48 protein-coding genes (1 of these 48 running past the window's edge) are annotated in these 57,671 nt (G+C 73.3%); 23 read left to right on the forward strand and 25 right to left on the reverse strand.

Going from position 1 to position 57,671, the window contains the following annotated elements; genetic code table 11:
* The coding region (locus FHU30_RS08890; RefSeq protein ID WP_253873932.1) for an ATP-dependent helicase at positions 1 to 1,285 on the reverse strand (1,285 nt) is incomplete at its 3' end.
* A gap of 229 nt (positions 1,286 to 1,514) precedes the next feature.
* Between FHU30_RS08890 and FHU30_RS08895 the strand changes: the two genes are divergently transcribed.
* Complete coding sequence (locus tag FHU30_RS08895; protein ID WP_253873934.1) at positions 1,515 to 1,796, forward strand: glutaredoxin domain-containing protein; 282 nt, start codon at positions 1,515 to 1,517, stop codon at positions 1,794 to 1,796.
* A gap of 221 nt (positions 1,797 to 2,017) precedes the next feature.
* Complete coding sequence (locus FHU30_RS08900; RefSeq protein ID WP_443612887.1) at positions 2,018 to 2,692, forward strand: transmembrane-type terpene cyclase; 675 nt, start codon at positions 2,018 to 2,020, stop codon at positions 2,690 to 2,692.
* Here FHU30_RS08900 and nudC read toward each other — a convergent pair.
* The 3 genes from nudC to FHU30_RS08915 form a co-directional block, all read right to left on the reverse strand.
* Positions 2,646 to 3,593 (reverse strand): NAD(+) diphosphatase, encoded by a 948-nt coding sequence (gene nudC / locus FHU30_RS08905; protein ID WP_253873938.1) that lies wholly within the window; start codon positions 3,591 to 3,593, stop codon positions 2,646 to 2,648. The two genes, FHU30_RS08900 and nudC, sit on opposite strands and share 47 nt — an antisense overlap.
* A gap of 259 nt (positions 3,594 to 3,852) precedes the next feature.
* A complete protein-coding gene (locus FHU30_RS08910) occupies positions 3,853 to 5,235 on the reverse strand; it encodes a dipeptidase (RefSeq protein WP_253873940.1) in 1,383 nt (460 codons plus the stop codon).
* A gap of 140 nt (positions 5,236 to 5,375) precedes the next feature.
* Positions 5,376 to 6,107, reverse strand: a complete 732-nt coding sequence (locus FHU30_RS08915) for an HD domain-containing protein (protein ID WP_253873942.1) — start codon at positions 6,105 to 6,107, stop codon at positions 5,376 to 5,378.
* Positions 6,108 to 6,221: 114 nt separating this feature from the next.
* On the opposite strand from FHU30_RS08915, the gene FHU30_RS08920 reads away from it, so the two are divergent.
* From FHU30_RS08920 to FHU30_RS08935, 4 genes are all read left to right on the forward strand, one after another.
* A complete protein-coding gene (locus tag FHU30_RS08920) occupies positions 6,222 to 7,361 on the forward strand; it encodes an ATP-grasp domain-containing protein (protein ID WP_253873944.1) in 1,140 nt (379 codons plus the stop codon).
* Complete coding sequence (locus FHU30_RS08925) at positions 7,358 to 9,034, forward strand: IucA/IucC family protein (RefSeq protein ID WP_308211241.1); 1,677 nt, start codon at positions 7,358 to 7,360, stop codon at positions 9,032 to 9,034. Before FHU30_RS08920 ends, FHU30_RS08925 begins: the two co-directional genes overlap by 4 nt.
* Complete coding sequence (locus FHU30_RS08930) at positions 9,031 to 10,656, forward strand: IucA/IucC family protein (protein WP_253873946.1); 1,626 nt, start codon at positions 9,031 to 9,033, stop codon at positions 10,654 to 10,656. The genes FHU30_RS08925 and FHU30_RS08930 overlap by 4 nt, the downstream gene beginning before the upstream one ends.
* Before the next feature lie 83 nt (positions 10,657 to 10,739).
* Entirely contained in the window at positions 10,740 to 12,347 is a 1,608-nt protein-coding gene (locus FHU30_RS08935; protein WP_253873948.1) for an AMP-binding protein, read from the forward strand.
* A 6-nt stretch (positions 12,348 to 12,353) separates the two neighbouring features.
* Here FHU30_RS08935 and FHU30_RS08940 read toward each other — a convergent pair whose 3' ends face one another.
* From FHU30_RS08940 to FHU30_RS08960, 5 genes are all read right to left on the reverse strand, one after another.
* Positions 12,354 to 12,758, reverse strand: coding sequence for a DUF3592 domain-containing protein (locus FHU30_RS08940; RefSeq protein ID WP_253873950.1), 405 nt, complete (start codon positions 12,756 to 12,758; stop codon positions 12,354 to 12,356).
* Between the two features lie 247 nt (positions 12,759 to 13,005).
* Positions 13,006 to 13,314 (reverse strand): hypothetical protein, encoded by a 309-nt coding sequence (locus FHU30_RS08945; RefSeq protein WP_253873952.1) that lies wholly within the window; start codon positions 13,312 to 13,314, stop codon positions 13,006 to 13,008.
* 113 nt (positions 13,315 to 13,427) lie between these two features.
* Positions 13,428 to 14,228 (reverse strand): class I SAM-dependent methyltransferase, encoded by an 801-nt coding sequence (locus FHU30_RS08950; RefSeq protein ID WP_253873954.1) that lies wholly within the window; start codon positions 14,226 to 14,228, stop codon positions 13,428 to 13,430.
* Between the two features lie 230 nt (positions 14,229 to 14,458).
* Positions 14,459 to 17,830, reverse strand: coding sequence for an ATP-dependent helicase (locus FHU30_RS08955; protein WP_253873956.1), 3,372 nt, complete (start codon positions 17,828 to 17,830; stop codon positions 14,459 to 14,461).
* The gene (locus FHU30_RS08960) at positions 17,827 to 21,378 is read right to left on the reverse strand and encodes a UvrD-helicase domain-containing protein (protein WP_253873958.1); all 3,552 of its coding nucleotides are present in this window, start codon (positions 21,376 to 21,378) and stop codon (positions 17,827 to 17,829) included. Before FHU30_RS08960 ends, FHU30_RS08955 begins: the two co-directional genes overlap by 4 nt.
* Positions 21,379 to 21,985: 607 nt before the next feature.
* Here FHU30_RS08960 and FHU30_RS08965 point away from each other — a divergent pair.
* Positions 21,986 to 22,963, forward strand: coding sequence for a polysaccharide deacetylase family protein (locus tag FHU30_RS08965; protein WP_253873960.1), 978 nt, complete (start codon positions 21,986 to 21,988; stop codon positions 22,961 to 22,963).
* 22 nt (positions 22,964 to 22,985) lie between these two features.
* Here the strand turns inward: FHU30_RS08965 and FHU30_RS08970 are convergent, their stop codons facing one another.
* Positions 22,986 to 23,297 carry an MGMT family protein gene (locus tag FHU30_RS08970; RefSeq protein ID WP_253873962.1) on the reverse strand — a complete coding sequence of 104 codons (312 nt, stop codon included), beginning with the start codon at positions 23,295 to 23,297 and terminating at the stop codon, positions 22,986 to 22,988.
* 201 nt (positions 23,298 to 23,498) lie between these two features.
* Between FHU30_RS08970 and FHU30_RS08975 the strand changes: the two genes are divergently transcribed.
* A complete protein-coding gene (locus tag FHU30_RS08975) occupies positions 23,499 to 24,248 on the forward strand; it encodes an SDR family oxidoreductase (RefSeq protein WP_253873964.1) in 750 nt (249 codons plus the stop codon).
* Positions 24,249 to 24,305: 57 nt separating this feature from the next.
* Here the strand turns inward: FHU30_RS08975 and FHU30_RS08980 are convergent, their stop codons facing one another.
* The 6 genes from FHU30_RS08980 to FHU30_RS09005 form a co-directional block, all read right to left on the reverse strand.
* Positions 24,306 to 25,805 (reverse strand): S8 family serine peptidase, encoded by a 1,500-nt coding sequence (locus tag FHU30_RS08980; protein WP_253873966.1) that lies wholly within the window; start codon positions 25,803 to 25,805, stop codon positions 24,306 to 24,308.
* On the reverse strand, positions 25,799 to 26,329 hold the full coding sequence (locus FHU30_RS08985; RefSeq protein WP_253873968.1) for a hypothetical protein: 531 nt from the start codon (positions 26,327 to 26,329) through the stop codon (positions 25,799 to 25,801). Before FHU30_RS08985 ends, FHU30_RS08980 begins: the two co-directional genes overlap by 7 nt.
* Positions 26,330 to 26,675: 346 nt before the next feature.
* A complete protein-coding gene (locus tag FHU30_RS08990) occupies positions 26,676 to 27,779 on the reverse strand; it encodes a S8 family serine peptidase (protein ID WP_253873970.1) in 1,104 nt (367 codons plus the stop codon).
* A 182-nt stretch (positions 27,780 to 27,961) separates the two neighbouring features.
* Positions 27,962 to 28,714 (reverse strand): hypothetical protein, encoded by a 753-nt coding sequence (locus tag FHU30_RS08995; RefSeq protein ID WP_253873972.1) that lies wholly within the window; start codon positions 28,712 to 28,714, stop codon positions 27,962 to 27,964.
* 8 nt (positions 28,715 to 28,722) lie between these two features.
* On the reverse strand, positions 28,723 to 30,123 hold the full coding sequence (locus FHU30_RS09000; protein WP_253873974.1) for a S8 family serine peptidase: 1,401 nt from the start codon (positions 30,121 to 30,123) through the stop codon (positions 28,723 to 28,725).
* Between the two features lie 2 nt (positions 30,124 to 30,125).
* Positions 30,126 to 30,941: a hypothetical protein gene (locus FHU30_RS09005; RefSeq protein WP_253873976.1), complete on the reverse strand. Its 816-nt coding sequence runs from the start codon at positions 30,939 to 30,941 to the stop codon at positions 30,126 to 30,128.
* Between the two features lie 211 nt (positions 30,942 to 31,152).
* Between FHU30_RS09005 and moeZ the strand changes: the two genes are divergently transcribed.
* The 3 genes from moeZ to FHU30_RS09020 all read left to right on the forward strand — a co-directional run bounded on the left by moeZ (position 31,153) and on the right by FHU30_RS09020 (position 35,202).
* The gene (gene moeZ / locus FHU30_RS09010; protein ID WP_253873978.1) at positions 31,153 to 32,334 is read left to right on the forward strand and encodes an adenylyltransferase/sulfurtransferase MoeZ; all 1,182 of its coding nucleotides are present in this window, start codon (positions 31,153 to 31,155) and stop codon (positions 32,332 to 32,334) included.
* Between the two features lie 1,355 nt (positions 32,335 to 33,689).
* Entirely contained in the window at positions 33,690 to 33,992 is a 303-nt protein-coding gene (locus FHU30_RS09015) for a hypothetical protein (protein ID WP_253873979.1), read from the forward strand.
* Between the two features lie 439 nt (positions 33,993 to 34,431).
* Positions 34,432 to 35,202, forward strand: coding sequence for an SGNH/GDSL hydrolase family protein (locus FHU30_RS09020; protein WP_253873980.1), 771 nt, complete (start codon positions 34,432 to 34,434; stop codon positions 35,200 to 35,202).
* Positions 35,203 to 35,368: 166 nt separating this feature from the next.
* Here the strand turns inward: FHU30_RS09020 and ku are convergent, their stop codons facing one another.
* Positions 35,369 to 36,367: a non-homologous end joining protein Ku gene (gene ku, locus FHU30_RS09025; RefSeq protein ID WP_253873981.1), complete on the reverse strand. Its 999-nt coding sequence runs from the start codon at positions 36,365 to 36,367 to the stop codon at positions 35,369 to 35,371.
* 136 nt (positions 36,368 to 36,503) lie between these two features.
* On the opposite strand from ku, the gene ligD (FHU30_RS09030) reads away from it, so the two are divergent.
* The 7 genes from ligD (FHU30_RS09030) to FHU30_RS09060 all read left to right on the forward strand — a co-directional run bounded on the left by ligD (FHU30_RS09030) (position 36,504) and on the right by FHU30_RS09060 (position 42,039).
* Entirely contained in the window at positions 36,504 to 37,478 is a 975-nt protein-coding gene (ligD, locus tag FHU30_RS09030) for a non-homologous end-joining DNA ligase (RefSeq protein WP_253873983.1), read from the forward strand.
* An 83-nt stretch (positions 37,479 to 37,561) separates the two neighbouring features.
* Positions 37,562 to 38,461: a non-homologous end-joining DNA ligase gene (ligD, locus tag FHU30_RS09035; protein WP_253873985.1), complete on the forward strand. Its 900-nt coding sequence runs from the start codon at positions 37,562 to 37,564 to the stop codon at positions 38,459 to 38,461.
* A gap of 134 nt (positions 38,462 to 38,595) precedes the next feature.
* Entirely contained in the window at positions 38,596 to 39,948 is a 1,353-nt protein-coding gene (locus FHU30_RS09040) for a dihydrolipoyl dehydrogenase family protein (protein ID WP_253873987.1), read from the forward strand.
* Positions 39,949 to 40,007: 59 nt separating this feature from the next.
* The gene (locus tag FHU30_RS09045) at positions 40,008 to 40,211 is read left to right on the forward strand and encodes a hypothetical protein (protein WP_253873989.1); all 204 of its coding nucleotides are present in this window, start codon (positions 40,008 to 40,010) and stop codon (positions 40,209 to 40,211) included.
* A gap of 173 nt (positions 40,212 to 40,384) precedes the next feature.
* Positions 40,385 to 41,005 (forward strand): TetR/AcrR family transcriptional regulator, encoded by a 621-nt coding sequence (locus FHU30_RS09050; RefSeq protein ID WP_253873991.1) that lies wholly within the window; start codon positions 40,385 to 40,387, stop codon positions 41,003 to 41,005.
* Between the two features lie 402 nt (positions 41,006 to 41,407).
* Positions 41,408 to 41,641, forward strand: coding sequence for a DUF3107 domain-containing protein (locus tag FHU30_RS09055; RefSeq protein ID WP_253873993.1), 234 nt, complete (start codon positions 41,408 to 41,410; stop codon positions 41,639 to 41,641).
* A gap of 113 nt (positions 41,642 to 41,754) precedes the next feature.
* Complete coding sequence (locus FHU30_RS09060) at positions 41,755 to 42,039, forward strand: GlsB/YeaQ/YmgE family stress response membrane protein (RefSeq protein ID WP_253873995.1); 285 nt, start codon at positions 41,755 to 41,757, stop codon at positions 42,037 to 42,039.
* Positions 42,040 to 42,425: 386 nt separating this feature from the next.
* Here the strand turns inward: FHU30_RS09060 and FHU30_RS09065 are convergent, their stop codons facing one another.
* Together FHU30_RS09065 and FHU30_RS09070 are read right to left on the reverse strand one after the other, a co-directional pair.
* Entirely contained in the window at positions 42,426 to 44,165 is a 1,740-nt protein-coding gene (locus tag FHU30_RS09065; protein ID WP_253873997.1) for a serine/threonine-protein kinase, read from the reverse strand.
* Positions 44,166 to 44,302: 137 nt separating this feature from the next.
* A complete protein-coding gene (locus tag FHU30_RS09070) occupies positions 44,303 to 45,088 on the reverse strand; it encodes a hypothetical protein (RefSeq protein WP_253873999.1) in 786 nt (261 codons plus the stop codon).
* A gap of 386 nt (positions 45,089 to 45,474) precedes the next feature.
* On the opposite strand from FHU30_RS09070, the gene FHU30_RS09075 reads away from it, so the two are divergent.
* Together FHU30_RS09075 and FHU30_RS09080 are read left to right on the forward strand one after the other, a co-directional pair.
* Positions 45,475 to 48,624, forward strand: a complete 3,150-nt coding sequence (locus tag FHU30_RS09075) for a DEAD/DEAH box helicase (RefSeq protein ID WP_372503857.1) — start codon at positions 45,475 to 45,477, stop codon at positions 48,622 to 48,624.
* Between the two features lie 151 nt (positions 48,625 to 48,775).
* The gene (locus FHU30_RS09080; protein WP_253874000.1) at positions 48,776 to 50,848 is read left to right on the forward strand and encodes a phosphocholine-specific phospholipase C; all 2,073 of its coding nucleotides are present in this window, start codon (positions 48,776 to 48,778) and stop codon (positions 50,846 to 50,848) included.
* 242 nt (positions 50,849 to 51,090) lie between these two features.
* Here FHU30_RS09080 and FHU30_RS09085 read toward each other — a convergent pair whose 3' ends face one another.
* A complete protein-coding gene (locus FHU30_RS09085; protein WP_253874003.1) occupies positions 51,091 to 51,801 on the reverse strand; it encodes a glycerophosphodiester phosphodiesterase in 711 nt (236 codons plus the stop codon).
* 69 nt (positions 51,802 to 51,870) lie between these two features.
* On the opposite strand from FHU30_RS09085, the gene FHU30_RS09090 reads away from it, so the two are divergent.
* Both FHU30_RS09090 and FHU30_RS09095 read left to right on the forward strand, forming a co-directional pair.
* Positions 51,871 to 52,752 carry an alpha/beta fold hydrolase gene (locus FHU30_RS09090; RefSeq protein ID WP_253874005.1) on the forward strand — a complete coding sequence of 294 codons (882 nt, stop codon included), beginning with the start codon at positions 51,871 to 51,873 and terminating at the stop codon, positions 52,750 to 52,752.
* Positions 52,753 to 52,853: 101 nt separating this feature from the next.
* Positions 52,854 to 53,759: an oxygenase MpaB family protein gene (locus FHU30_RS09095; RefSeq protein WP_253874007.1), complete on the forward strand. Its 906-nt coding sequence runs from the start codon at positions 52,854 to 52,856 to the stop codon at positions 53,757 to 53,759.
* Between the two features lie 105 nt (positions 53,760 to 53,864).
* Here FHU30_RS09095 and FHU30_RS09100 read toward each other — a convergent pair whose 3' ends face one another.
* From FHU30_RS09100 to FHU30_RS09115, 4 genes are read right to left on the reverse strand one after another with little or no spacing between them, the layout of a single operon-like run.
* Complete coding sequence (locus FHU30_RS09100; RefSeq protein WP_372503871.1) at positions 53,865 to 54,737, reverse strand: RecB family exonuclease; 873 nt, start codon at positions 54,735 to 54,737, stop codon at positions 53,865 to 53,867.
* Between the two features lie 39 nt (positions 54,738 to 54,776).
* On the reverse strand, positions 54,777 to 55,487 hold the full coding sequence (locus FHU30_RS09105; protein ID WP_253874011.1) for an MBL fold metallo-hydrolase: 711 nt from the start codon (positions 55,485 to 55,487) through the stop codon (positions 54,777 to 54,779).
* Between the two features lie 9 nt (positions 55,488 to 55,496).
* Positions 55,497 to 56,333, reverse strand: a complete 837-nt coding sequence (locus tag FHU30_RS09110) for a PHP domain-containing protein (protein ID WP_253874012.1) — start codon at positions 56,331 to 56,333, stop codon at positions 55,497 to 55,499.
* 22 nt (positions 56,334 to 56,355) lie between these two features.
* Entirely contained in the window at positions 56,356 to 57,012 is a 657-nt protein-coding gene (locus FHU30_RS09115; RefSeq protein ID WP_253874014.1) for a DUF6758 family protein, read from the reverse strand.
* A 61-nt stretch (positions 57,013 to 57,073) separates the two neighbouring features.
* On the opposite strand from FHU30_RS09115, the gene FHU30_RS09120 reads away from it, so the two are divergent.
* Positions 57,074 to 57,472, forward strand: coding sequence for an NUDIX hydrolase (locus FHU30_RS09120; protein WP_253874016.1), 399 nt, complete (start codon positions 57,074 to 57,076; stop codon positions 57,470 to 57,472).
* An 8-nt stretch (positions 57,473 to 57,480) separates the two neighbouring features.
* On the opposite strand, the gene FHU30_RS09125 is transcribed toward FHU30_RS09120, so the two are convergent.
* Positions 57,481 to 57,671, reverse strand: the 3' end of a protein-coding gene (locus FHU30_RS09125; protein ID WP_253874018.1) for a CPBP family intramembrane glutamic endopeptidase. Its footprint extends 1,003 nt past the window's final position; 191 of the gene's 1,194 nt are visible here — the last part of the coding sequence; its start codon lies beyond the right edge, outside the window — the gene reads right to left on this strand; it ends in the stop codon at positions 57,481 to 57,483.

A 57,671-nucleotide genomic window follows, 5' to 3' on the forward strand; every position in this document is an offset into this window, starting at 1 on the left:
CCGTCAGGACGTGCCGGACGGTCTGTATCAACCCGAGCCCGTCCAGTTCGGCGTCGCCGCCGGCGCGGGCCGCGCCGCGCAGCCGGACGACGGCCTCGCGCACCTCGGGACGCTCGAAGAACCGCTCCGCGCCGCGCACGACGTACGGGACGCCCGCGTCGTTCAGCGCCTCCTCGATGCGGGCCGACTGCGCATTGATCCGGAACAGGACGGCGATCTCGCGCGCGGGGACGCCCTCGTCCATGAGCTTGCGGCAGCGCCGCGCGACGTCGGCGACCTCGGACGCATCGTCGCCGTACTCGCTGAACACCGGGTCCGGGCCGTCCTCGCGCTGGGCGACGAGTTCGAGTTTGTGGCGTTTCGCGGCGTCGCCTCGGGCGCGGCCGATGACGTCGTTGGCGAGCTTCACCACCTGCGGCGTCGACCGGTAGTCCCGGACGAGCCGGACGATCCTCGCGTCCTTGTGCTGCTTGGTGAAGTCGAGCAGGTAGGACGAGGTCGCGCCGGTGAAGGAGTAGATCGTCTGGTTCGGGTCGCCGACCACGCACAGGTCGTCGCGGTCGCCGAGCCAGGTGTCGAGCAGCATCTTCTGCAGCGGGTTGACGTCCTGGAACTCGTCCACCACGAAGTGCCGGTACTGCTCGCGGACCTGCCGGAGCACCTGCGGCTCGTCGTGCAGGACGGCGACGGTCAGCTCCAGCATCCCCTCGAAGTCGAGCAGGTTGCGCTCGCGGCGCAGCCGGTCGTACTCGGCGTAGACGCGCGCGACCTCGACGACGTCGGTGGACGGCTTGCGGCCGAACCGGGCGGCGGCGTCCATGTAGTCCTCGGGACGGTGCTGGGTGACCTTCGCCCACTCGATCTCGGACGCCATGTCGCGCAGCTTCGCGATGTCGGTCTGGTTGATCCCGCACTCGCGCGCCGCGTCCCGGACGAGGCCGAGCTTGGACTCGATGATCTTCGGCGGGTCGCCGCCGACCACCTTCGGCCAGAAGTAGGTCAGCTGCCGCAGCGCCGCCGCGTGGAAGGTGCGGGCCTGCACGCCGGGCGCGCCGAGCGCGCGCAGCCGGGACCGCAGCTCGCCCGCCGCGCGCGTGGTGAACGTCACGGCCAGCACCCGCTGCGGCGCGACCACCCCGGTCAGCGTCGCGTACGCGATCCGGTGCGTGATCGCGCGGGTCTTGCCCGTCCCGGCGCCCGCCAGCACGCACACCGGACCCCGCGTCGCCTCCGCCACCGCCCGCTGCTCGGGGTCCAGCCCCGCCAGCACCGCCTCCGCCTGCATCCCCCCATGGTGGCAGGCCCGCCGCGGTGCTCGAAGCGCCCCCGCGCGAAAACCCCGCTCGGGCGCGGCGGTGCGGCACCGGTTGGAGGGACGGCCCGGACGGATGGGAGGCTGTGGGGGCCGCCGGGGCGTGGACGCCGTGGGCGCCGAGGGCGGAATGTCCTTGGGAGTCCGGGTGTTATCGCTCAGGCACGACCGAGACCGTCCAGGTGAGGAGCCGACGAGAGCGATGACGACGCAGGCCGCCGAGAAGTCCGAGCAGGGCCGGATCACCATGTACACGACCACGTGGTGCGGGTTCTGCCGCCGCCTCAAGACCCAGCTCGGCAGGGACGGCATCGAGATGGTCGAGGTCGACATCGAGCGCGACCCGAAGGCCGCCGAGTTCGTGATGAGCGTGAACGGCGGCAACCAGACGGTCCCCACCGTCGTGATCCGGACGCCGGACGCGGGCGAGGTCGTCCTGACCAACCCCAGCGCCAAGGAGGTCAAGCGCCTCATCGGCGCCTGACCCGCCCCGGGCCTGACGCGCCCGTCGAGCGGCGGAGACCTGACGCGCCCCGGACCCGCAGCGGACGCCCGTCCGGCTCACCCCGGTCGCGGTCCCGTCCTCCCGGCTCCTTCGAAGGCCCTTCCGTTCGGGTAACGGAAGGGCCTTCGGCATTTCCGCGGTCTGCCCGGCATGGCTAGCCTTGGCGCGTTTCGATGACGCGAAGGAGTTTCACGTTGGACGTGGCGGACGCGCTGTCGCTCGGTTCCGGACTGGCCTGGACGGCGACCTACCTGCTGATCATCTGGACGAGCCGGCGCGAGAAGACCTACGGCATGCCGATCGCCGCGCTCGCCGCCAACCTCGGCTGGGAGTTCATCTTCTCGTTCGTCCGGCCGGGCGACGGGATGCAGCTGGTCGTCAACTACGTCTGGTTCGGGTTCGACGTGGCGATCCTCGCGCTGACCGTCGCGTACGGGCCGCGCGAGTTCCGCTTCCTGCCGCGCTGGGGCTTCCTCGCGATGCTGGCGTCCGTGCTGGTCATGGGCTACCTCGGCGTGGACCTCGTGAGCCGCCAGTTCGACCACGGCCTCGCCACGTTCGCCGCGTTCGGCCAGAACCTGATGATGTCCGGGCTGTTCCTGTCGATGCTCATCGCCCGCGGCTCGACCCGCGGCCAGTCGGTCTGGATCGCGCTCACCAAGGGTGTCGGGACGGCCCTGGCGTCGGCCGCGTCCTGGATCTGGCTCCAGGACGAGCCGTGGCGCCACGGCCCGCTGCTCCCCTACCTCATGATCGCGACCGCCGCCCTCGACCTCGCCTACGTCGTCGCCGTCCACGCCGTAGCGCGCCACGAGTCCGGCCGGGCGGTCAGAACAGGGGCATTTTCGGGAGGGGGCCGCCGTACCAGCGCATGATGAGCTGGGCGGCGATCGACAGCGGGCCCGGCGCGACGATGCGGCCGGCCTCGATCGCCTCGGTCAGCTCGTCACGGGTGTACCAGCCGGGGTCGCAGATCTCGGCGGGGTCGGGGACGAGCGGTAGCGTGCCGTCCGCGCGGGCCATGAAGCCGATCATGAGGCTCTGCGGCAGCGGCCACGGCTGGCTGCCCAGGTAGCGGACGTCCTCGACGGCCAGCCCGACCTCCTCGTGCACCTCGCGCGCGACGGCCTGCTCCAGCGACTCGCCGGGCTCGACGAACCCGGCGAGGATCGAGCGGCGGTCGGCGGGCCACTGCGGGCCGCGGGCCAGCAGCAGCCGGTCGTCCTGGTCGGTGACCATCATGATCACGGCCGGGTCGAGCCGCGGGAACTGGTCGGTGCCGTCGTTCGGGCAGTGCCGGACGTGCCCCGCCTGCCGCATCTCCGTCTTCGTCCCGCAGCGCGGGCAGTAGAGGTTCGAGCGGTGCCAGTGCTCCAGTGCGACGGCGTGGGTCAGCAGGCCGGAGTCGCGGTCCGGGAGCAGTGCGCCGATCCGCCGCAGGCCGGCGGCCCGGGCGCCCTCGACCGCCGGGAGCGGGCCGGTGACGGCGAAGTAGGCGGTGCCGTCCTCGTCCAGGCCCAGGAAGTAGCGGTCGCCGGGCGGCGCGTCCGCCGGGGGTAGCAGCACCAGCGCGGGGTCCGGGTCGATGATCGCGTTGACCTCGCCGTCCCGGAGTACCAGCACGCGGGTGCGCGGATCGTTCCACGCCGCGTCGAGAAACGCCTCGTCCGAGCGCCGCTCGCCGGCCCGGTCCAGCGTCCCGCGCGCCAGCGCCAACCACTCCAGCGGCTCCGCGCCGCCGCCGACTTCGCTTCCTGCCAGGGGGGATTCGCTCACCCGATCACGCTAGCGCGTATTTCCGCAGTCTCGGCCCACTGCCCTCGCCTAGCGGGCCCACTGGGCTCGCCTAGCGGCTCACCGCGCTCGACTAACGGCTCGCTCCGTGACCGCGTCTGGGCGAACGCGGCATCGCTTCACAACCAACCCGGTGCCGCTCGCCTCCGGCTTCGCGGCACCGGGTTGGTCACGCGATTCGCGCGCGTGGCCGAGGTCACTGTGAGGCAGGCCCCAGCGCACCACCCAGCCCCCGGCCCGGTCAGCGGAGGGCGGTGGCGAGTTCGTCCCAGAGGTAGGCGGCGGCCTCGGCGCCCTTGAGGAGCAGGGGCATCTCGACCTTCTCGTTCGGGGCGTGGATGCGGTCGTCGTTCAGGCCGACGGCGACGAACACCAGCGGGGCGTCCAGGATGTCGGCGAGGTCGGCTTCGGGGCCCGAGCCGCCCTCCCGGGTGAACAGCACCTGGGTGCCGAACGCCTTCTCCATCGCGCGCCGCGCGGCGGCCACGCCGGCCGAGTCGATCGGCGAGAAGCACGGCCGGACGCCGCCGCCCTCGGTGTGCACCTCGACCTCGGTGCCCGCCGGGGCGTTCGCCTCGATCCAGGCGCCGAACGCGTCCCGGACCTTCGCGGGCTCCTGTCCCGCGACGAGCCGGAACGAGATCTTGGCGTGCGCCTCGCGGGGGACGATGGTCTTGCCGCCCGGGCCGGTGTGCCCGCCCCACATGCCGTTGATCTCGGCGGTCGGACGCGCCCAGATGCGCTCCAGGGTGGTGTAGCCGGCCTCGCCGTAGGCGGCGCGGCTGTTGCCGGCGGTGCGCAGCCAGGCGTCCTCGTCGAACGGGAGCCGCGCGAACAGCTCGCGCTCCTCGTCGGTCAGCGGGACGACGTCGTCGTAGAAGCCGGGGATGGCGACGCGCCCGTCCGCGTCGTGCAGCTTGGCGAGCAGCTCGACCATGGCGTGCAGCGCGTTCGGGACGGCCCCGCCGAACGAGCCGGAGTGCAGGTCGACGTCGGCCGCGCGCAGCGTGACCTCGGCCTCGGTCAGGCCGCGCATGCCGGTGCACATGGACGGCACGTCCGCGGCCCACATCGTGGTGTCGGAGATGATCACGGCGTCGGCGGCGAGCCGGTCGCGGTGCGCGCGCAGCAGCTCGGCGAAGTGCACCGAGCCGGACTCCTCCTCGCCCTCGACCAGCAGCTTGATCGTGACGGGTGGGGCGTCCGCGCCGCTCGCGGCGAGGTTGGCGCGCAGGCCGAGGGTGTGGAAGAAGACCTGGCCCTTGTCGTCGGACGTGCCGCGCCCGACCAGCTGGTCGCCGCGCTCGACGGGGGTGAACGGGTCGGTGTCCCACTCCTCCAGCGGCGTCACCGGCTGGACGTCGTGGTGGCCGTAGACAACGACGGCCGGGGCGTCCGGATCGGCGGCGGGCCACTCGGCGAACACGGCGGGCAGGCCGGGCGTCGGCCACACCTCCACCGTGGGGAAGCCGAGGCCGCGCAGGTAGTCCGCGAGCCAGTCGGCCGAGCGGCGCACGTCGTCGTGGCGGGACGGGTCTCCGGAGATGGACGGGATCGCCAGCCACTCCTTGAGATCCGCGAAGAACTGGGCCTTGTTGGCCTGGATGTACTCCACAACGTCCACTGACATGCTCCCTTGCATGATGCTTTGCCCCTGAACTCTAGGGGACGTCAGAGCCATGCGTTGCGCAGGAGCCCAAGCCCTGACGGCACTGCGGGGACCTGCGTCGGAGCGGCGCCGCGTCAGGCGTTGAGGAGCGGGCGTCAGGCGTTGAGGAGCATCAGTTCTGTGCTCATGTTGCGGCGCGCGGCGGCCTCGAAGCGGGCGTTCGCCTCCGGGGTGTGGAAGATCTTCGGCAGGTCGAGCAGGCCGCGCAGGATCTCGGCCCGCCCGGCGCGGAAGATCTCCTCCGGAACGAACGCGTACTCCTCGCGGACGTTGGCGGTGTAGGCGGCGTAGGTCTCCGGGTCCGCGCCGAGGACAGCCAGGTCGGCGTCGCAGAGCAGCTGCCCGTCGGGGTCGCCGTCGTCCGGGTCGTGCGTCTCGGTCAGCTCGACCAGCCGGACGACCTCGGCGACGCGCTCCGCCGACAGGTCGGTGTCGGCGAGCATGCGGGCGGCGAGCCGGGCACTGCGCTCCTCGTTGTCGGCGCGCTGCGGGTCGTAGACGGCGTCGTGGAACCAGGCGGCGAGCCGGACGGCGTCCGGGGCGGGGGCGTGCCCGGCCAGCTCGTCCACCAGGTCGAGGACGGCGGTCAGGTGCGCGACGGTGTGGTGGCGGCGGTGCGGCTCGGCGTAACGGTCGGCGAGCGCCTCGCCGATGTGCCGGGTGGCGGTCCCGGCGAGGGCCACCCAGCGCTCGACGAGCGCGGCGGCCGCGGCGGTCTCGCGCTCGGCATCCGAGGCGGCCGCGGCGTTCTCGTTCGCGGCGAGGGACTCGGCAGGTTCGATCGGTTCGATCGGTTCGATGGGTCCGTCCGGTTCGGCTGGCTCCATGGGTCCATCCAACACGCGCGCGCGCCGTCCTTGCACACCGGGCGGGGCCCGGCCACTATGGTGACCGCTTGAGTTAGGCAAGGCTAACCTCACTACGCAGGGTGAAAGGGTGCCGTGGCCGCCTCGCTCCACCTCGTCTCCGGCAGGCTCACCGACTCGGTGGCGCACGGGTTCCTGCCCGCGGCCGCCGCGCTCGGCCTGGACGTGACGCTCCTGACCGACCGTCCGGACGAGCACGCCGCGGTCTTCGACGGCCCGGTAGTGCGCTGCGACGCCGGCGACTTCCGCGCGCTCATCGCCGCCGGACGCCCGGACGCGGTGTTCAGCAACTCCGACTTCCTCCAGGCCCCCACCGCGCTCGCCGCGGCCTTCTTCGACCTGCCGGGCAAGGACTGGCGGGCCGCCGTCCGCGCGAAGGACAAGCTCCAGACGCGCCGCGCCCTGGCCCCGCTCGACGCCGTCTTCGCGGCGCCCGCCGACCGCGTCCCGCCGGACGCGCCGTACCCGCTCGTCCTCAAACCGCGCGAGGGCGTGGCCAGCGAGGACGTCTTCCTCGTCGCGGACGCCGCCGAGCTGCAAGCCCGCCGCGCGGAGATCGGCACGCGGCGCCCGCTGATCGTCGAGGAGTACCTGCCCGGCGAGCTGCACACCCTCGAAACCCTCGGGGACGGGCACGAGCTGCGCGTCCTCGGCTCGTTCCGGACGCGCCTCTCCCCGCCCCCGCACTTCGTCGAGGAACGCCTGGAATGGACGCCGCCGCCGCCCGAGACCCCGCAGGTCCTCGCCCAGCTGGACGCGCTCGGGGTCGGGTTCGGCGCCTGCCATACCGAGTTCGTCGTCCACGAGGGCCGCGCGCGGATCATCGAGGTCAATTACCGGGTGATCGGTGACCACTGCGACTTCCTGCTGGCCGACCTGCTCGGCGTCCCCCTGTTCGAATGGATCCTGCGCGTCCACCTGGGCGAGCGCCTCGCCTCCCTGGACGCGTCCCCCCACCGGGACGCGTACGCGGTCGCCGACTGGGTGCTGGCCGACCGCGCGGGCACCCTCACCACGGCCCCGGACGCCGCCGACCTGCACGAGGACGGCGTCCGCCTGACGTACCGCCCGCTGCGGCCGGTCGGCGCGGACGCTCCCCTGACCCGCACCAACCGCGACTACCTCGGGACGATCCGCGCGATCGGCCCGTCCCGCGCCACGGTCGAGGACGCCGTGACCCGCTTCCGCACAACCAACACCTGGACCATCGCGTGACCGCCGACACCGGCGCGGCCGGGATCGTGCCGACTCGCGAAGTGCCGTCCACTACGCATTGGACGTCCCTTGACGCGCGGGGGCTCGGCCTGGAGGAGTCGCCTTCCTTAGACCGGGCCCGCCGCGCCCCCCATCCCCCGCGTGTTTCCACCGAAGGTGTGCTCGCCGCGCGCGTCCTGGACGCGTTGCTTCGCGAGGACTACGGAGGTCTCCGCTCGTACGCGCGCGATGGCCACCTCACCCCGCCGGGGACCGCGCCTGTGAAACTGCGCGCGGACGGCTCAGCAGGCGGCCTCCACCCCGGTTTCCTCACGGACGCGGTCGTCGACGTCGAACAGGAACTCCGCCTAGCGGATGTCCTCGCGCTCGCCGAACGCGTCGCTCACCGCCAGGACGACGTGGCCGCGCTCGTGCGCGAGTGCCGAGAGGCGCTGACCGCGACGCTGCTCTGCGAAAGCGCCCGCCCAGAGGTCATGCGGCGGCTCGCCGATTCCGATCCGCTCGGGCCGGGGGTCTTCTACGAGACGCTCGCCGCGCACGCCGAGCATCCGGTGTATCCGTGCTCGCGGGCGCGGTCCGGCCTCACCCCGACCGACCTGCGACGGCACGCGCCCGAGTTCGCGCCGGAGTTCCCGCTGCGCTGGGCGCGGGTGCCGCGCGGCGAGATCACCGCCGTGGGCGAGCTGCCCGGTTGGTGGCCCGATCCGGATCTGTTTCCGGTCCATCCGCTGGCGGTTCCGGACGTCCGGAAGCAGGCGGACGTGCTGCCCGAGGCGTTCCGTCCGGCGCGTCCGACGCTGTCGATGCGGACGCTCGCCGCCGACCCGCTCGTCCACGTGAAGGTGCCGCTGCCGACGAGCACGCTCGGCTTGCGGAACCGGCGGACGATCGTCCCGGGCACCCTCCCGGACGGCGCGCTCGCCGAACGGCTGCTCCGGACCGTCCTGGACGAGGAGGACCGCCCCGTCCTGCTCGCGGACGAGCAGACATACGGACATGCCGGAACGCCGCTACTCGCCTACCTCGTCCGCCGCTTCCCGGCCGGAACGGAACGCGCGCACGTGGTGCCGGTCGCCGCGCTCACCGCGCCGCACCCGGACGGCGGGCTCGTCATCGAGCGCTGGAACGTCCGAAACCTTTTCGGCCAGTACCTCGACGCGCTCCTGGGCTGGAACGTCGCGCTGTTCGAGCGCGGTATCGCCCTGGAGGCGCACCAGCAGAACGTCGCGCTCGTCCTGGCTCCCGGCGAGCCGCTCCGCCTACTGCTGAAGGACAACGACGGGATGCTCGTGAACCCGGACGTCCTCGGCGCGCCCTGCCCGTTCGGGGACCACCGGATGCGGACGCGCGACCGCGAGGCCCTCGCCCGCGTGTTCGTCACGATCACGCTGCACCTGTGCGCCGCCGCGCCCGCGTTCGCCCTCGCCGAGCACGGCCTGCTGCCGCGCGCGGAGGGCCTGGCGATGATCCGCGACCGGCTGGACGCGCTGCTCGTCCCGTCCGCCGGGCCGGAGGCCGCGTTCCTGCGCGCCCGCGTCCTGGACGCGCCCACCTTCCCCACCAAGGCGATGGTCACCGCCGGAACCCTGGTCGACAAGGCCCGCACCGGCGCCGCCGACATCAACAAGCATTACGGCCCCGACGGGCCCAACTACCTACGGAACCTTCCTTGACCGAAACCCACACCCACGCCCACACCGCCCCCGCCCCCGCAGCGCTGGCCGCCGCGGCCGACGGGACGGCGACCGCGCTGCTGAACTGCCTGGTCCGCGAGGTCTGCGGCCCCGAGCGGCAGCTCTGGACGCGGGACGACCGCCTGGTCATGCGCCTCCCCCGCGTCGGCGTCCTGCTGCGGGCGCGCCTTGCCCGCAAGCCGCACGGGCCGTCCTTCCGGCTCGTCCCGCCGTTCGAGGAGCAGCGCGACGGCGCGTGGATCCCGGCGGGCCGGCCGCGCCTGACCTCGCTCATCGCCGGGGAGCTGGAGCTCTCCACCGGACGCGCCAACCCCGAGTTCACCACGCAGGTCGAGGACAGCCACCGGTCGCTCGAAGCGATCCTCGCGACCCGCGAAGCCCAGAAAGCCATGCCAACCGATGCGTTCATCGCATCCGAGCAGAGCCTTGTGTTCGGCCATCGCTTTCACCCGTCGCCGAAGGCTCGGCAAGGCGCGGTCGACGAGTGGCTGCGCTATGCGCCCGAAGCGGGAGCGAGGTTTCGGCCGCACTGGCTAGCAGTTCCGGATGCGCTCCTCGTCGAAGAAGGAGACCCGCGCGCGTTCGCGAGGCTTGAGCCGTTCAAAGCGCCCCCCGGACGGCGGTTGCTGCCCGCCCATCCCTGGCAGCTGTCCCTCCTGAAGGACGAACCGCTCCTCCAACGCGCCTTCGCCAGCGGCCTCGTCCGCGACCTGGGCCCAGGCCCGGCAGAAGCCTTCCCCACCTCATCGGTCCGGACGGCGTACCTTCCGGATGCGGACGCGTTCCTGAAGTTCAGCCTGGACGTCCGGATCACCAACTGCGTCCGGAAGAACGCCTGGTACGAGCTGGCCGGCGCGGTCGAGCTGGACCGGCTCCTGCGTCCGGTATTCGAGGAAATCAACGCGACGCTGCTGGCCGAACCCGCGTACCGGTCGCTGGCGCTGGCCGACCGGCGCCTGCACGAAGGGCTGGGCGTGATCGTCCGGCAGGGGGTGAAGGGCCTGGAAGGGCGTCCGCTGGTAGCCGCTGCGCTGGCCATGCCTGAAAACCTCGCCGATCTACCGGCTGCGCACAGAAACCCGCTGGACTGGTGGGACGCCTACGTCTCGCACGTGGTACCGCCCGTTCTGCGCGCGTTCCTAGAGCACGGCGTCGTCCTGGAACCGCACCTACAGAACGTGCTCGTCTGCGTGGACGACGACGGGATGCCAGTCCAGGCGGCGTTCCGCGACCTGGAAGGAACCAAGCTCGTCGCCGGGCGCTGGGATCTGGCCCATCTCCCCGCGCGCGTGCGCGAGGCCGTCACCTATGACGCCGACCGGGGCTGGGACCGCGTCGTCTACTGCCTGCTCATCAACCACCTGACCGAAATCGCCGCCGCGCTGGCCGACCTGCGTCCCGGCTCGGATCTGGAACCGGAGCTGTGGCGGGCGGCGCGCGCGCACTTCGCGGGCGACCATCCGCGGCTGCGCGCGCTGCGCGCCGGGGTCCCGGTTCCGGCGAAGGCGAACCTGCGGACGCGCTGGACCCGCTCCGCCGACCGCTCCGCCGGATATGTCCAGGTCGCCAACCCGCTGGGTGTGGAACAGCTCACATCCTGACCGCAGCCCTTCGCCGACCGCGGCCGTTCGACTACATATCTGACGCATTGCCGGGTATGTCGTTGATCTCGGCACGTCCCCCCGTGAAGGAGAAGACCGTGGCGTTCGGGCTGGTGAGAGCGGTGGCGCGGGTTCCGCGGGCGGTCTGGGACGCGGGGGTGCTGCACCCGGTCCGTCCGGACCGGGCCCTCCGGATGCCGTTCCAGTTCGTCCGCTACGGCGCGACGCCCGGGACGGTCGAGGCGATGTCCGCGCTGCGCTTCCCCGACCGCACGGCCCTGCTGGACGACCGGGGATCGCTCACGCACGCCGAGCTCGAACGCCGCGTGGCGGTCCTCGCGACCGCCCTACGCAGCCGCGTCGAGGAGTCCGACCGCGTCGGCGTGCTGTGCCGGAACCACCGCGGCTTCGTGGAGGCCGTGCTCGCGGTGTCCCGCCTCGGCAACGACGTCGTGCTGCTCAACACCGACTTCTCCGCGCCGCAGCTCGGCGAGGTCGCCGCGCGCGAGGGTGTCGGCGTGCTCGTCCACGACCAGGAGTTCGACGCCGTGGTGGACGAGTCCGGATACACCGGGCTCCGCGTCCACGCCTGGCGGGACGACCCGGACGGCAAGCACGTCTCCGTCGACGACCTGCTCGCCACGACGATCGCCGAGCCGTTCAAGCCGTCCCGGACGAGCCGTGTCATCGTCATGACGTCCGGCACGACCGGCACGCCGAAGGGCGCGCGCCACGACCTCGGCGTCGGGATGCTGCTGCCCGCCGCGATCACGCACATGATGCGCGTCCCGCTGAGGTCGGGCGCGCCGATCGCGGTCGGCCCGCCGCTGTTCCACCTGCTCGGGATGGCGTACTGCTTCGCGGGCCTCGGCCTCGGCATGCCGCTGGTGCTCACCCGCCGCTTCGACGCCGCGCGGCTGCTCCGCCTGATGGACGAGCACGGAGCCGAGGCGCTGGTGGCCGTCCCGATCATGCTGGCCCGGCTCCTGGACGTCCCGGACGGCCCGCGCCCCGCGTCCCTCAAGGCGGTCGTCTGCGGCGGCGCGGCGCTCCAGCCGCACCTCGCGTCCCGCTTCATGGACGCCTTCGGGGACGTCCTGATCAACATCTACGGCGCGACCGAGACCGGCTGGGCGACCATCGCCACCCCCGCCGACCTCCGCGCCGCGCCCGGCACCGTCGGCAAGCCGTCCCTCGGCCTCACCATCAAGATCCTGGACGAGGACGGCGCCGAACTCCCGCAGGGCGAGATCGGCGAGATCTACACCGGCGGCGGCCTGCGCTTCACCGGCTACACCGGCGGCGGGACCAAGCAGGTCCGCGACGGCCTGACCGGCAGCGGCGACCTCGGCCACTTCGACGCCGACGGCCGCCTCTTCGTGGACGGCCGCGCCGACGACATGATCGTCTCCGGCGGCGAGAACGTCTTCCCCGGCGAGGTCGAGGAGCTGCTCGGCGCGCACCCGGACGTCGCCGAGGTCACCGTCCGCGGCGTGGACGACGACGCGTTCGGCCAGCGTCTGGCCGCCTGGATCGTCCGCCGCGACGGCGCGTCCCTCACCGCCGACGCCGTCAAGGACCACGTCCGCGACCACCTGGCGCGCTACAAGGTCCCCCGCGACGTCCACTTCGTCGAGGACCTCCCCCGCACCAGTACAGGCAAGGTCAAATCCCGCGCCCTGACCCCTTGACCCCGGTCACCACCCCCACACCAGCAAGCCCGCGGCGAGGAGTGCCGCACACGCTCCCCCGACCGCGAGCGGCACGATCTCCTCGTCCTTTCCGGCTATGGCCCGGTGCGGGCGCCGGGGGTTGTAGACGACGCGCAGGTACTCGCCGACGGGCAGCTCCTGAGCCCGCAGGGTGTGTTCGCCCCCGGCCCGGTCCGTATAACGGACGACCGAATAGCGGACGTCTCTCACCAGCCAGGTCGGCGGCCCGACCGTCACCCGTTCGGAGCGGCACTCGACGACCATGCCGACCGTGAGCCCACCACGCCGCAGCCAGCGCCGCCGCAGCAGCTCACACGCCAGCGCGATCAGCATCGGCGCGGCGACCATGCTCACGAACAGCCCCGCCACCACCGCCACCGGATGCCGCATCGCGCCAACTCCGCCCGCCCGCTCCCCCCCATTCTGACCCCCGCGCGGACCTGTGCCCAGAGCGCGTCCCGGACGCTCCGGACGCTCCGGACGCTCCGGACGCGACAGGCGAGCAACGCGACGGATGAGTGAAGTGGCGCCCAAGAGACGCGACATCTCCGATGCCGCAAGGCGGCCAGGCGGCAAGGGTGGCGCGCTCGGGCGGCGGTGGTGCCGGGGGCAGGCGTCGATGCCCTGACGAAGGCGGTCAGGCAGCGGCGTTCGTGCGGGCGGCCATGCAGATGCGGGCGAGGTCGTTCAGGGCGTCGGCGCGGCGCTCGTCCAGCGAGCGGCCGTCGTCGGCGTTCGACTCGGCGAGGGTGTCGATGACCAGCGAGAACACGGGCCACTCGGCCGGGCCGATGGCGCCGCGGAAGTCGACGCCGCCGTCCGCGAGGTCGTCGAGGTCGAGGTTGCGCGCGAAGGTGGCGAGCGCGGCCTCGGCCGCGACGATCCCGATCCGCATCGCGAGCGCGGCCGGTTCGCGCTCCAGGGGAAGAGCGGTGCTGGAACCCATGTTCGACAACATAGAACACCCGAGCGAAGATCGTCGAACGTTTGGTCGAAATAGCGGTCCGCTTCACCCTGCTATCGCCCGAAAGTGGCCCCGCGGCGTCCTCTCCGGCCAGTTCAGCCTGCCGTCGCCTGGAGGAAGGCGTGCGAGTGGGTGAAGTGCAGGGCGCCGTCCACCAGGACGGGACGCATCCCGGTCGGCGCGCCGCCCGCCAGCTCGGCCTCCAGCTCCTTGCGGATCACCGCCGACAGCTCGTCCGACGTGCCGGTGAACGCCAGCCACGGGTCGAGCGGCCGGACGACCTCGAACCGGTCGGCGCGGCGCACCTCGGCTCCGGCGGCGGCGAGCATCGCGGCGATCTCGGCCTCGGTGCGCAGCGTCCCGTGCGAGGGGTCGCGCTGCCGCTCGATCCGGTCCGGGTCGCCCGCGAGCCCCTCGGGACGGACGAGGTCGGCGATCACGATCGCCGCGCCCGGCCGCGCGACGCGGGCCATCTCGCGGACCACGGCGTCCGGGTCGTCCACCTGGTGCAGGGAGAAGCGGGTGACGACGAGCGTGAACGAGCGGTCGAGGTAGGGCAGCGCGGTCGCGTCGCCCCTGGTGAACGTCATGTTGGTGACGCCCGAGGCGTCCGCCGCGCGCTTGCCCTCGGCGAGCATCGCGGGCGTGAGGTCGAGCGCGGTCGCGTGCCGGACGCGTCCGGCGACGGCCCGGGAGACCAGCGCCGTTCCGGCGGCGACCTCCAGCACGACGTCCTCGGGGTCGAGTTCGGGCTCCATGAACCGGACGAGCCGGCCGAGCTGCGCGGTGAACGCGGCGTTCCGCAGCGGGTCCTCGAAGCCCGCCGCCTGCCTCGTGAACTCGTGCACGATCGTCTCGCCGTGCGCCTCGCGCCGTTCCACAGGGGTCGCCGTCACGCCAGCCTCCTCGGGGTTCCCCGGGATCTTCCCCGTTTCCCCTGTTCCTGAACAGGGCCGGACGCCCCCTTTGTCAGGCGACGCGGTCAGCGGCCCTGTCAGACGGCGGGCACCACGTCGTCAGACGGCGGGCACCACGTCGTCAGACGGCGAGCACCACGTCGTCAGACGGCGAGCACCACGTCGTCAGACGGCGGGCACCTGGTCGTCAGACGGCGGGCACCTGGTCGTCAGGCGGCGGGGACCTTGTCGAGGAGCGCGGCGAGGCCGGGGCCGTCGAGGAGGTCGGACGGGCGGATGGTGCGGTTCGCCTTCACGTAGTGGAAGGCGGCGCTGACCTGGTCGAGCGGGACGGCGGCGAGCTCGGCCCAGGCGACCCGGTAGGCGGCGAGCTGGACGGCGGCGGCCTCGGCGGCGGCGCCGGTCGGCGGGCGGCCGGTCTTCCAGTCGACGACCTCGTACCGGCCGTCGCCGTCGCGGAAGACGGCGTCCATCCGGCCCCGGACGAGCCGGTCCCCGATGATCGTCTCGAACGGCACCTCGACGTCCAGCGGCTCGCGGTTCGCCCATTCGGACTTCTCGAACATCTCCTGGAGGAGTTCGAGCTGCGCGTCGTCGGCCGCGTCGTCGTCGGCGGAGCCGGGCAGCTCGAACATGTCCATGAGGCGCTGCTGGCCCCAGCGCCCTTCCAGCCAGGCGTGGAACGCGGTGCCGCGGCGCGCGTACGGGGCGGGCTTGCGCGGCATCGGCCGGCGGATCTGCCGGGCCAGCGCGCCCGGGTCGCTCGCGAGCGTGACCAGGGACGACACGGTCAGGTTCGCGGGCAGCTCGACCAGCAGCCCGTCGCCCGAGCGGCCCCGGTCGCGCTCGGCGAGCAGCAGCTCGACGTCGCGCGCCCACGCGGTCATCCGGCCCCGGTCGTCGTCGGTCAGGCCGTCGGTGCCCGCCCACAGGCCGGTGTTGCCGTGCATCGCGTCCCGGACCATCCCGGCGGCCTCGACGATCGCCTCATAACGCGCGCGGGCGGACGAGTCGGCGTTGCGCAGGTCGCCGGGCGCGACCGGCCACTGCGCCTCCTCCTGCTCGGTGAGCAGCGGGTTCGCGTCGTCCTCGCCGGGCGGGTCGGTCCACACCGCGACGGTGCCCGCGCCCGCGACGCACACCTCGCGGACCTCCTCCAGGTACGGGGACGGCCCGATCGCGCGGCTCGACGACCCCCACCAGTAGCCCGTCGCGATCAGCAGCGCGGACGCGCGGGTCAGCGCGACGTACGCGAGCCGCCGCTCCTCCAGCAGGTCGCGGCGGATGGACTGCTCGTCGAACCGGGCGAGGTCGTCCTTCTCCAGCCCGTTCAGTTTCGGCAGGTCGGCGTAGTCGCCGCGGAGCGGGAACGGCAGGACGCGCGGGTTGGCCGTCCAGCGCGTGGTGTTCTGCGGCGGGGACGGGAAGACCGACCCCTTCGCCGGGGACCCGTTCTTCTGCGGCACCGACGACAGCCCCGGCACGATCACGACCGGCCACTCCAGGCCCTTGGACGCGTGGACGGTCAGCAGCTTCACGCTGTTGGTCTCGCCGACGCGCCCCGCCTCCAGCCCGAACTCCTCGGACTCGGCGGCCTTCAGGTAGGCGAGGAACGCGCCGAGCGTCGGGTCCTCGGCGTCACCGGCGAAGTCGGCGGCGGCGCCGACGAAGGCGTCCAGGTCAGCGCGCGCGGTGACCGGGTCGAGGCCGGACCGCGCGGCGACCTCGATGTCCAGGCCGAGCGCGCGCTCGACCTCGGCCACCAGGTCGGGCAGCGGCAGTCCGACCTGCGAGCGCAGGTGCCGCAGCTCGTCGCGGAGGCGGCGGAGCCGTCCGAAACCCTCCGGCGAGTAGGCGGACGGGTCGCCGAGGTCGTCCAGGGCGTCGACCAGGCTGCCGGTCTCCTGGTTGAGCTCCGACACCAGCTGCCGCAGCGGGTCGTCCGGAACGGCCTCTTCGTCCCCGGTTTCGCCGGTGTCGGGCGGCGGCGCGTCCGCGGACGGTTCGGGCGGCGTGATGTCGCGGGACTGCTCGGTGGCCAGGGCGCGCGCCCGGCGACCGAGCGCGACCAGGTCGCGGGGGCCGAGGCGCCAGCGCGGCCCGGTCAGCAGGCGCGCGAGGGACGCTCCGGCGGTCGGGTCGTGCATCGCGCGCAGGGTCGCGACGACGTCCTGCACTTCAGGGACGGTCAGCAGGCCGCCGAGCCCGACCACCTCGACCGGCACGTCACGCAGCTCCAGGGCGCGCCTGAGCAGCGGGAACTGCGACCGCTTCCGGGTGAGGACGGCGATGTCTGACCACTTCAGCGGTTCGTCCCCGGCGGGGCCGCCGTCCGGCGCGTACTCGGTCGGGCCCATGAGCTGGACGATCCGCTCGGCGATCCGGTCGGCCTCGTCCTCGATGGTGGCGAACAGCGCGCATTCGACGCGGCCGCGCCCGTCGCGTCCCGCGCCGGGGATGAGGACGGGCACGTCCCGCGCGTCCTCGCGCAGCTCGGCCTGGACGCGCGCGGCGGCGAGCAGGATGCGCTCGCCGTTGCGGAAGCTGCGGCTGAGCTTGTTGATCGGCGCGGGCTCGGCCGGCGCGTTCCCCACCGCCGGGCGGCGCGGGAAGTCGCGCGCGAACCGCAGCAGGTTGCCCGCGCTCGCACCGCGCCAGCCGTAGATCGACTGGCACGGGTCGCCGACCGCGGTGACCGCGTGCCCGCCGCCGAACAACGAGGTCAGCAGGACGAGCTGGGCCTGGCTGGTGTCCTGGTACTCGTCGAGCAGGACGACCGAGAAGCGGGACCGCTCGATCATCCCGACCTCGGGGTGGTTGCGCGCGATCCGCGCGGCGAGCGCCATCTGGTCGCCGTGGTCGATGACCTCGCGCTCGCGCTTGGCCGCCTGGTACCGCTCGATCAGCGGCATCAGCTGCTCCCGCACCTCGTGCTTGGCGAGGATGTCGCGCTGCGGTTTCAGCGGTTTCTTCAGCGAGGCGAACATCGCGTCGAGCCGCTCGCCGATGCGGCGGACGTCATCGGGTGTTCTCAGGTGTTCCGACAGGTCGCCGCCGAGTTCCATGACGGCCTTGGTGACGGTGTCCGGCGACCATTCGATCTTGTCCATCGGGCCGGAGTAGGCGTCCACCACGCGGGAGCACAGCTGCCACGCGACCGCCGGGGAGATCAGCCGCATCGTCGGTTCGAGCGCCTCGCGCAGCGCGTGGTCGCCGAACAGCCGCGCCGCGTACGCGTGGTACGTCGACACCATCGGCTCGCCGTCGAAGATCTGCTCGCCGCCGAGCCGCTCCAGCTCGTGCGCGGGCAGCTGCTCGCGCAGCGTGTCGAGCCGCTTGCGGACGCGCACGCCGAGCTCGGCCGCCGCCTTGCGGGTGAAGGTCAGCCCGAGCACCCGCTCGGGCCGGACGAACCCGTTCGCGACCAGCCAGACGACCCGCGCCGCCATCGTCTCGCTCTTGCCGGACCCGGCGCCCGCGATCACCGCCATCGGCGCCATCGGCGCCTCGATGACCCGCGCCTGCTCCTCGGTCGGCTCCGGCACCCCGAGCAGCCGCGCCAGCTCCGCCGGAGTGATCATGGACCGACCTGTCCCCCCTCCTCGTGCACCGGGCAGCAGGACCGTACCGGGCAGGTCCGACACTTGTCGTTCGCGCGCGCCTGGAAGACCTCGCTCGCCATCCCGGTCGCGACGATCTCCACGAGCTTCTTCGGCCACTCGGGGTCCGGGTCGTCCGACGGGGGCGGCTGCTCCTGCTCGCGGACGCGGTTCGCGAACGCCGCCTTGCCGACCTGGACCAGCTTCGCGCCGCCCGGCTCGACCAGCCCGTGCCGCTCGAACGCGCCGAGCATCACCGCGTACTGGTACACGCCGAGCTGCGGGTGCCGGGCCAGGTCGCCCTTGCCGACCGCGGTGGTGGACGTCTTGATGTCGATGATCACCGCCCGGCCCTCGGCGTCCCGCTCGGCGCGGTCGATCCGTCCCTTGATCACGACCCGGCCGAGGTCGACCTTGAACGACTCCTCCAGCGCGACGATCTCGTTCGGGTTCTCGTTGTGCCAGGTGAGGAACTTGTCGACCATCGCCGCGGCCTGCTCGCGCTGCTTCTCGGAGTACCAGGACGAGCGGAAGTCCAGGTCGTTCCAGATCTCGTCGAGGCGGCGCGCGACGTCCACCTCGGTGACGCCGTCGTCCCCGCCCGCCATCTCGGCGACCGCGTGCACGACCTTGCCCATCGTCGAGTACTCGTTCGGGCCGCCCTCCTGCGCGCCGACCGCCGAGGTCAGCAGCCAGCGCAGGCCGCAGGTCGTGAACGTCTCGACCTGCGACGGCGAGATGGTGATCTGCTCGTCCGGGGCGAACGCCGGGCCCGAGTCGGACAGCGCGGTGATCGCGTACCAGTTCTCCGGACGCGCGCCCCGCACCCCCGCGCGCGCGAGCCGCGCCAGGTGCCCGGCCGCCGCCCTCCGCATCGGCGCCGGCCGCGCCGGGTCGGCCACGACCGAACGCAGGTCCGCCACCAGCGCCGACAGCGACAGCCAGCGGGTCTTCTCGTCCAGCTGGGACTGCTCGATCGCGCCGGGCAGCAGCTCGTTCAGGAACCGGGACGGCCGCTCCTCGGTGTCGTCCCCGCCGATCGCCGTCACGACCAGCCGCCGCCGCGCCCGCGTGACCGCGACGTAGAACAGGCGGCGCTCCTCGTCCATCATCTTCGCCGACAGGGACGCCCCGGCCGCCGCGCCCTCGTCCGGCACCTGCGACCCGGCGACGTGCTCGACCAGCTCCTCGATGCCGAGCAGCGACCCGCGCAGCCGCGTGTCCGGCCAGACGCCCTCCTGGACGCCCGCGACGACCACCACGTCCCACTCCAGGCCCTTGGACCGGTGCGCGGTCAGGATCCTTACGGCCTCGCCGTCGGGCGCGCTCTCGGCGAGCGTGTCACCGGCGATCTCCTGCGCCGACACGGTGTCCACGAACAGCTCGGGGCCCGCCTGCGGCAACCGGTCGACGAACCGCGCCGCCGCGTCGAACAGCGCGACCACCGCGTCCAGATCCCTGTCGGCGGACGCGCCGCGCATGCCGCCGCGCACGCTCTGCTCCAGCAGCACCTCGGCCTGCCCGGACTTCTGCCAGACGTCCCACAGCACCTCCTCGGCGCTGGCCCCCTCGGCCGCGCGCTGCCGCGCCACCTCGACGAGCCGCGCGACCCGCTCCGCCGGCGCGCGCACCTTCTCGTGGACGAGCACCAGCTCGCGCGGATCGTTCACGGCCGCGACCAGCAACTCCGACAGCTCGCGCCGCCCGCCGGAGATCTCCTCCAGATCCCGCAGCGCCCGCTTGAGCCGCCGCATCGCCAGCGCATCGGCGCCGCCGAGCGTGCTGGTCAGCAGATCCTCGGCGACGACCTCGTCCAGGAAGTCCTTCTTGAGCGCAGCGCGCAGCAACAGCAGGAACGGCCGGACGGCAGGCTCCCCAACCAGGGGCACCTCGTCCCCCGCGACCACGACGGGCACCCCGGCCTGCGCCAAGGCCCTGCGCAACGTAGGCACCTGCCGCACCGCACTCCTGACGAGCACCGCCATCCGCGACCAAGGCACCCCGTCCAGCAGATGCGCCCGCCGCAACTCATCCGCAACAAGCGCCGCCTCCTGCGACTCCGAGTCCGCAATAACCGCCCGAACCTCCCCCGCAATCCCCTCATCCCCAGCAGCCCCCCCACCCGACCGCCCACCGGCCCGCCCGGACACCGCACCAGACCGACCATCGGTCCGCCCGGACGCCGCACCAGACCGACCATCGGTCTGCCCGGACGCCGCCGCAGACCGACCGTCGGTCTGAGCGGAAGCCACAGCAGACCGACCGTCGGTTTGGGCCTGGGGCGCGACCGACCGACCGTCGGTTTGGGCCTGGGGTGCAGCGGACCGACCGTCGGTTTGGACGGCGGGGGGCACGACGGACCGACTGCCGGTTTGGGCAGAAGGCGCGACCGACCGACCGTCGGTTTGGGCGGGAGGGGCAACGGACCGACCGTCGGTTTGGGTAGGGGGCGCAGCGGACCGACCGTCGGTTTGGGCGGGCGTTGGGGTGGGGGTTAGTTCGGAGGGGTGGCGGAGGGCTCGGTGTTCGGCGGCGAGGGACGTGCCTGCGGGGAGGCGGCGGGCGATGCGGCGGGACGCGACGAGGAGTTCGGGTGCCATGCGGCGGCAGGTGCGCAGCGCGACGACCGGGGCGGGCGCGCCGTCGAGCGTCCGGAAGCGCTGCGGGAACTCCAGGATGCCGCGCACGTCCGCACCGCGGAAGCCGTAGATGGACTGGTCAGGGTCGCCGACGACGACGAGGTCGCGGCCGTCGCCCGCAAGGTATTGGAGCAGTTCCTCCTGGGCGGGGTCGGTGTCCTGGTACTCGTCCACGAAGACGACGTCGTAGGCGTCCCGTTCGCGGATCCGGACCTCTTCCTCGGCCAGCGTCCCGGCGGCGAGGTGGATCAGCTCGCCGTAGTCGAACGTCGGCGTCGGGTCGAGCGCGAACCTGTCGACGTACCGGGTCATGAACCCGGCGATCGCGGCCCAGTCGTCGCGTCCGCGCTGCCGTCCGATGGCGTCCAGGTCTTCGGGGAACACGCCGCGCTCGCCCGCGCGCAACATGAAATCACGCAGTTCCTCAGCGAACCCGCGCGTCGCGAGCGTCTCGTGCAATCGTTGTGGCCAGCCGCGCGCGCCGTCCATCAGCTCGCCCTGCAGCAGCCGCCGTACCTCCAGCAACTGCTCGGGGCCGGTCAGCAGCCGCGGCGCCGGTTCGTCGTTCAGGACGGCGTCGCGGCGCAGCAGCGCGTAGGCGTAGCTGTGGAAGGTGAGCGCGAGCGGGGTGCGGGTCGTCCGGCGCAGGCGTCCGGTGATCCGCTCGCGCAGCTCCCCGGCGGCCTTGCGGCTGAACGTCAGGACGAGCACGCGCTCGGGATCGGTGCCCCGGTTCTCGATCCGGTCGACGACCGCCTCGACGATCGTGGTGGTCTTGCCGGTGCCGGGCCCGGCCAGCACCAGCAGCGGACCGCCCGCATGGTCGACCACCGCGCGCTGCCGCTCGTCCAGAGCGGGCGCGGCGGTACGCGCGGGACCCGCGCGGCGCACGAGACGATACGAGGCTGCTGACACGACATTTCATTGCAGCAGATCATCGGGACTCCCCGGACCACATCCACCGCATGTCGTCCATGTGCCGCACGGTGAGCGCGCGGACACCCCGGGCGGCGTTCGGCAGTGATTCAGCTCCCATTCAGCGTCTTTCTGGGATTCCCGGGGGTTTCGACGGGGAGGGGCGGGCACGTTGGCGATACGGTGCCCGGAGATCGACGACGCGATGCTCGAAGGGGTGGGAACCACGGACCCGCGCGACGACGGCCAGACCCCCGACCCGGACGCGACCCGCAGCGACCTCTCCCCCGGCGCGCCCGACACACCCCCACCCGCCCCCGGCTCAGCAGGCGGACCGCCCGACCCCGGCTCAGCAGGTGGGTCGCCCGGCCCCGGCTTGGCAGGCGGACCGCTTGGCCCTGGCTCAGCGAACGTCCCACCCGACCCCGGCTCGGCAGGTGGGCCGCCTGGCCCCGGCTCAGCAGGTGGAACGACTGGCCCCGGCTCAGCAGGCGGACCGCCCGCCCCCGGCTCGGCAGGTGGAACGTCCGGAGCGGGCCCGGCGGGCGGAGGACGGCCCGGGTCCGGGCCGACCAGGCAGGACATGCCGCTGCCGATCCGCAGCTCGAACCCGTCCCGCCAGGGCGCGCAACCGCCCGGCGTGCAGCCCCCGGACATGCAGCCGCCGGGCGCGCCGTCCTCCGACGAGCTCGGCCGTCCGCCCGGCGAGGGCATGCCGCGGCTGGGACGCCCGTCAAAGGGGCTCAACCGCCGGAAGGTCCTGTTCGGCGGTCTCGCCGCGGCCGGCCTCACCGCGGTCACGGCGTTCGCAGCGGACGAGCTGATGTCGGGCGGATCGGCCAAGGGCCAGGAGCACACCGCGGGCCACGCCGCCGGGACGTCCGGCCGCCACCACCCCCCGACCGCCGCGCCGCGCACCGCGCCCCCGGCGAGCTGGACGTCCTCGCCGCTCCAGTCCGCCCGCACCCCGCTGTTCGACCTGCGCGAGCTCCAGCCCCCGCCGCCGCCTACCGCCGTCGCGCTGACGATCGACGACGGCCCGCACCCGGTCTACACGCCGATGATGCTGGACCTGCTCGCCGAGCACGGCATCAAGGCGACGTTCTCGCTCATCGGCTCGCAGGTGAAGATGTTCCCGAAGGTCGTCGAGCGGATCGCCGCCGCCGGCCACCAGATCTCCAACCACTCGCAGACCCACCCGAGCCCGTTCGCCGCGATCGGCCAGGACCGCATCCGCCGCGAGATCATGGAGGCGAAGGAGCGGATCGAGAACGCGGCCGGATACTCCCCGAAGTTCTTCCGCTCCCCCGGCGGCGACTGGAACCAGTTCATCTTCGAACAGTGCCGCAGCCAGGGCATGATGCCGATCGCGTGGAACATCGACCCGCGCGACTGGTCCCGTCCGGGCACCGAGCACATCCGCCGCTCGATGCTCGGCGCGAAGGGCGGCGACGTCCTCCTCTGCCACGACGGCGGCGGCGACCGCCGCGAAACCATCGAAGCCCTCCGAACCGTCCTCCCCGCCCTGAAACAACGCGGCCTAACCTTCGTAGCCCTCTAACCCCGCCATACGAGCGCGGCCGTTAGGCAACAGGGCCCTCCCACCGCGCGCGGCGCATGTCGACGCGGCGGCCGTCCGGGCGGAGCGGGGTGCCTTCCACGCGGTACTCCTCCATCGCGCGCACCTCGTGTCCGGACGCCGGGCTTCCGTCGGCGCGCACCACCCGCCACCACGGGACGCCTCCGCCGAACAGCGACATCACGCGTCCGACCTGGCGCGGTCCGCCCACGCCCAGCATCTCGGCGATGTCGCCGTAGGCGAGCACCCGTCCGGGCGGAATGCTGTCCACGGTGTCGAGCACCAGCTCCGCATACTCGTCAGGTTCCGACTGCACCCGGCGATTCTCCCGTGTCGGGACGTCCCGCCGCGACCGATCACCAGCAAACGACGCCGCACTAGCCCGCGGAGCACTCCTCGACCACCGCGTTCGCCCTGTACCGCCCGGCGAGAGTGCGCCGGGCCCAAAGTAGTCCTGGCATGCCTAGGCACGGGCGAGCACTGGGTGGACGGGTCGCGCGCGGCCAGCATGATGTGCATGAGCAACGAACTGAAGCGCATCGCAGTGGTGACCGGGGCGTCCAGCGGGATCGGCGAGGCCGTCGTCCGGCGGCTGGCCGCCCAGGGCGTGAAGGTCGCGGCGCTGGCCCGCCGCGAGGACCGGCTGAAGAAGCTCGCCGACGAGCTCGGCGACAACATCCTGCCGCTGGCGGTGGACGTCACCGACCCGGCCTCGGTCGACGCCGCCGTGGCCCGGATCAAGAACGAGCTCGGACGCGTCGACCTGGTGGTCAACAACGCCGGAGTGATGCTGCCCTCGCCCATCGAGGACGGTCGCGAGGACGAGTGGCAGCAGATGATCGACCTGAATATCACCGGGCTGCTGCGGATCACCCGGGCCTTCCTGCCCGACCTGGTGGCCGCCGCCGGTGACGGCCGCGCCGCCGACCTGGTCAACATCTCCTCGATCGGCGCGCACTCGGTCTTCCCCGGCTACAACGTGTACTCCGCGACCAAGGCGTTCGTCACCCACCTGACGCAGAACATCCGCGCCGAGGTCGGCCCCAAGGACGTCCGCGTGACCAACATCGAGCCGGGCCTGACCGAAACCGAGCTGCAGGGCAACGTCACGCACGACGAGATGCGCGCGGCGCTGCCCGACTGGTTCGCGTCGGTCGGCGAGTACCTGATCGCGGACGACATCGCCGACGTGGTCGAGTACGTGACGACCCGCCCGCGGCGCCTCAACCTCCGCGAGATCGTCGTCCTCCCCACCCGCCAGGCATGACCCGCAACCGAACCGCTGGCAGCAGGCCCACCCCTGCTACCAGCGGTTCCCCGCTCATCAGCCCTCAGCCCCGGGCCCTACCCCTTCAGAAGCCGGCCTGCTCGGCCCGACCGGCTCACCCGCCACTTCGTCCGCCGGAGCGGCCGGAACAGCGGATTCGCCCATCGCCTCATCCGCGGGCACAGCTGGAATGACGGGTTCCCTCGCCTCCTCGTCCGCGGAAAGCGCCGGAAGGACACGCTCGCCCGCCGCCTCACCGGCCACCTCGCCCGCCGCCTCACCGGGCACCTCGCCGGGCACCGCGTTCGCCACCGCCTCCGCCGGAGCGGCAGGCAGGGCGGTTCCGTCCGTCAGCGCGTCCACGGGAAGCGCCGGTTGCACAGGCCCGGCGGCCAGCGCGGGACGGCGGCGGACCAGCAGCCAAAGCGCCGCAGCGATCGCAATGACGCCGACCGCGACGAGCGCCCCGAAACCCCCGAACCACGGGAGTGGGAGGGGCACGGCTCGGATCCGGGCCGAGGTCTTGCCTCCGAAATGGGACGCGTCGGCGACCGTCGGCTCGGCGGTCTCCGCGAGCGGCGGCCGCTTCGCCAGAGCCGCGGCCTTGGTCAGGGCCCCAGAGGCGTTGACGAAACCGAATCCATGCTCGGTCGTGTAGTGCCCCTTCGGATTCCGCGCCGAAGATGTGAGCGCCTCGACGACCTGGGCCGGTGTCAGTTTCGGGAACGTCGACCGGACCAGGACGGCTGCCGACGCGACGAAACCCACCGCGGGGCCGACGCCCCAGAACGTCCAGTTCGCGGTGCCGTCGTCGCCGATGCCGGGTGTCTTGTCACCGTAGGCCACGAGCTGGATGGCGCTGGTGGCACCGGAGAACTTGCCGTAGCGGTCGCCGTCCTCGTCCACGACTCCGACGCCGAGCACGCCCGGCAGCGCGGCGATGGACTGCACGTCGTCCGCGTCGTGCGACCCCGTCGGCGCGATGACCAGCGCGTTCTTCGACTGGGCATAGGTCACGGCGGCGCCGACGATTCCCTTGCCGTCCCACCCTCCGGGGTCGGTGATGGCGATGACTTCCGCACCCTTGTCGGCGGCGTAGCGGATGCCGTCCGCCAGGGCCTTCGCCGGCTTGCCGGTGTAATAGCCCCACTTGCGGAAGCCCGGCTCCTTGCCGCCGGCCATCACGCGGACGGGCATGAGCCGCGCGTTGCGCACGTATCCGTCGATCGAGAGCCAGCCGTACTCCATGTCGGCACGGCCGCCGACCAGCATGGACGCGATGAGCGTGCCGTAACGGCGGTCGGGCTTCGACAGGCCGACGAAGTCCTTCTCCGGCTCGACGTGGCGTCCACCGCCGCCGAACACGTCCTCGACGCCGTCCGAGAGGAGCGCCACCTTCACGCCCTCGCCGTGTCCGTCGGCCGCCGCGTCGCTCAGGTCGTTGACCGACCGCTTCACCTCGCCGCCCGCGTCGGCGTGCGCGGCGGACGCGAGCGGCGGAGCAAGGACGAGGACGAGCGCGGAGGCGAGCCCCGCTCCGAGGACCCGGGTCAGCATCGCACGGCCTTCCGCTTGCACGGCTCGCCATCGTCGGCGAGCACGGTCATGATCTTGCCGAGCAGGTCCTCCGCGATCTGGACGCGGACGGTCCGCTTCGCGGGCACGCCGGCCTGCGCGATCATCGGCCCCTCGGAGCGGAAGAACATGTAGGACGTGTGGTTGGTGCTCATCTGGAAGATCTGGCGCTGGGCGTCGTCGAAGCGGTCCACGACCGTTCCGGGGAAGCGCGCCATGAGCAGCCCGCGCCGGTCGGCGAGACGTCCGTCGCCGGACCTGTGCAGGTCCGACTCGGCGGCGTCCGCCGCCGCCATGTCCGGGAAGACGGCGATCCCCACCGTGGCGGCGCGCAGACCGGTCACGTCGGTGTAGGTCGCGCGCAGCAAGGTACGGCAGCCGTGCGCCGTCACGATCTTCGCGATCTCCTTGTCCAGCCCGTCCGCGCAGGACGCGGGTGGAGCGATGCCCACGCGCCGCGCCTGGACGACCTCGCCCGGCCAGGTGTTCTGCGTCTTCGCGTACATGGTCTCGCGGGCGAGGTTGTGGACCTTCGGGAAGAGGGTGGCGGCGGGGAGGCGCTGCCAGCGGGTGGCGACCTCGCGGGCTCCGGCCTTGTCGATCTCGGCCTGGGTGGGCTTGCGGGTCAGCTGGTAGCCGATGGCCGTGCCGCCGCCGGCGATGGCGGCGAGGCCGAAGAGCAGCAGCAGTGCGATGGCCGCGCGCGGGCGGCGGGGTCGCGGGACGGGCGCAGCGGCGGGCGCGGGGCCGAAGGCGGGCGCGGGGCCGGGGCGGGGCCGTCCGGGACGTCGGGGGTCTCGGTGGACTCCTCCGGTGGGGGGATTTCAGACACGAACGCGGATCTAACAGGAGTCAGATCTCAAAGTGATTGCTTTCCGGGGCATTTCTCCGAAATAGCAGGATTCCGGACGCGGCCAGGCCCGCCAGGGCGAGCAGGCACGCGACCGTGCCGCCCAGGACGAGGCCGGCCGGATGCCGGACGACGCGCACCCGCGAGGCGCCGCCGACCGAAGTGGACGGGTCGGCGCCCAGTCCGCTCGTCCTCGCCGCGGCCAGTCCGTCGGACGCGGTGAGCGCGGCGGCGGCGTTCACCCGTCCGAAGCCGACGCCCAGGTCGTACCCGCCGGACGGACGGCTCCGGGTGCTCGCGACGAGGGCCTGCGCGACCAGCGCCGGGGCCATCTTCGGATGCCGGGACCGGATGAGCGCCGCGATCCCGGACACGAACGCGGTCGCGGGGCTCGTCCCGTCCCCGACCCAGTACTGGTCGCCGGGGCCCGCGCCGATGATCTGGACTCCGGGCGCGGACACCACGACCGCCGAGTTCCGGTTGGAGAACCCGGCGTGCCGTCCGGCGGAATCGACGGCCGCGACCGAGATCACGCCGGGGAAGGACGCCGGATAGGTGTAGAGGGTGTGCCCGCCGCGCTTGGCCGGACGGTCCGCGCCACCGTTCCCCGCCGCCGCGACCACGACGACGCCCTTGCTGATCGCGTAGGCGACGGCGTCGCGCTCGGCGGGCACGGGATACGAGCGTCCCAGGGACAGGTTCACGACGTCCGCGCCGTGGTCGACGGCGTAGCGGATGCCGCGCGCGATCGTCCCCTGGTAGCGCTTGTCGCCGTTGAACCTGTCGTAACCCGCCTCGTCCTGTTCGAGGATCACGCGCAAGGACAGCACGTGAGCCTCGGGCGCGACGCCCATCATCCCGTCTTCGTTCCCCGGCCCATGGCCGTGACCTGCGATGACGGACGCCATGTTGGTCCCGTGCAGGCGCTTCGGCACGCTGCCGGACGGCGCGGCCCCGGCGGCGTAGTCGGGTCCGGTGACGACATTCCCGGCGAGGTCCGCCTGCGACGCGTCCACCCCGGAGTCGAGGACGGCGACCGTGACCCCTCGTCCGCGCGAGGCCGCCCAGGCGCGGGGCACATCGAGCGAGTCCAAGACAGGCGTCATGGCGTCCCGCACCTGATCCGCCCGCGCCTCAACGGGCGCCAAGCACACCAATGCCAGCGCCGCAGATGCCACGACACCCACCGTCCTCCGAACGGCCAAGGCGCCCACGGCTCTCCGAACGGCCAGGACGCCCACGGGCCTCCGAGCGGCCGAGGACGCGGCGCGGCGCGCTCGCGCGGGGGTCAGCACGCCCACTCGCGCTCGCCGCACTGGACGGAGGCGGGCGCGGACAGCGGGCGCAGGACGTCCTCGACGAGTTGCGGGCCAAGTTCGGCCAGGTCGTCCTGCTGCTGCTTGACGCGGAGGGTGGGCCGTCCGTCGGCGTAGCCGACCGTGGCCGCGACGATGTACGGGCCGCGCTGCCCGAGCGCGGCCGTCTGCCGGGACGCGTCGCCGAACCTCCCGACCACCGAGCCGGGAAAGCCGAGCGCGCGCAGGCCGGGCACCGCCGCGCCGCGCGCAGGGAACCAGCGCGCGGCGGCCCGCGCGGACGGCTCGTCCGGAAACGCCACGATGCCGAGCGTCACCGCGATCCCCTGGAGCTGGTCGAGGTAGGTGGCGCGCAGGACGCCCCGGCAGCCGCGCACGGCCAAGGACGCGCCGAGCGTCGGGTCCACGGCGTCGCGGCAGGACGTCGCGGACGCGATGCCAACGCGACGCGAGCGTTCGGCACTGCCCTGGTCAAGGCTGTAGCGGAGGGCGTCCGGGAAGAGGCGTCCGGTGGGCCAGGCGCGCCAGCGCCCGGCGACCTCGGCGGCGGACGCGTCCGCGCGCTCGGCCGCGGTGGGCCCGCGCAGCAGCTCCCGCGCCAGCCGGCTCCCCGCCACGGCGAGGACGACCAGGCAGACGGCGACCGCCGCCAGCGGCATCCGCCGGGCTCCGATCCCGGCCATCGCGATCTCGGCACGGGCCACCAGCGGAGCGTAGCTGATCATCAAAACGGTCAGGGGCGCGGCGGTGGGGTCGTCCAGAGAGGTGGGGCCGCGGGCGGGGGGACGTCGGTGGCGGGGTGGCGGCGGGCGAGGGTGATGGCGATGGCGGTCGCGGCGGCCGCGCCGGCGATCGCGCCGAGGATGACGATGGCGATGACGACCTTTGCCCAGGTCGGGCGGGGGACGACGGTCACCGGGCCCGGCTCGCCGCCGGTGCCGAAGCGGCTGTCGCCGGGCTTGCCGTTCAGGCCCTTCGGGATCGCGGCGAGCTTGTCCGAGGCGGCGAGCGCCTTGGCCGCGTTCACCTCGCCGTGCCCGACGGACGGGTCGTAGGACGTCCCGCCGGACGGCGTGCTCGCGACGAGGGCCTGCGCGACGAGGGCCGGGGGGAGCTTGGGGTGGCGGGCGCGGATCAGCGCCGCGATGCCGGAGACCAGCGCGGTCGAGTCGCTCGTCCCGTCCGTGATGTAGTACGCGCCGTGCTCGGCGCCGATGCCGGGCAGGTTCACGCCGGGCGCGGCGACCAGGACGGAGAAGTTGCGGTTGGAGAAGCCCGCGCGGGTGTGCCGGGGCGTCGTCGCGGCCACCGTGATCACGCCCGGGTACGAGCCGGGGTAGGAGTAGGGCCCGTAGCCCTTGCTGTCGAACTTGTCGCGCTTGTCGCCGTCGTTGCCGGCCGCCGCGACCACCACGACGCCCTTGGACACGGCGTACGCGACGGCGGCGCGCTCCTCGGGCTCCTCCACGCCCTCCCCGATGGAGAGGTTGATGACGTCCACGCCGTGGTCCACGACGTAGCGGATCCCGCGCGCGGGCGCGCCGTCCCCCATGGTGGTGGTCTTGTACGTCCGGAAGGACGGGTCCTCCTCTTCCGCGATCGCGCGGACGACCAGGAGCTTCGCCTGCGGCGCGACGCCGATGACGCCGTCCGCTCCGCCGGGCCCGCGGCCCTTGCCGGCGATCAGCATCGACATGCTGGTGCCGTGCAGCCGGGCGGGCGTCGTCCGGCCGTCCACGTTGGCGATCATGTTGGGGCCCGCGGTGACCTGGCCCGCGAGCTCCGGCTGCCCGGTCTGGACACCCGAGTCGACGACCCCGACCGTCACCCCGGCGCCGCGGGTGATCTTCCACGCGGCCGGGACGTCCATCGCGGCGAACGCGGGCCCCTGGAGGTCGCGGACCTCGTCCGCCCGCGCCGCCCCCGTCCCGATGAACGGCCAGGTGAGCGCCGCGGCCGCGACCAACGCCCCGGCCCGCCTCACAAGCCGCTCCGCCCTCGCACGCCGCACGAACCGCTTCGCCTCGGCACGCTGCACGGACGGCTCCGCCTCGGCACGCTGCACGGACGGCCTCGCCTCGGCACGCTGCACGAGCGGCTTCGCCTCCACGTGCCTGGACGCACGTCGGTTCATGGTCAGCACTTCCATTCGCGGCTGGAGCAGTCGGGGAGGGCCGGGGCGCCCAGGGTGTGGGCGATCTGGCGGCCGATCTGCGGGGCGACCGTGAAGGGGAAGTTGGGGCGGCGCTCGGCGACGGCGGCGGCGGGGCGGCCGTCGGTCTCGCCGGACGAGGTGAGGACGAGGTAGGGGCCGCCGCGGTCGGCCGTCGAGTCCTGCCGGGCCGGGTCGGTGAAGCGGGCGGACGCGGTGCCGGGGAACGGGACGGCGCGGACGCCGTTCTTCACCGGCTCGCCGTCCTGGTCGGAGGGGAGCTGGCGCCAGATGCGGTCGGCGGTCGTGGCGTCCGGCAGGACGGCGACGCCGATGGTGACCGCGACGCCCTCGATCTGGTCGACGTAGGTGGCGCGCAGGACGATCCGGCAGCCGCCGCGGGTGAGGACGGCCGCGACCGGCGGGTCGACGGCGGCGGTGCAGTCGGACTCGGGGGCGATCCCGGTGCGGGCCGCGTACTCGGTCCGGCCGCGGCGGACCTCGTAGGCGATCCGCGGCGGGAAGATCCGTTCGGCGGTCCAGGTCTGCCAGCGGCGCGCGACCTCGGCGCGCGCGGCGACCTGGAGCTCGGCGTTGGTCGGGCCGCGGGTCAGCGAGGTGTAGGCCGTGACCAGCGCGAGGGTCCCGACGAGGGCGAAGACGCAGCCGAGCGCGGCGGCGACGAGCATCCACTGGCGGGCGCGCAGCCCGAGGACGGTGGCCGGCGGAGGTGGTCCCGGCGGCTCCGCCGGGAGGCCGTGGAAGGGCGGAGGCTGCTGCGTGGGGGGCTGGAACGCCACAACCGGAAAGGCTAACCCGGCAAAGCACCGATCCGTCCCATCTCACAGGGAACCTCCAGATCCCCGGCTAATCCCGTGATAAAGGCCTCACCGCGTCCCACCTGGGGACTCCCCTGGGGGGAATGCCGCGGGACATGGCAGGGTTGTCGCCTGAGAGGACGACGGCGTCCGCCCCCGTAAACCGCAACGCGTCAGCACAGGAGCACCCACCGTGTCGTTGCCACCGCTGGTAGAGCCAGCACCGGAGCTCACCCGTGACGAGGTCAACCGGTACTCGCGGCACCTCATCATCCCGGACGTCGGGATGGCCGGGCAGAAGCGCCTCAAGAACGCCAGGGTCCTGTGCGTCGGCGCGGGCGGCCTCGGCTCGCCCGCCCTGATGTACCTGGCCGCGGCCGGGGTCGGCACCCTCGGCGTCATCGACTTCGACGTCGTGGACGAGTCCAACCTGCAGCGCCAGATCATCCACCGGCAGTCCACGCTCGGGCTGCCGAAGGCCGAGTCCGCCGCGCAGACCGTCCGCGAGATCAACCCGCTGATCGACGTGGTGGTGCACAACACCGCGCTCGACCGCGACAACATCCTGGACATCTTCGGTCAGTACGACCTGATCGTGGACGGCACGGACAACTTCGCCACCCGCTACATGGTGAACGACGCGGCCGTCCTGCTGGGCAAGCCGTACGTCTGGGGCTCGATCTACCGGTTCGACGGCCAGGCGTCGGTGTTCTGGGCCGAGCACGGCCCCTGCTACCGCTGCCTCTACCCCGAGCCCCCGCCGCCCGGCATGGTCCCGTCCTGCGCCGAGGGCGGCGTCCTCGGCGTGCTGTGCGCGTCGATCGGCTCGATCCAGGTGAACGAGGCCATCAAGCTGCTGACCGGCATCGGCGAGCCGCTGGTCGGACGCCTGATGATCTACGACGCCCTGGAGATGAGCTACCGGACGGTCAAGGTCCGCAAGGACCCCGACTGCCCGCTGTGCGGCGAGAACCCCACCATCACCGAGCTGATGGAGGACTACGAGGCGTTCTGCGGCGCGGTCTCCGACGAGGCCGCCCAGGCCGCCAAGGACTCCACCATCTCCGTCCACGACCTCAAGGCCATGCAGGACCGCGACGAGAAGATCTTCCTCGTGGACGTGCGCGAGCCGAACGAGTACGAGATCGTCTCGATCCCCGGCGCCACGCTGATCCCGAAGGGCGAGTTCCTCAACGGGTCCGCGCTGGAGCGGCTGCCCCAGGACCGCCAGATCGTCCTGCACTGCAAGTCGGGCGTCCGCTCGGCCGAGGCCCTCGCCGTCGTGAAGAGCGCCGGCTTCGGCGACGCCGTCCACGTCGGCGGCGGCATCGTCGCCTGGGTCAACCAGATCGACCCGACCCTCCCGACCTACTGACCGCTTCCGGCCACCCATCAAGGCCCCCAGGACACTCGTCCCGGGGGCCTTACTCATACCCGCTCCCCACCCCCCTCACCCCGGACGCACGAACACAAACGGCCGCCCGAACGCCCAGCCCCACGAACGCCCGGCGCCCGAATGCGCGGATGCGAACGCGCGGACACCCAGATGCGCGAATGCGCGGACGCCTGGACACGGCCGCCCGGACACGCGAATCCCCGCCCCCCGGCCGCGTGGATACACAGGGGCCCGGATGCCCAAGGCCCGAAGGCGCAGGGGGCGCGGACGCCCGGACGCGCAGGGGCACGGGGACGGATGCGCGGGCGCGGTGGGCGGAGGCGCGGTGCGCGGGGGGTGGTGCACGGACGCGCAGGGGCGCGGGGGCCGGGATACGCGGGGCACGGATGCGCCGGGGCGGGGGGGCACAGATGCGCGGGGGCGCGGCGCGCGGGGGGCGGGGGCGGACGCGCAGGGGCGCGGGAGCGGACGCCCGGACGCGCAGGAGCCCGGATGCGCGGGGCGCGGACGCGCAGGAGCCCGGATGCGCGGCGCGCGGGGCGCGGGGCGCGGACGCGCAGGAGCCCGGATGCGCAAGGGCGCGGTGCGCGGGGGCACGGGAGCGCGGTACGCGGGGGGCGGTACACGGACGCGCAGGGCGCGGGAGCGCAGGAGCGCAGGAGCGCAGGGCGCGCAGGGCGCGGACGCGCAGGGGCGCGGACGCCCGGACGCGTAGGGACCCGGATACGCAGGGGCGCGAACGCCCGGATGCGCAGGGGCGCGGGGCCCCGGATGCGCAGGGGCGCGGGGGCCCGGATACGCGGGGGCGCGGGGGCCCGGATACGCGGGGGCGCGGGGGCCCGGATACGCAGGGGCGCGGGGGCCCGGATACGCAGGGGCGCGGGAGACGCGGATGCGCGGGGCGCGGATACGCGGAAGCGCGGGGGTGGGGTGCGGTGCTTGCGGAGGGCGCGGGGGCTGGAAGTGCGGGTTTCGGTGACCATGGGGTGGGGGTCAATTTTGACGGGGCCGCATCGTCCTCAATGCCCATGTCGGGCGCGTGAGCTGCGGGGTTCCGGGCGTCCGCCGGGAGGGCCGTGGCGACGCCGCCGCGCGACCCGCGCCGAAGTGCTTGTGATCTGGGTCACCGCTGGCCAGACTGAACGCGTTTCCGGTTCCGCCGCCCGGACGGGGCGGCGGCCGCGAACGCGCGACCCGCGTGCAGGCCGGGTCGCGCCGCGACCGGCGACCGCACCCCTCGCGCCCCGCGCGGCCGGCCCCCTGCCCGCAAGGCCCGGGGCCCGGCGGAGGGCACGCGGTCGCGGGCGCGTCCCGCACCGCACTTTGGAGGAACGATGTCCACGCAGGTGATGACCGATGCCGAACGTGCGCTCGGCCACCTGGAACGCCTCACCGACGACCTGCGCTCGCGGGGCTGGCTGGTCGAGGTCGCGGCGCCCGGCGACCGCTGGCCGACGGCCCTGGTCAGCAACCGGGAGCTGCCCGGCCTGAACGAGAGCGTGATCGCCGCGCCGGACCACTCCGGCGCCGACTGGTGCTACTACTTCGGCTGGGGCGAGCGCATCGCCCCCTGCTCCGAGGCCGACCGCGCCGTCGCAACGCTGGCCCGCGTCCTCGCCGTCCGCACCGACACCTGACCGCCGCCCACCGGCCCGTCGCGACGCCGGTCCGCGCCCTGGCCGTCCACACCGACTCCTGACCGTCGGCCTCCGGCTCCTAGCGATTAGCGATCCTGACCCGCGCCCTCGCGGAAGCTGGCCCGCGCCCTCGCCGTCCGACCGACACCTGACGGCCGCCCACCGGCTCGTCGCGACGTCGGCCCGCGCCCTCGCGGATGCTGGTCCGCGTCCTTGCCGTCCGCGCCGACTCCTGACGATCGGCCTCCGGCCCGTTGCGACGCTGGCCTGCGTTCTCGCGGGCGCTGGGTCGCGTCCTTGCTGTCCGTGCTGGTTCTTGACGGGTGTCGGCGTTCGGCTCGTCTGGACGCGTCGCACCTGCGGTGAGGGGTGGCTGGTGCGGCGGCACGCCGGGGCGGGGATGGACGAGGTGGTTGAGCAGGCCAAATAGCATGTGTCCATGGGTTGGACGCGTTATGTGGCGATCGGTGACTCCTTCAGCGAGGGCATCGGGGACGAGTACCCCGACGGGCGTCCGCGCGGGTGGGCCGACCGGGTGGCCGAGGCGCTCGCCGAGCGCGAGGACGGCTTCACCTACGCCAACCTCGCGGTGCGGGGGAAGCTGCTCGGGCAGATCATCGAGACCCAGCTCCCGGCCGCGCTGGAGCTCGGCCCCGACCTGGTGAGCGTGTCCGGCGGTGGCAACGACCTGCTGCGTCCCGGCACGGACGTGGACGAGCTGGCCGCCTCGATGGAGCAGGCCGTCGCGCGGCTCCGGGCGGCGGGCGCGGACGTCGTCCTGTTCACCGGGGTGGACCCGTCCGACTCGGCGGTCATCCGGCTGACCCGCGACCGCGTGGCCCGCTACAACGACCACCTCCGCGACATCGCCGCCCGCCACGGCGCGCACGTCGTCGACCAGTGGACGATGCAGATCCTCCGCGACTGGAGGATGTGGGGGATCGATCGCCTGCATATGAGCAAGGAAGGGCATCGACGGGTCGCGCTGGCCGTCCTGGAAGCGATCGGCGTCCCGGACGCGGGCGACTGGCGCGAGCCGCAGCTCGTCCCGCTGCCCAAGCTGAGCCGCGGCGCGCAGCTCCTCTTCGACGTCCGCTGGGCCCGCGGCCACCTGCTCCCGTGGATCGGCCGCCGCCTGCGCGGCCACTCGTCCGGCGACGAGGTCGCCGCCAAGCGCCCCACCCTCGAACCCGTCGAACTCCCCGGATAGCCGAGCCCGCGCCCGACCCGTCCGCCCGCCGGTCCGTACGGAAACCGGCGAACGCCGAGAGATCGCCGGACGCCGAGAGATCGGGCGGCCCCTGAGAGACCGGCGAACGTTCGTCGGACGCTGAGAGATCGGCGGGCGCCCCAGCACTGGCGGACGGGGCGGCGGATCAGGCGGAGCGGCGGGAGCGGGGTTTGGGCGACTCGCTCTTCTTCGCGGTCTTGGCCGACGTGCTCTTCTTCGCTGCGGTCTTGCGGGTCGTTCCGCCGCGGGCTCGGGTGCCGCCCTCGCCGGACGTGCCGCCGGAGGCGGCGCGCTTCTTGGTGGTCGCGGCCTTCTTCGAGGTTGCGGACTTCTTCGCCGGGGCGCTCTTCTTCGCCGTCCCTGAGCCGCCGCGGCCCTTCTTGGCGGCCTCCACGCTCGCGCGCAGGGCGCTGAGCAGGTCGGCGGCCGGGGCCTCGCCCTCCTCCTCGGCGGGCTGGACGACCTCGCGCCCCTCGACCTTGGCCTCGATGACCGATTCGAGCGCCTCGCGGTAGGTGTCCTTGTACTGGCCGGGGTCGAAGTCGCCGGACATGCTGTCGATCAGCGAGGTCGCCATGGTCAGCTCCTGGCGGCGGACGTCGATGTCCTCGTCCAGGAAGGGGAAGTCGGCGGTGCGGACCTCGTCCGGCCAGAGCATCGTCTCCAGCACGAAGACGCCCTCGCGGACGCGCAGCGTGGCCAGGGACTCGCGCTGCCGCAGCGCGACCTTCACCAGCGCGACCTTGCCGGACTCCTCCAGCGCGTCCCTGAGCAGGACGTACGGCTTGACGCCCTGCGAGTCGGGTTCGAGGAAGTAGGACTTGTTGAAGTAGATCGGGTCGACCTCCTCGGCGTCCACGAACTCCAGGACGTCCACCCGGCGGCTGCTGCTCAGCGGCAGGTCCGCGAAGTCCTCGTCGGTCAGGACGACCATCTCGCCCGACGGCAGCTCGAAGCCCTTGGCGATGTCGGAGTAGGCGACCTCCTCGCCGTCCAGCGTGCAGACCCGCTTGTAGCGGATCCGGCCGCCGTCCTCCCGGTGGACCTGGTGGAAGGACACGTCCCGCTGCTCGGTCGCCGAGTACAGCTTGACCGGGATCGTGACCAGGCCGAACGAGATCGCGCCCTTCCAGATGCTGCGCATGGACTGCTCATACCCACGTCACGACGCCGAACGCGTTCGATTTCGCCCCAGACCGTCCAGGACGGGCACGGCGGTCGCGCCGCGGCGGGCCCGGGAGATCCTTTTCCGGGGCGCGGACCGGGGTAGGAACGGCGTTATGACCATGCCGTGGCCCGTGGAGCCGATGACGGCCGTCACCGGCGATCTCCCCGACGACACCGCGCGCTGGGGCCTGGAGCTCAAGTGGGACGGTGTGCGCGTGCTGACCGGCGTGTCCGCGGACGGCGTCCGGGCGGTGTCCCGGCGCGGCGCGGACGTGCTGTCCCACTACCCCGAGCTGTCCGGGCTGGCCGACCTGCTCCCCCACCACGACGTGGTCCTGGACGGCGAGGTGGTCGCGTTCGAGGACGGCCGGCCGAGCTTCGCCAGGCTCCAGCGGCGGATGCACGTGGCCCGCCCCGGCCCGCGGCTGATCCGCGAGGTGCCCGTCCGGTACGTGGCGTTCGACCTGCTCTTCCTGGACGGCCGGACGCTGTTCGACACCCCCTACGCCGAGCGCCGCGCGCTGCTGGCCGAGCTGGAACTGGCCGCGACCGGCCCGGTGGAGGTCCCGCCGTACCTGGACGGCTCGGACCGCGCGCAGGTGACCGAGCTGATGGCCTTCACGCAGGAGCAGGGCCTGGAGGGCCTGATGGCCAAGCGGCTCGACTCGCCGTACCGGTCCGGCCGCCGGGTGGACTTCTGGCGCAAGATCAAGAACTTCCACACCCAGGAGGTCGTGGTCTGCGGCTGGAAGCCGGGCCGCGGCCGGCGCGAGGGCGGCGTCGGGTCGCTGCTGCTCGGCGAGTACGACCCGAAGGGCCGGCTGTGCTTCGTCGGGCACGTCGGCACCGGCTTCAGCGACCGGGCGCTGGACGAGCTGTACGAGGCGCTGTGGCCGCTGCGCCGCCCGGACAGCCCGTTCGACGACGAGGTCCCGCGGGATGTCGCCCGGGACGCGCAGTGGGTTGAACCGCGGCTCGTCGGGGAGGTCGCCTATGCCGTCCGGACCAGGGACGACCGGCTGCGCTTCCCGTCCTGGCGGGGCCTCCGCGACGACAAGGACCCGCAGGAGGTCACCCGTGAACCCTGACCGTGAGATGGACGCAGGGGCGAGCGAGGCCGCTGAGTCCAACAGGGACGTGAGCCCTGGCGAGGAGCCGCAGGAGGTGGGGCGTGAGCCCTGAGAAGCAGGTCGTCCAGGTCGACGGGCGCGACCTCGCCCTGTCGAACCTGCACAAGGAGCTGTACCCGCACTTCGCCAAGGGCGAGGTGATCGACTACTACGTCAAGATCGCGCCGGTGCTGCTGCCGCACCTGCGGGACCGTCCGGCGACCCGCAAGCGGTATCCGGACGGCGTGGACGGCGGGTCGTTCTTCGAGAAGAACGCCCCGTCCCACACGCCGGACTGGGTGCGGAAGGCGACGATCCCGACGCCGGGCAGCTCGCGCGGCCGCGACACCCTCGACTTCGTCGTGATCGACGACCTGCCGACGCTGGTGTGGTGCGCGAATTTGGCGGCGCTGGAGCTGCACATCCCGCAGTGGAAGGTGGGGCCGCGCGGCGGCCTGCATCCGCCTGACCTCATGGTTTTCGACCTGGACCCGGGCGCGCCCGCGAGCATCCTGGACGCGCGGAAGGTGGCCGTCCTGCTGCGGGACCTGCTGGACGCCGACGGCCTGGCGTCCTACCCCAAGACCAGCGGGAAGAAGGGCCTGCACCTCTACGTCCCGGTCGAGGAGACCGACCGGACGTCGGAGTACGCCAAGAAGGCCGCGCAGCGCCTCGCCGCCGACCACCCGGACCTGGTCGTCGCGAAGATGGGGCGCGACCTGCGCAAGGGCAAGATCTTCGTCGACTGGAGCCAGAACAACCCGGCGAAGACGACCGTCGCGCCGTACTCGCTGCGCGCGACGTCCGAGCCCGCGGTGTCCACGCCGATCACCTGGGACGAGCTGGAGGCCGCCAAGACCAAGGACGACCTGGACTTCGGCCCGGACGACGTCCTCGCCCGCGTCGAGCGGCACGGAGACCTGCTGGAACCCCTCCTCACCGACCACCAGCCCCTCCCCTGACGCCTTCGATCCGGCCCCACCGGGGGGCCGCTCCGGAATATACGGATGCCGTATGTGTTCGAACCGGCACTCTCCGCCGCCGTTGTCGGTCACCATGAGGTGCGGGGACATGACGAGGGGTGCCGGAGGCAGAGTTGTCGCAGAATCACTTCGACGTCGTCGTGCTGGGCGGCGGGTCGGCGGGCGAGCCGGCCGCGGCCGCCCTCGCCCGCGCCGGGCGGGACGTCGCGCTCGTGGAGAACCGCCTGGTCGGCGGCGAGTCCCCGTACTTCGCCTGCGTCCCGTCCAAGTCGCTGCTGCTGTCGGCGCGGCGCGGCGAGACCTGGGAGCTGGCCGTCGCGCGCCGGGACGAGGTCACCGGGAACCTCGACGACGACCGCGCGGTCGCCCGGATGGCCGAGGCCGGGGTGACCGTCCTGCGCGGCTGGGGACGGGTCGCCGGACCGGGCGTCCTGGACGTGGACGGCGCGGAGCACCGGTTCGACGACCTGGTCATCAGCACCGGCAGCGAGCCGGCGGTCCCGGACGTCGAGGGCCTCGGCGACGTCCCGGTATGGACGAGCGACGAGGCGCTGACCGTCCCGGACCTGCCGCGCCGCCTGGTCGTCCTCGGCGGCGGGCCGGTCGGGTGCGAGATGGCCCAGGTGTACGCGGCGTTCGGGTCGGCGGTCACGGTGGTCGAGGCGTCCGGGCGGCTGCTGACGGCCGAGGCGCCGTTCGCCGGGGAGGTGCTCGCCGAGGCGCTCCGCCGGGTGGGCGTGGACCTGCGGCTCGGCGCGGAGCCCGCACGCGTCGAGCGCGGCCCGGTCGGGCTGCGCCTGTGGCTCTCGGACGGCGGGGTCGTCGAGGCCGACCGGATCCTGGTCGCGGCCGGGCGCCGCCCGCGCGTCGAGGGCCTCGGGCTGGAGACGCTCGGCGTGGACGTCCAGGCCGGGCATCCCCTTCCGGTGGACGCGACGTGCCAGGTCCGGCTGGGCGACGAGGAGACCTCCGAGGAGGACGGGCCCGGCGGCGGGGTCTGGGCGGCCGGGGACGTGACCGGCGTCGCGCGGACCACGCACGCGGCCCGCTACCAGGCGCGCGTGGTCGTCTCGAACGTCCTGGGGAAGCGCCGCGAGGCCGACTACCGGGCGATCCCGCGGGTGGTCTACACGGCGCCGACCGTCTACACGGTGGGCGTCAGCCCCGTCCAGGCCGAGCGGGACGGGCAGGCGCTGATCACGGCCGGATGCGACCTGTCCGCCACGGCGCGCGCGTCCGTGGACGCCGACGACCGGGGCCGGGTCGAGCTGTACGCGGACGCCGAACGCGGGCTGCTCGTGGGCGCCGCGGCGGTCGGGCTCTACGCTGAGGAGTGGATGAGCGAGATCGCGCTGGCGATCCGGGCGGAGACGCCGCTCAGCCTGCTCACCGACGTCGTGCACGCGTTCCCCACGTTCGGGGAGGCCGTGGAGGCGCCGCTGCGGGAGCTGGCCGGACGGCTGTGACGCCCGGCCGCCCGGCCCGTCCGGGCGCGCTCGCCGACGCCTAGGGGGAAGGACGCACGATGAGCGAGACCGAGGGCCTGGAGCCCCGGACCGACGACGACGCGCCGGACGACGCGCCGGAGGCCGACGCCGCCGAGCAGCGCGCCGACCTGCTGCCCGGGGACGACGACGCGCGGGACGGGCAGCGCCCGATGGACGCCGACGAGGCCGACTACGCCGACCAGGGCCGCTCGGTGGCCCTCGACGAGGACGACTACCGCTGACCGTCCCGCCGCTCCCGTGCCCTAGGGTTGCGGGAGTGGCGGGAGGGACACGCGCGGCGACGCGAACGGGCACGTGGGTGACCTTCGAGGTTACCGGCGCGTAGGATGGTGGGATTGACTCCAGCGGCGGACGACCCCCGGACCGCCGCACTGATCGGTGATCGGAGAGTGTGGTGACCGCGACCCCGGACGCCCGCCCCCGTGGCACGCGCCTGCCGCGTCTGGCCAGGCGCAGGCAGCTGCTCGGCGCAGCGCAGGAGGTGTTCGTCGCCCAGGGCTACCACGCCGCGGCGATGGACGAGATCGCCGAGCGGGCGGGTGTCAGCAAGCCCGTGCTGTACCAGCACTTCCCGGGCAAGCTGGAACTGTACCTGGCGCTGCTCGACGAGCACGCCGAGGCGCTGGTCCGCACCGTCCGGGAGGCCCTGGCGTCCACCAGCGACAACAAGCTGCGCGTCCAGGCGGCCATGCAGGCGTTCTACGACTTCGTGGCCGGGGACGGCGAGGCCTACCGGCTGGTCTTCGAGTCCGACCTGCGCAACGTGGCGCCCGTCCGCGCGCGGGTCGAGCGCGCCAACACCCAGTGCGCCGAGATGGTCGCCCAGGTGATCGCCGAGGACACCGGCGCCGACAGCGACGAGGCGCACCTGCTCGGCATGGGCCTGGTCGGCATGGCCGAGGTCAGCGCCCGCTACTGGCTCGGCCAGCACGGCAAGATCCCCAAGGACACCGCCGAGAAGATGATCGCCCGCCTCGCCTGGCGCGGCATCTCCGGCTTCCCGCGTACCCATTGACCCTCCGGCTCCGCGCGTACGTATTGAGCCTCCGGCTCCGTGCGTACCCATTGAGCCTCCGGCTCCGTGCGTACCCATTGAGCCTCCGGCTCCGTGCGTACCCATTGAGCCTCCGGCTCCGTGCGTACCCATTGAGCCTCCGGCTCCGCGCCCTCGCCTAAAGGCTCGGGCGCGGCCCGGAAGCTCGTGCGAACGCTGCATCGCTTCGCGATCAACCGCGCGGGACTCGCCTGCGGCGTCGTCCCGCACGGTTGGTAACGCGTTCGCGCCGGTTGCGCTCGCCGACTCGTCCGGGTATGCGTTCGCGGCGGTCGGGGACGGCGATCCGGGGCCCGGGCGTGGCAGCATCGAGGGGTGCCGTCCTTCCGGGCGGCGCGTTCACCTTGAGACGGGAGCTATCGCGTGCAGGTACGCATCGGGGTGCAGTTCGTCCCCAAGGAGCTGGTGGTCGAGACCTCGCTGTCGGCGGACGAGGTCCAGCGCGTCCTCGCCGAGGCGCTCGCCGAGTCCGGCGGCGTGTTCGTGCTGCAGGACAGCAAGGCCGGGCGGGTCGTGATCCCGGCCGCGCACGTCGGCTACCTGGAGATCGCCGAGGACGAGGGCCGCTCGGTCGGGTTCGGCACCACCTACACCTGATCGGCCGGTGCCGGGCGGGGACGTTTGAATCCGGCACACGGGGCATACCGACCACCGACAGGCCACCCGCACCCCCGCGGGGCGTCCCGAACACGGAACGGTGATCGAAAGTCATGCTCACGGTCCTCTGGTTCATCGTGGTGGGGGCGGTGATCGGCGCGCTCGCGCGCCTGCTGGTCCCCGGCCGCAACCCGATCGGCATCCTGCTGACCATCGGCGTCGGCGTGGTCGGCGCGATCCTCGGCGGACTCATCGCCAGCGCGCTCGGCGCCGGCTCGTTCGTCGCCTTCGTCTTCGCCGTGATCATCGCGGCGGTCGGCGTGGTGGCGCTGACCTCGCACGGCACGGGCCGCTGGGGCTCGGGCCGCTGGGGCAGGCGCCGCCGCAGCTACTTCTAGACCCCCTGTGACGGCCGCCGCGAGGCGGCCGCCCGGCCCCGCTGGTCCGGAGCCCCCGTGCCCGCACACGGGGGCTCCGGCGCGTCCGGCCCCGTCCAGGACGTCCCGGACGGCCCCTGGGCGATGCGGCCCGCCTCCGGCGGATGCCTCTCGGCGGGCGGGCCCTGCGGACGCCCCCAGCGGACGCCCTCCGGCGGACGCCCCTCAGCGGGCGAGCCCGGCGGCTGGCCCCAGCGAATGGCCCCCAGCGGACGTCCCCGGCAGGCGGCTCCCGGCGGACGTCCCTCGGCGGGCGGCCCTTGGTGAGCGGCCCTCAGCGGGCGGACCTCGGTGAGCGGCCCCCCGGGCGGACGGCCTCTGGTGGGCGGTGGTGGGCGGCGTGCGGGTCAGGTTCCGGTGATCGCTTTGAGGATGTTCGGGCGGAGCGTTCCGCGCAGGTCCCGGTACGGGACGATGACCGGCTCGTCGGCCCGGTTGCAGGCCATGTCGTAGCCGAGCAGGGCCTTGGGGACGTAGAACTCGACGCCCGTGGCCGTGAGCAGTGGACGCACGTAGCCCTTCTCGATCGCCTCGGGCTTCAGGTCCGTCTCGGGGCCGGTCGGATGCGGCACTCCCTTGCAGAGCACGCCGGTGGCCGTGTGCCGTTCGAGAAGGAGCGTCAGGTCGCGGGCGCCAGGGACGGTGTCCACAGCGGGGAGCAGCAGGTCACGGTTGTCCAGCCTCGTCCCGGTCGCGAGGTCCACCGTGACGATGGTCTTCTGGGGCGTGTTCCGCCACGCGACGACCGGCCGGTACCGGACGGAGAGGTAGCGCGGCCCCTTCAGCCCGAAGTCGACGACCGCGGCCGGGCGGAACAGCGGACCGGGCGGCGCCTTCGTCCCGACAAAGCCGCCGTAGTCCTCGTGGACGGCCTTGGACCACTCGTCCGCCGGAGCGCGGAGGATCCTGTTGACGCGGTTCTCCAGGTCGGGCGAGGCGAGGCCCGTCACGCGCGGGTAGGCGACGGTCGCGGTGGCGTCCGGGGCGTGGAAGACGGTCGTGACGCTCGCCAGCGTGATCTTCAGCGCCTTCGGGGACGGGCGCGCGGCCGGGTGGCCGGGGTTGGTCACGGCGACGTAGGTCCCGGCGCCGCCCGCGACGATCGCGGTCGCGACGACGGCCGCCGCGACCTTCGCGCCGGTCGCGGCGAGCAGGCCGCCTCCGCCGGCGATGCCCGCAGCTCCGGCCGTGCCCGCGGCCGTCCCGCCGAGGGACGCGCCGCCGAGCGCGGCTGCCGGGAAGAACGCGGCCAGCGCCATCGCGAGCCCGGCCAGGACGCGGACGCCCCGTGACTCCCATTCCGGCCCGTACGCGGCGGACGCGACGGCCTCCAGCTCGGCGGCGAAGGCGGCCGCGGAGGGCGGACGGTCCGCCGCGTCCTTGGCCATGCCGCGTCCCACCAGCGGTCGCAGCGGCTCGGGCAGGCGCTCCAGCGGCGGCGGCGCGGTGAGGTGCAGGTTCGCGAGCGCCGCCTGGCTGCTCGCGCTGAACGGCCGCTCCCCCGTGACGGCCTCCACGAACACGCAGGTCGCCGCGTACACGTCGGTCGCGGGCGAGGCGGGCCCGCCGCGCCACTGCTCGGGCGCCATGTAGGCGGGCGTGCCCACGGCGGACGCCTCGCCGACCGGGACCGCGATCCCGAAGTCCACCAGCTTGCTCAGCCCGTCCGGCCGGACGACCACGTTCCCGGGCTTGTAGTCGCGGTGCACGATCCCGGCCTTGTGCGCGGCGGCCAGGCCGCGCAGCGACCCCTTGAGGACGGTCAGCGCCGCCTCGGGCGCGAGCGCGCCGTTCTCGGCGAGGACGCGCGCCAGCGGCACGCCGTCCACCGCCTCCATGACCAGCGCCGCGCCCTCCGGCGCCGTCACGAACCGGAACAGCCGCACCACGTGCGGGTCGGCGACCCGGCCGAGCATCACCGCCTCGTCCCGCAGGCGCGCGAGGCGCCGCTCGCGCTCGTCCGGATCGTCCGCCGGGACGTTCAGGTACTTGATCGCGACGGCCGTCCCGTCCCCCTCGTGCCGCGCCAGGACGACCCGCCCCTGCGCGCCCGCCCCCAGCTCCCGCACCTCCTCGAACCCGCCCACCCGCCACCGCCCACCCGAAACCCGCGGCTCGGCAGGATCGGACGAATCGCGCGCCCCGGGAGGCGCGGGCGAATCGGGCGAGAGCGCGGAATCGCCTAAGTGGACGGGGTTTTCCGGCGTGTTATCGGAGGGAGTGATCATTTCGCGGTCGCGGCGGTTTGGAGGCGGGTCAGGAGGTCGGGCTTCACCAGGTCCTTGAGCTTGGCGTAAGGCGCGGAGAAAGTGAAGCTGGAGCAGTCGGTGCCGATCGTGGACCAGATCAGGTTCAGGCCCTGCTTGTCGAAGAACAGCCCCGCGGACGGCGGCGTCTCGACCGGGCCGTCCTGCTTACCGGGCAGGAAGTCCTTGCGCTTGATGTCGGCCAGCTCGCATTGCTTCCAGTCGTCCTTCGGGCCGGACAGCGCGTCCCACAGGGGCTTCGGGTCGTTCAGCGTCTTGTCGGTCAGCACGTCCGGCGCGGTGAGGGCCTTGCCGGCCTTCACGTCCACGGTGACCGGAACGGTCGGCAGCGCCTCCTCGCTCTCGTAGCAGGGGATCATGATGATCGAGTTGTTCGCGGACACGATGTCCGGGCCGCCGAGGCCCAGCCTGACCTTGGTCTGGACGATGCTGGTCTTGCCCTTGCACTGGTTCTTGCGGTCGGCGTCCAGGGTCGCGCCGAGCCACTTCACCGTCCAGTCCAGCGGGCCGTGGAACGCCTGGCCGATGCGCTGCTCGGCGGCCTTGTCGGGCAGCCCGGCGACCTTGACGTACTCGGCGTCCTTGAACTTGACGAACTGGCCGGGGTGCTCGCTGTTGTCGTGCACGACGATCGTCCCCTTGTCCGGGACGTCCGGGCCGCCCTTGGACTTCCCGGACGAGCAGCCGCCGAGCGCCGCCCCGACCACCGTGACCGCCGCCACCCACCGCACGACCGTCCGCATGCGTTCCGCCTCCCTCGTCCGCAAACCTGGCGGATCACAGAATGTCAGCATCCGGCCGGAGCGGCGGCCACTCCCGGCCATCCGCGGCCTTCCGGCGCCCGGAAAACGCCGGTCCGGCAAGGCGCGCGGAATACCCCCGATCTCGGAAACGTTGGGACAGGTGATCGGCTATTGGTGTAGTGACACCGGCGCCGGTACACTGCGTCGCGGAGTGTGACCGCACGCAGCCACAATGAGTGACTGCTTTCAACCCCTGACTGCGGTCGCCGTAAGGAATTGATCGACGGCTGGTCCCTCCCGCGCGAGCGCGCGGCCACGGAAAGCGACCGGCGGGCACTGAAGGCCCCGCCGGGAACGCAGCCGTGCCAGGTCGGCCCGGAGCACCGGTGGACGGGCTCCGGCGGAGCCGACGGCGCTGCGCCGCGACCGGGAGCGAGGACCCCGCATATTGGAGGCTGGAAGCCCTGACTACCTTCGCCGAACTCGGGGTCGTACCCGAGATAGCCGATGCCCTCGAAGCCGAGGGCATCGTCGACGCGTTCCCCATCCAGGAGCTCGCCCTGCCGATCGCGCTGGGCGGCCACGACATCATCGGCCAGGCCCGCACGGGCACCGGCAAGACGCTGGCGTTCGGCGTGGCCGCGCTGCAGCGCATCAAGCACGGCGGCCGCAAGCCGCAGGCCCTGGTCATCGCACCGACCCGCGAGCTGGCCCTGCAGGTCACCGACGACCTGCTGGTCGCCGGCGGCAAGCTCGGCACCCGCGTGCTGTCGGTCTACGGCGGCCGCGCGTACGAGCCGCAGATCGAGGCGCTGCGCACCGGGGTGGACGTCGTCGTCGGCACCCCCGGCCGGCTGCTCGACCTGGCCAAGCAGAAGCACCTCGACCTGTCCGAGGTCGCCGTCCTCGTCCTGGACGAGGCCGACCGCATGCTCGACCTCGGGTTCCTGCCCGACATCGAGCGGATCATCAGCCGGGTGCCCGAGCGGCGGCAGACCATGCTGTTCTCGGCCACCATGCCGGGCGAGATCGCCGCGCTGTCGCGCCGCTACCTCACCCGCCCGACCAACGTCCGCGCCGAGGCGCACACCGAGTCCGAGGCCACGCCGCAGGTCCAGCAGTTCGTGTGGCAGGCCCACCAGATGGACAAGCCCGAGATGGTCGCCCGCCTGCTGCAGGCGGAGGGCCGCGGCCTGACCATGGTCTTCTGCCAGACCAAGCGCGCCTGCGACCGCGTCGCGGCCGACCTGTGCCAGCGCGGCTTCGACGCCGCCGCCGTGCACGGCGACCTCGGCCAGTCCCAGCGCGAGCGCGCGCTGCGCGCGTTCCGCGCGGGCAAGATCGACGTGCTGGTCGCCACCGACGTCGCCGCGCGCGGCCTCGACGTGGACGACGTCACGCACGTGGTCAACTTCGAGTGCCCCGACAGCGCCGACACCTACGTGCACCGCATCGGCCGCACCGGCCGCGCGGGCCGCGAGGGCACCTCGGTGACCCTGGTCGACTGGTCCGACATCCCGCGCTGGAAGCTGATCAACGGCACCCTCGGCCTGGACTTCGCCCAGCCCGAGGAGACCTACTCCAGCAGCCCCCACTTCTTCGAGGCCCTCGGCATCCCCAAGGGCACCCGGGGCACCCTGCCCAAGGACCAGCGGCACGGCCGCGCGGGCCTGGAGGCCGAGAAGCTGGAGGACATCGGCGAGACCGGCAAGACCCGCACCCGCGAGCGCGACCACGACCGTGACCGCGACCGCGACCGCGACGAGGCCCGTCCCCGCCGCAACCGCCGCTCGCGTTCCCGCACCCGCACCCGCAACGGCCGTCCGGTCGAGCAGCCCGTCCAGCGCGACGAGCGCCCCGCCGAGACGCCCGTGTCGACCGAATCGCCGGAGACCGCGTCCCCGCGCCGCCGCAAGCGCAACCGCGGCCGCAAGGACACCGCCGTCCCCGCGATCCCGGCCACCCAGGACACCCCGGCCCCGTCCGAGGCCCTGGTGGACGAGCAGCCCAAGCGCCGCCGCGTGACCACGTCCCAGGACGAGGCCCTCGCCGCCGAACGCGAAGCCGCCCGCAAGGCCACCACCGAAACCGCTCCGAAGCGCACCCGCACCCGCAAGGCCGCGGCCAGCGCGACGGACACCGCTGAGGCGACCGAGGCCGCTCCGAAGCGCACGCGGACCCGCAAGACCGCCGCGAGCACCAGCGAGGCCGCAGCCACGCCCGACGCGTCCCCTGTGGACGCCACGGCCGAACCCGCACCCACGCGCACCCGCAAGGCCACGGCCAGCGTGACGGACGCAGCCGACGCGGACACGTCCGCCGAGACCGCTCCGAGGCGCACGCGGACCCGCAAGGCCACCGCGAGCGCAACTGAGGCCACGGCCGGTGTCCCGGACGCGACCGAAGCCGCGAACGCCGCCGACGCCGCGCCGAAGCGCACGCGGACGCGCAAGGTTGCGACCGCAGCGCCCGAGGCGTCCCCTGTGGACGCCACGGCGGAGGTCGCACCCAAGCGCACCCGCACGGCCACGGCCAAGGTGACGGACGCGACCGACACCGCTGACGCGGTCGAGGCCGCGCCCAAGCGCACGCGGACCCGCAAGACCGCCGCAAGCGCGGGTGACGCGGAGGCCCAGGCCAAGCCGGCCCGCACGCGCAAGACCGCAACCAGCACGTCGGACGCGTCCGACACCGCTGAGGCTGCACCCAAGCGCGCGCGAACCCGCAAGGCCGCGACCACGACGCCCGACGCGTCCCCTGCGGACGCTACGACGGACGCCGCGCCGAAGCGCACCCGCAAGGCCACGGCCAGCGCGACTGACACCGCTGACGCGGCTGAGGCCGCTCCGAAGCGCACGCGGACGCGCAAGACCGCCGCAAGCGCAAGCGACGCGGAGGCCCAGGCCACCGCCGAAGCCAAGCCCGCTCGCACGCGCAAGGCCGCAGCAACGCCCGACGCGTCCCCTGTGGACGCCACGGCCGAAGCCGCCCCCAAGCGCACCCGCAAGGCCGCAGCCAGCGCGACGGACGCGTCCGACACCGCTGAGGCGGCGCCGAAGCGCACCCGAACGCGTAAGGCCGCGAGCGCAGCGCCCGAGGCGTCCCCTATGGACACCACGACGGAGGCCGCACCCAAGCGGACGCGCAAGACCACGGCCAGCGCAACGGACGCGACCGACACCGCTGACGCGGCCGAGGCTGCCCCGAAGCGCACCCGGACGCGCAAGACCGCTGCCGCAACGCCCGAGGCGTCCCCTGCGGAAGCCACGGCGGACGTCGCGCCCAAGCGCACTCGTGCGCGCAAGGCCACTGTCAGCGCGGTGGACGCGTCCACCACGGACACGGTCACTGCGGAGACCGCGCCCAAGCGCACCCGGACGCGCAAGGCCGCAGCCGCTGCCGAGGACGCCCCCGCGAAGCCCGCGCGGACGCGCAAGGCGGCGGTGGCCGAGACGGACGGCCCTGCGGCGGACGCCAAGCCCCGACGGGCCAAGCGCGCCGCCGGAGCACCGGTCGAGGAGCCCCAGGGCGTCTGAACCCACCAGTGAACGCCGGTCCCGGAATCCCGGGGCCGGCGTTTTCGCGTCCAGGCCCGCGCGGGGCGGAGCTGAGGGATTTTCATGTTTGTTGCCGGGGTGATGCGGGTTCGCCGCGTTGCCGTTACCGGGTGCGATCAGCGTTCTGGGCATGAGTTCCGGTCCCTCTCGCCGCCGTTTCCTCGCGTCCGGCGCGGCCGTCGCCGGGGGCGCGGCGGCGTCGCTGCTGCCGCCGTCCGTGCACGCCGCGCTGGCCCGTCCGCTGCCGCCGGGCGGGCTGAAAGCGATCAAGCACGTGGTGTTCCTGATGCAGGAGAACCGCAGCTTCGACCACTACTTCGGGACGCTGCGGGGCGTGCGCGGGTACGGCGACCGGAACGCGATCGAGCTGCCCGACGGATACCCGGTGTTCGAGCAGAAGGGCCTGCTGCGCCGCGTCAAGCCGTTCCTCGCGCGGGACGCGGTGGGCCACGGCCCGCTGACCGACGTCAACTACATCGCGGGCCTCGACCACTCGTGGGACGGCGGCCAGAAGGCGCGCGGGGACGGCTGGCACGACGGCTGGATCGCGGCCAAGCAGCTGCCCACGATGGTCCACTACGACCGCCGCGACCTGCCGTTCCAGTACGAGCTGGCCGACACGTTCACGATCTGCGACGCCTACCACTGCTCGGTGTTCGGCCCGACCAACCCCAACCGGACGTTCCACTGGACGGGCACGATCGGCTATGAGGCCAACGGGCACCGCGCGGTCGAGAACGACGCCTACAGCGAGGACACGCATCCGGGCTACGCGCTCACGTCCTATGCCGAGCGCCTGTCGAAGGCCGGTGTCAGCTGGCGCGTCTTCCAGGAGTGGGACAACTTCACTGACAACCCGCTCGAATTCCTCGTCACGTTCAAGAAGGTCATGCGGACGGCGCTCGGCTCGTTCAGCCAGTACAAGAGCCTGACCGCCTTCTACGGGGACGTCGCGAAGGCCAAGCCCGCCGACCAGGCCACGATGCTCGCCGACCTGGACAAGGCCGTCGCGGCGCTCCCGGCGAACGAACGGGACCTGTTCGAGCGCGCCCTCCGCCGCGTCCGGGGCGGGACGCTCGCGAAGTCCTTCCGCGAAACGGTCGAGCACGGACGGCTTCCCCAGGTTTCGTACATCGTGGCGTCCGCCGCGGACTCCGAGCACCCGAGTTCGGGCAGCCCGGTCCAGGGCGCGGGCATCACCTACGAGGTCCTGGACGCGCTGGCCTCGCGTCCGGACGTGTGGGGGTCGACGGCGCTGTTCCTGCTGTTCGACGAGAACGACGGCTACTTCGACCACGTCCCGCCGCCGCTGCCGCCCGCGTCCGCGAAGGACGAGTGGGTGGACGGCAGGCCCGTCGGCCTCGGGTTCCGCGTCCCGATGATCGTGGTCTCGCCCTGGACGGCGGGCGGCAACGTCTGCTCGGAGGTGTTCGACCACACCTCGACGATCCGGTTCATGGAGCGCTGGCTCGGCGTCCGGGAACCGAACATCAGCGCGTGGCGCCGGACGGTAGCGGGCGACCTCACCTCGGCGTTCGACTTCACGCGCCGCGCCCGCCCGCCGCGTCCGGACCGGCCCTCGGCGCCGCCGAAGTTCTACTTCCGCTGGCCGGCGCTGCCCCCGATCGTCCAGAAGGACGCGGCGGTCGAGCCGGGCACGCGTCCGGCGCGCCCGCTCCCCTACCGTCCCGAGGCGAGCGCCCGACTGGACGGCGGCGCGCTGCTCCTCACCCTCCGGGACGACGGGCCGCGTTCCACGCATTTCGCCCTCTACCCGTACGCGAAGGAGTTCGCGAAGCCGCGCCACTACGACGTCGCGAAGTCCGCGACCGACCGCATCCCCCTCCAGGACGGCCGCTACCGCCTGACCCTGACCGGCCCGAACGGCTTCCGCCGCGAGTTCGCCGGGACGACCAAGGGCAAAGCCGCGAAAGCCGACGTCACGACGTCCCCGAAGGCGAACCGCACGCTCGCGATCACCCTCGCCAACCACGGCCGGGACACGCTGACCTTCACCCTCCGCGCCCTCGCCTACGGGACGTCCACGAAGAAGATCACCCTCGGCCCCGGCGCCACCCGCACGATCACCTGGCAAACCCGCAACGGCTGGTACGACCTGGACATCACAACCCCCGAGGACCCCACCTTCCACCGCCGCCTCATGGCCCACCTGGAAAACGGCCGTCCCAGCACCACCGGCTGACCTCCGGGCCCCCGCCCCCGAGCACGTCCGGACGAGCGCCGGGCCTGGGCCTGTTTCGAAGCCGCCCAGGACACCCGCGCCCAGGCAGCACGGAACTGAAGGCGACCCGAGCAGCCGCGCCACCACCCCAGCCACGCGCGCGAACGCGTTACCAACCCGGCGGAGCGAAGCCGAAGGCGAGCGAAGCCGGGTTGATCGCGAAGCGATGCCGTGTTCGCCCAGGCGCGGTCACGTAGCGAGCCCTAGGCGAGCGAAGTGGGCCGTGACTGCGATAAAGACGCGCGGAGGGCCAGGGCTTGGCGTGGGTGGTCGGTGATCAGGACCTCGACGCGGCCGTCGGCGAGGAAGCGGCGCATCTGCGGCTCGTCGTTGACGGTCCAGATCATCGCGGGGAAGCCGGCGCGGGCGATCTGGGTCAGGACGCCGACGCGGGCCAGCCGGTGGTTCAGCGCGACGAGGTCGGCGCCCGAGGCGCGGATCGCGCGGACCGGCGCGAAGTCGCGGTGCGCGCCGCGCTCCCACAGGCTGCGGCCGACCGAGATCGCCACCCGGACGTGCGGGAAGCCGGCCTTGATCTGCTTGATGCTGGCGGGGTCGCGGGTGGTGACGACGAAGCCGTCCGGGCCGAAGGCGGCCTCGGCCATCTCGACCAGCTCGGTCTCGCAGCCGCGCTCCTTGAGGTCCAGGTGGCCCCGGGCGTGCCCGGCGATGATCTCCATCGCCTCGCTGACCAGCGGGATCTCGTTGTCGGCGAGGGAGACCGCGCGGTCGTGGGCGAGCCGTGCCAGCGGCAGGCCGCCGACGGTGGGATCGTGGTGGACGACGAGGGCGCCGTCGCCGGTGCGGCGGACGTCGATCTCGACGTAGTCGGCGCCCGAGCGGGCGGCGTCCTGGAGTCCGGTCAGGCCCGCCGCGTCGCGGCGGTGGGCGGAGACCGCCGGGTACGGAGCCACGGCCCGAACGCTACCACCGTGGCTTCTTGACCGGTGTCGCGACCGGGCCGTTCAGTATGCTGGCGGCCCGTGAGTACGCCCCGGTTTCTGTCCCTGCCCTCCGGAGTGCGCCGGACGTTCGCCGAGACCTCCCGCGGGAGGTTCGCGGCTCTGGAGGCGCTGCCCGGGTCGGGCGTGCCCGAACGGTGGCCCGCCCTGCTCGTCCCGGGCTTCACCGGGAGCAAGGAGGACTTCCTCGCCGTCCTCCAGACGCTCGCCGCGTCCGGACGGCGCGTCCTCGCGGTCGACCTGCGCGGCCAGTACGAGTCCCCGGCCGGGACGGGCCCGGAGGCGTACACGCGCGCCGCGCTCGGCGCGGACGTCGCGGCGCTCGCCGAGTCGCTCGGCGCGGACCTGCCCGTCCACCTGGTCGGGCACTCGTTCGGCGGCCTGGTGGCGCGCGAGACCGTCCTCGCCGGGACGGTCCCGGTGGCGTCCCTGACGCTGATGAGCTCGGGCCCGGGCGCGCTGACCGGGCCGTCCGCCGACAAGGCCCTGCTGCTGCGCGACTCGATCCCGCAGCTCGGCATGGCGCAGATCTGGGACCTGGTGCTCGGGCCGGACGCGGTCGGACGCGGCGTCCCGCCGGAGATCGTGGAGTTCCTCAAGGCGCGGACGCTCGGCAACTGCGAGACCGGCCTGATGGCGATGGCGACCGAGCTGACCTCCTGCCCCGACCGCGTGGACGAGCTGGCCAAGCTGGTCGCGGACGAGGGCCTGCACACGCTCGTCCTGTACGGCGAGGACGACGACGTGTGGGACCCGCGCGTCCAGGCCGCGATGGCCGAGCGGCTCGGCGCCCGCAAGGTCGTGATCCCGAGCGCTGCGCACTCCCCCGCCGTGGACGCCCCGGAGACCGCCGCCGCCGCGCTCACCGACTTCTGGGCCGCCGCCGAACGCACCCTCCGGTAGAAGCGGACCCCGGGGCGCGGGGTGACTTGGCGCACCCCGGGTAGCAGAACTCGATTCTGTAATGACACACTTACCGGAGTTTGTCTCACCGGAGGTGCGTGATGGCGGCAACGGTCGCTCCCCCCGAAAGCGTCACATGGCGCGTGCACATCGACCGGTCCATGTGGATCGGCGGCGTCCGCGGGCTGATGTTGCAGGCGCTGCATCCCGTCGCGATGTGGGGCGTCTGGCAGAACTCCAACTTCCAGGAGGACCCTTTCGGGCGGCTCCAGCGCACCGCCGACTTCGTCGGGGTCGCGACGTTCGGCAGCCCGGCCGAGATCGACGAGCTGGCGGCGCGGGTCCGCGGGATCCACCGGAGCCTGCGGATCCTCAACCACGACACCGGCAAGAAGGAGCGCCTCGACCAGCCCGAGCTGCTGCTCTGGGTGCACTGCGCCGAGGTGTACTCCTATCTGGAGACCGCGCGCCGCTCCGGCCTGCCCCTGACCGACGCCATGGCCGACCGCTACCTGGACGAGCAGCGCCACACCGCCACGTTCGTCGGCCTGCACGCCGAGGACGTCCCCGGCAGCGTCCGCGAGATGGACGAGTACATCAACGACATGCGGCCGCAGCTGCGCGTCACCGAGGAGGCCGCCGCGACCGTCCGGTTCCTGATGTGGCCGAACCTGCCGGAGAACCTCCGGTTCCTGTCGCCGGGCAAGCCGGGCTACTTCCCGTTCGGCGCGCTCTGCTACTACTCGCTGCCCGCCTGGGCGCGCCGGATGTACGGCGTCCTGCCCGAGGTGCCGCAGCCCGCCGTCACGGCCGCGCTGCGCTCCTTCCGGACGGCCCTGAGCACCGTCCCCGAGCGCCTGCACGACTACGCCTTCGCCAAGCCCACCCGCGACATGCTCGAACGCGCCCGGCAGCGGCTGGCCGCAGAAGGCTACGACACGGCCCACGGCCTCTACGGCCTACGCGACCCCCGCCGCTGGCCCCAGAACGCCCTCACGCCCGCCTGACGCCCGTCCAGGCCCCACGCGACCCCGTCCAGACCCCATCTGGCCTGACGCCCGTCCAGACCCCCACACCGGCCTGACGCCCGTCCAGACCCCACGACGGCGGGCTCAGCCGGTTTCGGCCTCGGCGGCGGTCAGGGAGGCCCAGGGGTCCTTGCGCGGCGCGGCCTGCTGGCCTTCGGGGCAGTGCCGGGCGAAGTCGCACCAGGAGCACAGGTTGCTCGGACGCGGCGGGAACAGCTCGTCCCAGGGTCCGTGGTCGACGGCGGGCGGGGCGTCTCCGGTGCGTGGACGTGGCACTCGGGACGCCTTGTACGCCTCGTCGGCCGCGGACGCCTCGTCCGCGATCTGCTCGGCGCGGGTGATGTGGCGTCCGAGGGACTCCTCGGTGTGCTCCCAGGACGCGACCCCACCCGACGGCAGGTGGTGCAGCTCGACCTTGTAGCAAGGCTTGCGCAGCACGCGGGACGACGCGACCGCGTAGATCGCCAGCGCCAGCGAGCCGCGCGCGTCGTCCGCCGTGAGGACGTGCCGTCCGGTCTTGTAGTCGACGACGACGAGCTCGCCGTCGCGCTCGTCCAGCCGGTCGATGCGTCCGGACACCGCGATCCGGGACGTGCGGGTCGCGACCGTCCGCTCGACGCCGACCGGCTCGTCCGCCGGGTCGATCTTCGCGACGTAGCGCTCGACCATCGCGCGGGCGCGCGAGCGCCACCGCGCGGACTGCTCGCCGTCCTTGAACCCGTCGGTCAGCCAGCCGCGCAGCAGCAGCGACCCGGCGGCCTCCGGCGTGCGCTCCTCAAGCGGGAGCTTCCACCAGTTCGCCAGCGCGTTGTGGACGCTCGCGCCCACGCTGTTGTGCGCCCACGGCGGGCCCTTCGGCGGGGACGGCCGGTCCAGGTAGGTCATCCGGTACCGGCGCGGGCAGTCCAGCCAGGCGTTCAGCCGCGACGGCGTGCAGGTGTAGAGCCGCCGCGGCATGCCCTCGAAGCCGAGCTGCTGCTGCTCCAAGACCGGGGGCTACTCGTCGTCGGACTCGGTGGCGAGCGCGCCCCAGCTCTCCCAGCGCGCGTCCTCGTCGCCGACCGTCGTCTCCTCGCCCTGGCCCGGCAGCACCCGCATGTCCTTCGGCAGCGGGGTGAGCAGCGAGCCGATCGAGTTGAGCTGCTGGCGCAGGTCCTCGTAGGCGCCGCCGATCGAGCCCGGCCGGCCGCGGTGCAGGGTGTCGCCGGAGAACAGCACGTCGAGCTGCTCGCTGATCACGCAGACGCTGCCCGGGGTGTGGCCGGGGGTGTGCGTGACCTCCAGCTGGACGTCGCCGATCTCGAAGACGCCGCCGTCCTCCAGCCAGATGTCGGCCTCCAGCGCGCGCAGCGCCTTGGCGTCGTCCTCGTCCTCCTCCTCGCGGGCCAGGAGGGCGAAGTAGTCGCGCCAGAGCCGCCGGTCGGAGCGGTGCAGGGCGATCGGGGCCCAGTTCTCCTCGTCCTCCTCGCCGGCCGCGGCGACCTCCAGCACCACCGCGAGGTGGTGCTCGTTGCCGTCGGTCAGCAGGACGGCCATGACCTCGCGGTCGCCGACCTCCTTGAGGATGGCCTCGGCGTCGTTCGCCGGGTCGATGACGATGACCTCCTCGTCGTCCCCGACGATGTAGGTGTTGGTCTCGACCTCGTACTCGGTGTCGTCCAGGGTCACCCGACCCGACGTCACCACCTGTTCGATGCGCACGTCCACGCCCGCACCCTACCGCGCCCCGCGCACGGCGGCGCCGAGCAGACGCTCGTAGGCTTCGGGGGCGGTCGTCTCGCAGCCGATCCGGTCGCCGGTCAGCTCGCCGTGGTCGTCGCTGGCGCCCGTCCCGACCAGGCCGAGCTCCGCCGCGAGGACGCGCAGGGCCGCGCGGTCGTCGGGCGCGTGGTCGGGGTGGTCGATCTCCACGCCGTTCAGCCCGGCCGCGGTCAGCGTCCGGATGACGTCGTCGTCGAATACGTAGCCGCGCCGCCTCGCGCGCGGGTGCGCGAGGACGGACACGCCGCCCGCGTCCCGCACCAGCCGGACGGCCCGGACGGGGTCCAGCGCATAGCGCGTCGCGTGCGCGCGGCCGTCCGCGCCGATCCAGTCGGGGGTGAAGGCGTCCTCGACGGACGCGACGGTGCCGACCTCGACCATGGCGCGGGCGATGTGCGGACGGCCGATCCGCGCGCCACCCGCGATCCGCTCGACCTGCTCCATCGTGACCGGCGAGCCGAGCGCGCGGAGCCGCTCGACCATCGCGCGGCCGCGGCTGTCGCGGGACTCCCGGACGCGGTCCAGCTCGGCGCGCAGCTCCGGGTCGTCCGGGTCGAACAGGTAGCCGAGCAGGTGCAGGCTGCGGCCGTCCAGCTCGCAGGAGATCTCCATGCCCGCGACGAGCGTCAGGCCGCGGGGCAGCGCGGCGGACGCCTCGTCCCAGCCCAGCGCGGTGTCGTGGTCGGTGAGCGCCACGACGTCCACCCCGGCCGCCGCCGCGCGCCGCACCACCTCGGCGGGCGGACGCGTCCCGTCGGACGCGCTGCTGTGCGTGTGCAGATCGATCCGCATCCCCCGAGGCTACGTGCCGGGGTCAGGCTTCGGGGGGTTCGGCGTCGAGCAGCGGGGACGGGGCGCCGAAGGGGACGCTGATCTCCAGGCCCGGGTCGCGGAGGTCCAGCAGGGGCGGCCGTTCGAGCATCAGCGCCCCCGCCTCGGCCGGCCACAGCACCGCCCACAGCCAGAGGCCCTTCGCCTCGCCCACGTAGACGGCGCGGTCGTCGCCGGACGGGACGGCCCACATCGCCACGCCGTGGGACGCCGACGCCCGGCTCAGCTCCAGCTTCACGTGCGGCGGGTCGGAGTCGAAGCCCAGGCCGGGATCGGGCCCCGGCAGCCCGGCGAAGTAGGCGCCGAGCCCGACGCCCGGCTCCTCCGCCACCAGCAGCACCTCGGCGGGCCCGCTGGTCATGCCCGGCCCGGCCAGCGCGACCCCGACGGCGCGGGAACCGGTCCGCTCGTCCCCGACGGTGGCGAACCCGGTCACGAGCCAACCCTTCGGCAGCGGCCACGGCAGCCACACCGGCACGCGCGCGTCCCGCAGGACGGCGGTCAGCCCGTCCTCGTTGGGCCGCTTCGCGGGCTGCCTCGGCAGGACGGCGCCGTGCGCCGTGCACCACCAGTCACTCGACCAGGCGTTCGGCGCGCGCAGGGGTCCGGCGCAGCGCGGGCACGCGGTCTCGCCCTTCATAACTACCAACCGTGGGATGCCACCCGCGCGAACGTCAAGCTCGGGCTGGTCAAATATGTCTATGCGGGTTCTTTGCGTGGGCGGGATCGTGCGGGACGACCGGGGAAGACTGCTGATGGTGCGGCGCGGGCGCCCGCCCGGCGAAGGATTGTGGTCCGTCCCCGGCGGACGCGTCGAACCGGGCGAATCGGACGCCGAGGCCGTCGCGCGCGAGCTCCTCGAAGAGACCGGCCTCACCGTCGCGGTCGGCGCCCTCGCCGGAACCGTCGAGCGCCCGGGCCCGGACGGCGTCACCTTCGTGATCAACGACTACGCGGCGACCGCGACCGGCGGCACCCTCCGCGCCGGGGACGACGCCGCCGACGCCCGCTGGGTCCCGATCCCCGACCTGGACGCCCTCCCCGTCACCCCGGGCCTCCTGGAGGCCCTGCGCAGCTGGGGAATCCTCCCGCCGACCTGACCGTCCGGTCACTGCGGCGCTTGAGGCGCCGGCCACCCAGGCGGCACCTGCACATCGCCCGCTCCGTGCGCCGGCAGGCCCTGCGGCGCTTGCGCGCCGGGCGGCGAGTCTTCGACTGCGGCAGGCGGCGAATCCTGGGCTACGGCAGGCGGCGCGCTCTGGGCGGCGGCGGGTGGCGTGTCCTGAGCTGCCGCAGGCG

It is taken from the genome of Actinomadura rupiterrae (assembly GCF_024172125.1).
Classification (GTDB): Bacteria; Actinomycetota; Actinomycetes; order Streptosporangiales; family Streptosporangiaceae; genus Spirillospora; species Spirillospora rupiterrae.

Coding starts and splice junctions, on each gene's coding strand:
- FHU30_RS09120 (WP_253874016.1), top strand. CDS start 57,074: ATGCGGGTTCTTTGCGTGGGCGGGATCGTGCGGGACGACCGGGGAAGA.
- ku (WP_253873981.1), bottom strand. CDS start 36,367: ATGCGCAGCATCTGGAAGGGCGCGATCTCGTTCGGCCTGGTCACGATC.
- FHU30_RS09060 (WP_253873995.1), top strand. CDS start 41,755: ATGCTCACGGTCCTCTGGTTCATCGTGGTGGGGGCGGTGATCGGCGCG.
- FHU30_RS09070 (WP_253873999.1), bottom strand. CDS start 45,088: ATGCGGACGGTCGTGCGGTGGGTGGCGGCGGTCACGGTGGTCGGGGCG.
- FHU30_RS08895 (WP_253873934.1), top strand. CDS start 1,515: ATGACGACGCAGGCCGCCGAGAAGTCCGAGCAGGGCCGGATCACCATG.
- FHU30_RS09020 (WP_253873980.1), top strand. CDS start 34,432: ATGGGTTGGACGCGTTATGTGGCGATCGGTGACTCCTTCAGCGAGGGC.
- FHU30_RS08915 (WP_253873942.1), bottom strand. CDS start 6,107: ATGGAGCCAGCCGAACCGGACGGACCCATCGAACCGATCGAACCGATC.
- FHU30_RS08940 (WP_253873950.1), bottom strand. CDS start 12,758: ATGCGGCATCCGGTGGCGGTGGTGGCGGGGCTGTTCGTGAGCATGGTC.
- FHU30_RS09045 (WP_253873989.1), top strand. CDS start 40,008: ATGAGCGAGACCGAGGGCCTGGAGCCCCGGACCGACGACGACGCGCCG.
- FHU30_RS08985 (WP_253873968.1), bottom strand. CDS start 26,329: ATGTACGCGAAGACGCAGAACACCTGGCCGGGCGAGGTCGTCCAGGCG.
- FHU30_RS08965 (WP_253873960.1), top strand. CDS start 21,986: ATGCCGCTGCCGATCCGCAGCTCGAACCCGTCCCGCCAGGGCGCGCAA.
- FHU30_RS09015 (WP_253873979.1), top strand. CDS start 33,690: ATGTCCACGCAGGTGATGACCGATGCCGAACGTGCGCTCGGCCACCTG.
- FHU30_RS08945 (WP_253873952.1), bottom strand. CDS start 13,314: ATGGGTTCCAGCACCGCTCTTCCCCTGGAGCGCGAACCGGCCGCGCTC.
- FHU30_RS08995 (WP_253873972.1), bottom strand. CDS start 28,714: ATGATCAGCTACGCTCCGCTGGTGGCCCGTGCCGAGATCGCGATGGCC.
- FHU30_RS08990 (WP_253873970.1), bottom strand. CDS start 27,779: ATGACGCCTGTCTTGGACTCGCTCGATGTGCCCCGCGCCTGGGCGGCC.
- FHU30_RS09080 (WP_253874000.1), top strand. CDS start 48,776: ATGAGTTCCGGTCCCTCTCGCCGCCGTTTCCTCGCGTCCGGCGCGGCC.
- FHU30_RS09100 (WP_372503871.1), bottom strand. CDS start 54,737: ATGCCGCGGCGGCTCTACACCTGCACGCCGTCGCGGCTGAACGCCTGG.
- FHU30_RS08955 (WP_253873956.1), bottom strand. CDS start 17,830: ATGATCACTCCGGCGGAGCTGGCGCGGCTGCTCGGGGTGCCGGAGCCG.
- FHU30_RS08975 (WP_253873964.1), top strand. CDS start 23,499: ATGAGCAACGAACTGAAGCGCATCGCAGTGGTGACCGGGGCGTCCAGC.
- FHU30_RS08980 (WP_253873966.1), bottom strand. CDS start 25,805: ATGCTGACCCGGGTCCTCGGAGCGGGGCTCGCCTCCGCGCTCGTCCTC.
- FHU30_RS09110 (WP_253874012.1), bottom strand. CDS start 56,333: ATGCGGATCGATCTGCACACGCACAGCAGCGCGTCCGACGGGACGCGT.
- ligD (WP_253873983.1), top strand. CDS start 36,504: ATGACCATGCCGTGGCCCGTGGAGCCGATGACGGCCGTCACCGGCGAT.
- FHU30_RS09000 (WP_253873974.1), bottom strand. CDS start 30,123: ATGAACCGACGTGCGTCCAGGCACGTGGAGGCGAAGCCGCTCGTGCAG.
- FHU30_RS09115 (WP_253874014.1), bottom strand. CDS start 57,012: ATGAAGGGCGAGACCGCGTGCCCGCGCTGCGCCGGACCCCTGCGCGCG.
- FHU30_RS09095 (WP_253874007.1), top strand. CDS start 52,854: ATGGCGGCAACGGTCGCTCCCCCCGAAAGCGTCACATGGCGCGTGCAC.